Source organism: Pseudoduganella sp. jia 9, from assembly GCF_055502615.1.
On the sequence record NZ_JBUPWE010000022.1, the window covers coordinates 1 to 57,671 of the forward strand.

At 64.2% G+C, this 57,671-nt stretch carries 38 protein-coding genes, 1 tRNA gene and 1 riboswitch (1 of these 40 running past the window's edge); of the genes, 18 read left to right on the plus strand and 21 right to left on the minus strand.

Annotation, left to right across the window (positions count from 1 at the left end; genetic code table 11):
- From tuf to rpoC, 10 genes are all read left to right on the plus strand, one after another.
- Positions 1-993, plus strand: a 993-nt coding sequence (tuf, locus tag ACY34H_RS25510; RefSeq protein WP_464980270.1) for an elongation factor Tu, incomplete at its 5' end; no start/stop codon positions are given.
- Positions 994-1,077: 84 nt separating this feature from the next.
- A tRNA-Trp gene (locus ACY34H_RS25515) sits at positions 1,078-1,153 on the plus strand.
- Positions 1,154-1,189: 36 nt separating this feature from the next.
- Positions 1,190-1,573, plus strand: coding sequence for a preprotein translocase subunit SecE (gene secE / locus ACY34H_RS25520; RefSeq protein WP_464980271.1), 384 nt, complete (start codon positions 1,190-1,192; stop codon positions 1,571-1,573).
- Positions 1,574-2,200, plus strand: a complete 627-nt coding sequence (gene nusG, locus ACY34H_RS25525) for a transcription termination/antitermination protein NusG (protein WP_464980272.1) — start codon at positions 1,574-1,576, stop codon at positions 2,198-2,200.
- A 100-nt stretch (positions 2,201-2,300) separates the two neighbouring features.
- Positions 2,301-2,732: a 50S ribosomal protein L11 gene (gene rplK, locus ACY34H_RS25530; RefSeq protein WP_130186598.1), complete on the plus strand. Its 432-nt coding sequence runs from the start codon at positions 2,301-2,303 to the stop codon at positions 2,730-2,732.
- Between the two features lie 2 nt (positions 2,733-2,734).
- Positions 2,735-3,430, plus strand: coding sequence for a 50S ribosomal protein L1 (gene rplA, locus ACY34H_RS25535; RefSeq protein ID WP_464980273.1), 696 nt, complete (start codon positions 2,735-2,737; stop codon positions 3,428-3,430).
- 266 nt (positions 3,431-3,696) lie between these two features.
- Positions 3,697-4,227 (plus strand): 50S ribosomal protein L10, encoded by a 531-nt coding sequence (gene rplJ / locus ACY34H_RS25540; protein ID WP_131149375.1) that lies wholly within the window; start codon positions 3,697-3,699, stop codon positions 4,225-4,227.
- A gap of 60 nt (positions 4,228-4,287) precedes the next feature.
- On the plus strand, positions 4,288-4,662 hold the full coding sequence (gene rplL / locus ACY34H_RS25545) for a 50S ribosomal protein L7/L12 (protein ID WP_130186596.1): 375 nt from the start codon (positions 4,288-4,290) through the stop codon (positions 4,660-4,662).
- A 310-nt stretch (positions 4,663-4,972) separates the two neighbouring features.
- On the plus strand, positions 4,973-9,082 hold the full coding sequence (gene rpoB / locus ACY34H_RS25550; RefSeq protein WP_464980274.1) for a DNA-directed RNA polymerase subunit beta: 4,110 nt from the start codon (positions 4,973-4,975) through the stop codon (positions 9,080-9,082).
- A 69-nt stretch (positions 9,083-9,151) separates the two neighbouring features.
- Positions 9,152-13,393, plus strand: a complete 4,242-nt coding sequence (gene rpoC / locus ACY34H_RS25555; protein WP_464980275.1) for a DNA-directed RNA polymerase subunit beta' — start codon at positions 9,152-9,154, stop codon at positions 13,391-13,393.
- Between the two features lie 92 nt (positions 13,394-13,485).
- Here the strand turns inward: rpoC and ACY34H_RS25560 are convergent, their stop codons facing one another.
- Positions 13,486-13,665, minus strand: coding sequence for a hypothetical protein (locus ACY34H_RS25560; RefSeq protein ID WP_464980276.1), 180 nt, complete (start codon positions 13,663-13,665; stop codon positions 13,486-13,488).
- Positions 13,666-13,794: 129 nt separating this feature from the next.
- The gene (locus ACY34H_RS25565) at positions 13,795-16,560 is read right to left on the minus strand and encodes a M16 family metallopeptidase (RefSeq protein ID WP_464980277.1); all 2,766 of its coding nucleotides are present in this window, start codon (positions 16,558-16,560) and stop codon (positions 13,795-13,797) included.
- Here ACY34H_RS25565 and ACY34H_RS25570 point away from each other — a divergent pair.
- Positions 16,520-17,263: an ArsR family transcriptional regulator gene (locus ACY34H_RS25570; RefSeq protein WP_464980278.1), complete on the plus strand. Its 744-nt coding sequence runs from the start codon at positions 16,520-16,522 to the stop codon at positions 17,261-17,263. The two genes, ACY34H_RS25565 and ACY34H_RS25570, sit on opposite strands and share 41 nt — an antisense overlap.
- A 33-nt stretch (positions 17,264-17,296) precedes the next feature.
- On the opposite strand, the gene ACY34H_RS25575 is transcribed toward ACY34H_RS25570, so the two are convergent.
- Entirely contained in the window at positions 17,297-18,727 is a 1,431-nt protein-coding gene (locus tag ACY34H_RS25575) for a sensor histidine kinase (RefSeq protein WP_464980279.1), read from the minus strand.
- Between the two features lie 202 nt (positions 18,728-18,929).
- Here ACY34H_RS25575 and ACY34H_RS25580 point away from each other — a divergent pair, with 202 nt between their 5' ends.
- On the plus strand, positions 18,930-19,376 hold the full coding sequence (locus ACY34H_RS25580; RefSeq protein ID WP_464980280.1) for an acyl-CoA thioesterase: 447 nt from the start codon (positions 18,930-18,932) through the stop codon (positions 19,374-19,376).
- A 123-nt stretch (positions 19,377-19,499) separates the two neighbouring features.
- Here the strand turns inward: ACY34H_RS25580 and ACY34H_RS25585 are convergent, their stop codons facing one another.
- Entirely contained in the window at positions 19,500-21,332 is a 1,833-nt protein-coding gene (locus ACY34H_RS25585) for a DUF885 domain-containing protein (RefSeq protein ID WP_464980281.1), read from the minus strand.
- A gap of 242 nt (positions 21,333-21,574) precedes the next feature.
- Between ACY34H_RS25585 and ACY34H_RS25590 the strand changes: the two genes are divergently transcribed.
- Positions 21,575-22,255: a PEP-CTERM sorting domain-containing protein gene (locus tag ACY34H_RS25590; protein ID WP_464980282.1), complete on the plus strand. Its 681-nt coding sequence runs from the start codon at positions 21,575-21,577 to the stop codon at positions 22,253-22,255.
- A gap of 84 nt (positions 22,256-22,339) precedes the next feature.
- On the opposite strand, the gene ACY34H_RS25595 is transcribed toward ACY34H_RS25590, so the two are convergent.
- On the minus strand, positions 22,340-23,518 hold the full coding sequence (locus tag ACY34H_RS25595) for an HPP family protein (protein ID WP_464980283.1): 1,179 nt from the start codon (positions 23,516-23,518) through the stop codon (positions 22,340-22,342).
- Between the two features lie 7 nt (positions 23,519-23,525).
- Positions 23,526-24,014: an Lrp/AsnC family transcriptional regulator gene (locus ACY34H_RS25600; RefSeq protein ID WP_464980284.1), complete on the minus strand. Its 489-nt coding sequence runs from the start codon at positions 24,012-24,014 to the stop codon at positions 23,526-23,528.
- A gap of 100 nt (positions 24,015-24,114) precedes the next feature.
- Here ACY34H_RS25600 and ACY34H_RS25605 point away from each other — a divergent pair, with 100 nt between their 5' ends.
- Together ACY34H_RS25605 and ACY34H_RS25610 are read left to right on the plus strand one after the other, a co-directional pair.
- Positions 24,115-26,046: an aminotransferase class V-fold PLP-dependent enzyme gene (locus ACY34H_RS25605; protein ID WP_464980285.1), complete on the plus strand. Its 1,932-nt coding sequence runs from the start codon at positions 24,115-24,117 to the stop codon at positions 26,044-26,046.
- A gap of 196 nt (positions 26,047-26,242) precedes the next feature.
- A complete protein-coding gene (locus tag ACY34H_RS25610; RefSeq protein WP_464980286.1) occupies positions 26,243-34,903 on the plus strand; it encodes a glycoside hydrolase family 94 protein in 8,661 nt (2,886 codons plus the stop codon).
- Positions 34,904-35,032: 129 nt separating this feature from the next.
- Here the strand turns inward: ACY34H_RS25610 and ACY34H_RS25615 are convergent, their stop codons facing one another.
- Entirely contained in the window at positions 35,033-35,608 is a 576-nt protein-coding gene (locus tag ACY34H_RS25615) for a TMEM165/GDT1 family protein (protein ID WP_464980287.1), read from the minus strand.
- 12 nt (positions 35,609-35,620) lie between these two features.
- A riboswitch (yybP-ykoY riboswitch) is annotated at positions 35,621-35,820 on the minus strand.
- A gap of 114 nt (positions 35,821-35,934) precedes the next feature.
- On the opposite strand from ACY34H_RS25615, the gene ACY34H_RS25620 reads away from it, so the two are divergent.
- Entirely contained in the window at positions 35,935-37,782 is a 1,848-nt protein-coding gene (locus tag ACY34H_RS25620) for a M1 family metallopeptidase (protein WP_464980288.1), read from the plus strand.
- Positions 37,783-37,804: 22 nt separating this feature from the next.
- Complete coding sequence (locus ACY34H_RS25625; protein WP_464980289.1) at positions 37,805-39,424, plus strand: serine hydrolase; 1,620 nt, start codon at positions 37,805-37,807, stop codon at positions 39,422-39,424.
- 67 nt (positions 39,425-39,491) lie between these two features.
- Here ACY34H_RS25625 and ACY34H_RS25630 read toward each other — a convergent pair whose 3' ends face one another.
- From ACY34H_RS25630 to ACY34H_RS25640, 3 genes are all read right to left on the minus strand, one after another.
- Positions 39,492-40,160 carry a PEP-CTERM sorting domain-containing protein gene (locus ACY34H_RS25630; protein WP_464980290.1) on the minus strand — a complete coding sequence of 223 codons (669 nt, stop codon included), beginning with the start codon at positions 40,158-40,160 and terminating at the stop codon, positions 39,492-39,494.
- 517 nt (positions 40,161-40,677) lie between these two features.
- Complete coding sequence (locus tag ACY34H_RS25635; RefSeq protein ID WP_464980291.1) at positions 40,678-41,484, minus strand: class I SAM-dependent methyltransferase; 807 nt, start codon at positions 41,482-41,484, stop codon at positions 40,678-40,680.
- A gap of 151 nt (positions 41,485-41,635) precedes the next feature.
- A complete protein-coding gene (locus ACY34H_RS25640) occupies positions 41,636-42,319 on the minus strand; it encodes a pyridoxamine 5'-phosphate oxidase family protein (RefSeq protein WP_464980292.1) in 684 nt (227 codons plus the stop codon).
- Between the two features lie 89 nt (positions 42,320-42,408).
- Here ACY34H_RS25640 and pdxR point away from each other — a divergent pair, with 89 nt between their 5' ends.
- A complete protein-coding gene (pdxR, locus tag ACY34H_RS25645; protein WP_464980293.1) occupies positions 42,409-43,965 on the plus strand; it encodes a MocR-like pyridoxine biosynthesis transcription factor PdxR in 1,557 nt (518 codons plus the stop codon).
- 24 nt (positions 43,966-43,989) lie between these two features.
- On the opposite strand, the gene ACY34H_RS25650 is transcribed toward pdxR, so the two are convergent.
- The 11 genes from ACY34H_RS25650 to ACY34H_RS25700 form a co-directional block, all read right to left on the minus strand.
- The gene (locus ACY34H_RS25650) at positions 43,990-46,461 is read right to left on the minus strand and encodes a TonB-dependent receptor plug domain-containing protein (RefSeq protein WP_464980294.1); all 2,472 of its coding nucleotides are present in this window, start codon (positions 46,459-46,461) and stop codon (positions 43,990-43,992) included.
- 453 nt (positions 46,462-46,914) lie between these two features.
- A complete protein-coding gene (locus ACY34H_RS25655; RefSeq protein WP_464980295.1) occupies positions 46,915-47,673 on the minus strand; it encodes a spermine/spermidine synthase domain-containing protein in 759 nt (252 codons plus the stop codon).
- A gap of 69 nt (positions 47,674-47,742) precedes the next feature.
- Complete coding sequence (locus ACY34H_RS25660; protein WP_464980296.1) at positions 47,743-48,231, minus strand: FxDxF family PEP-CTERM protein; 489 nt, start codon at positions 48,229-48,231, stop codon at positions 47,743-47,745.
- Positions 48,232-48,532: 301 nt separating this feature from the next.
- Positions 48,533-49,072: an FxDxF family PEP-CTERM protein gene (locus ACY34H_RS25665; protein WP_464980297.1), complete on the minus strand. Its 540-nt coding sequence runs from the start codon at positions 49,070-49,072 to the stop codon at positions 48,533-48,535.
- Between the two features lie 134 nt (positions 49,073-49,206).
- Positions 49,207-50,610 (minus strand): sensor histidine kinase, encoded by a 1,404-nt coding sequence (locus ACY34H_RS25670; RefSeq protein ID WP_464980298.1) that lies wholly within the window; start codon positions 50,608-50,610, stop codon positions 49,207-49,209.
- Entirely contained in the window at positions 50,610-51,953 is a 1,344-nt protein-coding gene (locus ACY34H_RS25675) for a sigma-54-dependent transcriptional regulator (RefSeq protein ID WP_464980299.1), read from the minus strand. Before ACY34H_RS25675 ends, ACY34H_RS25670 begins: the two co-directional genes overlap by 1 nt.
- Before the next feature lie 21 nt (positions 51,954-51,974).
- Positions 51,975-53,216: an ABC transporter permease gene (locus ACY34H_RS25680; RefSeq protein ID WP_464980300.1), complete on the minus strand. Its 1,242-nt coding sequence runs from the start codon at positions 53,214-53,216 to the stop codon at positions 51,975-51,977.
- Positions 53,217-53,227: 11 nt separating this feature from the next.
- Entirely contained in the window at positions 53,228-54,538 is a 1,311-nt protein-coding gene (locus ACY34H_RS25685; RefSeq protein WP_464980301.1) for an ABC transporter permease, read from the minus strand.
- A gap of 8 nt (positions 54,539-54,546) precedes the next feature.
- Positions 54,547-55,239 (minus strand): ABC transporter ATP-binding protein, encoded by a 693-nt coding sequence (locus tag ACY34H_RS25690; protein ID WP_464980302.1) that lies wholly within the window; start codon positions 55,237-55,239, stop codon positions 54,547-54,549.
- 23 nt (positions 55,240-55,262) lie between these two features.
- Entirely contained in the window at positions 55,263-56,534 is a 1,272-nt protein-coding gene (locus ACY34H_RS25695; protein WP_464980303.1) for an efflux RND transporter periplasmic adaptor subunit, read from the minus strand.
- 138 nt (positions 56,535-56,672) lie between these two features.
- Positions 56,673-57,671: the 3' portion of a phosphoethanolamine transferase gene (locus ACY34H_RS25700; RefSeq protein ID WP_464980304.1), read on the minus strand. 834 nt of this gene lie beyond the right edge of the window; 999 of the gene's 1,833 nt are visible here — the last part of the coding sequence; its start codon lies beyond the right edge, outside the window; it ends in the stop codon at positions 56,673-56,675.

A 57,671-nucleotide genomic window follows, 5' to 3' on the forward strand; every position in this document is an offset into this window, starting at 1 on the left:
CACGTCGAGTACGAAACCGCTGCCCGTCACTACGCGCACGTTGACTGCCCAGGCCACGCCGACTACATCAAGAACATGATCACCGGCGCTGCCCAGATGGACGGCGCGATCCTGGTGTGCTCCGCAGCTGACGGCCCGATGCCGCAGACCCGCGAACACATCCTGCTGGCCCGTCAGGTTGGCGTGCCTTACATCATCGTGTTCCTGAACAAGTGCGACCTGGTCGACGACGCAGAACTGCTGGAACTGGTGGAAATGGAAGTGCGCGAGCTGCTGTCCAAGTACGAGTTCCCTGGCGACGACCTGCCAATCATCAAAGGTTCGGCACGTATGGCACTGGAAGGTGCGGCTGGCGAAATGGGCGAAGAGTGCATCATCCGCCTGGCCGACGCACTGGACACCTACATCCCGACGCCTGAGCGCGCTGTGGACGGCGCCTTCCTGATGCCTGTGGAAGACGTGTTCTCGATCTCCGGCCGCGGTACCGTGGTGACCGGCCGTGTCGAACGCGGTATCATCAAGGTCGGCGAAGAAATCGAAATCGTCGGCATCATCGACACCGTGAAGACGACCTGCACCGGCGTGGAAATGTTCCGCAAGCTGCTGGACCAGGGTCAAGCTGGCGACAACGTCGGCCTGCTGCTGCGCGGCACCAAGCGTGAAGACGTGCAGCGTGGCCAGGTTCTGGCCAAGCCGGGTTCGATCAAGCCGCACAACCACTTCACCGGCGAGATCTATGTTCTGTCGAAGGATGAAGGCGGCCGTCACACCCCGTTCTTCAACAACTACCGTCCTCAGTTCTATTTCCGTACGACGGACGTGACCGGCTCGATCGAGCTGCCAGCGGACAAAGAGATGGTCATGCCGGGCGACAACGTGTCGATCACCGTCAAGCTGATCTCCCCGATCGCCATGGAAGAAGGCCTGCGCTTTGCAATCCGTGAAGGCGGCCGTACCGTCGGCGCGGGTGTCGTAGCCAAGATCCTGGGCTAATTAGTAGTAAAGAGTCCGCCAAGTAATGCTGGCGCCCAACAAAGTTGGGTGCTAGAATTACGGATTCCACTGTAAGTTTTACGTAGGGGCGTAGCTCAATTGGCAGAGCGTCGGTCTCCAAAACCGAAGGTTGGGGGTTCGATGCCCTCCGCCCCTGCCACCGAATTCTGGTGCAGGGCACCGAAAGTAAAAACGAATGTCTAATCAATCCGTGCAAACCGTTAGCACGAGCGGCGACAAGCTGAAAGTCGTGCTCGCGGTGGTTGCAGCGATTGCAGGCGTAGTCGGGTTCTTCTACCTGGCAGGTCAACCAACCCTGGTGCGGGCAGCCGCGCTTGTGGTTGGTTTGCTTATTTCCGTCGGCATTGCCTACACCTCCACTTCTGGCCGCGATTTCATCAATTTCTCGAAAGAAGCTGTTCGCGAAACCAAGAAAGTCGTCTGGCCTACGCGTAAAGAAGCAACGCAGATCACCCTGATCGTGTTTGCCTTTGTGGTGGTCATGGCAATGTTCCTGTGGGGAACGGATAAGCTGCTTGAATTCCTGTTGTACGATTTGATTCTGGGCTGGAAAAATTAAATGAGCGATAACGTGCAAGACGACGCAACCGACGCTCCTGTGCCAGGCGATGCGCCGGCGCAGGAGGCGGCTGCACCTGTCAGCGTGCCGGTTAGCAATAAGCGCTGGTACGTCGTGCATGCTTATTCCGGCATGGAAAAAAGCGTGCAGCGTGCCCTGACCGAGCGCGTCGAACGCGCCGGTATGCAGGACCAGTTTGGCCAGATCCTGGTGCCGACCGAGGAGGTCGTTGAAGTCCGGAATGGCCAGAAGTCCGTGACCGAACGCCGTTTCTTCCCGGGCTACGTGCTGGTGGAAATGGAAATGACGGACGAGACCTGGCACTTGGTGAAAAACACCGCCAAGGTCACCGGTTTCATCGGCGGCAAGTCGAACAAGCCGACGCCGATTCCGGCCCGCGAGATCGAAAAGATCATGACGCAGATGCAGGAAGGCGTCGAAAAGCCGCGGCCGAAAGTGCTGTACGAAGTGGGCGAGCAAGTCCGCATCAAGGATGGCCCGTTCACCGACTTCAACGGCAACGTCGAAGAAGTCAACTACGAGAAATCCAAAGTGCGCGTTTCCGTCACCATCTTCGGTCGCGCTACCCCCGTCGAGCTCGAATTCGGGCAGGTCGAGAAGGTCTGACCTGCCTCCCGCCTAACGGAGCGTTCAATCCGTACGAGGAGCCCTGCCAGTCAGTATCGGCGGGGCGCTACCACTCAAATCCAACGATAGGATAGCCATCATGGCAAAGAAAATCATTGGCTTTATCAAGCTGCAAGTACCAGCTGGTAAGGCAAACCCGTCTCCTCCGATCGGCCCGGCACTGGGTCAGCGCGGCCTGAACATCATGGAATTCTGCAAGGCGTTCAACGCCCAGACGCAAGGCCTCGAGCCAGGCATGCCGATTCCGGTGGTGATCACCGCCTTCGCCGACAAGTCCTTCACCTTCGTGATGAAGACCCCGCCGGCAACCTTCCTGATCAAGAAGCACTCGGGCGTGCAAAAAGGCTCTCCGAAGCCGCACACCGACAAGGTCGGCACGCTGACCCGCGCTCAAGCGGAAGAAATCGCAAAACTGAAGACCCCGGATCTGACCGCCGCCGACATGGAAGCCGCTGTGCGCACCATCGCTGGCTCGGCACGTTCGATGGGCATCACCGTTGAGGGCTTCTAATCATGGCAAAACTGTCCAAACGCGCTCAAGCCATCAAGGCTAAAGTAGACCGTACCAAGGTGTACGCTTTCGACAACGCTGTCACCCTGATCAAGGAACTGGCTACCGCCAAGTTCAACGAATCGATCGACGTGTCCGTCCAGCTGGGCGTGGACCCGAAGAAGTCGGATCAAGTGGTGCGTGGCTCCGTCGTGCTGCCAGCAGGCACCGGCAAGACCGTCCGCGTTGCCGTGTTCGCTTCCGGCGACAAGGCTGAAGCTGCCAAAGCAGCTGGCGCAGACGTGGTCGGCATGGAAGACCTGGCAGAACGCGTGAAGGCCGGCGACATGCCGTTCGACATCGTGATCGCTTCGCCTGACACCATGCGTATCGTCGGTACCCTGGGCCAGATCCTGGGCCCGCGCGGCCTGATGCCGAACCCGAAAGTCGGCACCGTGACGCCTGACGTGGCTACCGCCGTCAAGAACGCCAAAGCTGGTCAAGTGCAATACCGTACCGACAAGGCCGGTATCATCCACGCGACCATCGGCCGTAAATCGTTCAGCGACGCCGATCTGAAGACCAACCTGGTCGCTCTGATCGAAGCCCTGAACAAGGCCAAGCCGGCCTCGTCGAAAGGCGTGTACCTGCGCAAGGTCTCGCTGTCGTCGACGATGGGCGCAGGCGTCCGTGTCGATCACGGCACGCTGGCTGCTTAAGTACAGTATTAAGTCCCCGTGTCTGCCAGGTAACTGAAGCAGGCGTGGGGCAGATCTTTGGGCTGGTGGATCCGCAAGGGTTCGCCAGGCAATCAAAGACCGTTGGGCTGGAAGCAGCAGGCAGGTTTCCGGTTAATGACCAGTGATGGTCCCCAACGCAGATGGTGTACCCGAACAAGTTTTGCAGTCCATTGGACTCCTAACCTCGGACGCCGTTGTTCGAAACCGATGCGGAAATTTTTCTGCATCTCACAAGGAGATTGACCGTGGGTCTCAATCTGAATGACAAAAAGGCCGTTGTCGCCGAAGTTTCCGCAAAAGTAGCATCTGCGCAAACGATCGTCGTGGCTGAGTACCGTGGCATCCAGGTTGCTCACTTGACGAAACTCCGTGCAACCGCGCGTGCCCAGGGCGTGTACCTGCGTGTTCTGAAGAACACGCTGGCTCGTCGCTCTGTCGAAGGCACGCAGTTCGCCAACCTGGCCGATGCAATGACCGGTCCGCTGATCTACTCGATCTCGGATGATGCCGTGGCAGCAGCGAAAGTCATCAACGACTTCGCCAAAACCAACGACAAGCTGGTCGTCAAGGCAGGTAACTATGCAGGCAAGCAGCTCGACGTAGCTGGCGTGACTGCTCTGGCGAGCATCCCGAGCCGTGAAGTCCTCATCTCGCAGCTGTTGGGCGTCATGCTGGCACCGGTTTCCGGCTTTGCACGTGGTCTGGCTGCACTGGCAGCCAAGAAGAGCGAAGGTTCCGAAGCTGCTCCGGCGGCCGAAGAAACCGCAGCGGCTTAATTGCCAAACGTTCTCGTCAAGTAATCAATCTGTAGCATACAAATCAATTAGGAGTTTCAAATGGCAATTAGCAAAGACGATATCCTGAACGCAGTGTCCGAAATGTCCGTGATGGACCTGAACGACCTGGTCAAGGCATTCGAAGAGAAGTTCGGCGTGTCGGCAGCTGCAATGGCAGCTCCGGCAGCTGGCGGCGGCGCTGCTGCTGCTGCTGTTGAAGAGCAGACCGAGTTCAACCTGGTGCTGACCGAAGTCGGCGCGAACAAAGTCGGCGTCATCAAGGCAGTTCGTGAAATCACCGGTCTGGGCCTGAAAGAAGCCAAAGACGTGGTTGACGGCGCACCGAAGACCGTGAAAGAAGCCCTGTCGAAAGCTGACGCAGAAGCCGGCAAGAAGAAGCTGGAAGATGCTGGCGCCAAGGCCGACCTGAAGTAATTTAGTATCATAGGCGCCGGTATCATTTAGCGCCCGAGCCAAAGCCAGGCCCTCCCTCTTGAAGGGGGAGGGCCGGCTTTGGCTCCTTTGTCGTCCCTGCCGTATTTAGCAACAGCAGTTTAGCAACAGCAGTTTAGCAACATCAGTTTAGCAACATTGTTTAGCAGTATCCCTCGTCCCAGTACCTAGTCCCGACACGAGATGGTAGTGCCTTGAGGTTTCGCCTGAATGCCGTTCGGTTTCCACCGATTGCAAGCATACAAGCCGAAACCTGAATTTTCTACCCTTTCCTGTCACTCACGGAGTGTCCATGCACTACTCATTTACTGAGAAGAAGCGCATCCGCAAATCATTCGCGAAGCGCGCCAACGTCCACAACGTTCCGTTCCTGCTGGCGACCCAGCTCGAGTCGTACGAAAACTTCTTGCAAGAGCACACTCCGGTGGCAACCCGCAAGAACGAAGGTCTGCAATCGGCCTTTACTTCCATCTTCCCGATCGTTTCGCACAACGGCTTTGCACGCCTGGAGTTCCTGTCCTACGTGCTGGGCGACCCCGCCTTCGACGTGAAAGAGTGCCAGCTCCGTGGCCTGACCTTCGCTTCCCCGCTGCGTGCGAAAGTGCGCCTGGTGATCCTGGACAAGGAATCGCCGACCAAGCCGGTCGTCAAGGAAATGAAGGAACAGGAAGTCTACATGGGCGAACTGCCCCTGATGACGACCACCGGTTCGTTCGTGATCAATGGCACCGAGCGTGTCATCGTGTCGCAGCTGCACCGTTCCCCGGGCGTGTTCTTCGAACACGACCGCGGCAAGACGCACTCGTCCGGCAAGCTGCTGTTCTCGGCCCGTATCATTCCTTACCGCGGCTCGTGGCTGGACTTCGAGTTCGACCCGAAAGACATCCTGTACTTCCGCGTCGACCGTCGCCGCAAGATGCCGGTGTCGATCCTGCTGAAGGCCATCGGCATGACGCCGGAGCAGATCCTGGCGAACTTCTTCGTGTTCGACAACTTCAACCTGCGCTCGGAAGGCGGCGAACTCGAGTTCGTGGCCGAACGCCTGCGCGGCGAAGTCGCGCGCTTCGACATCGTCAATCCGAAAGATGGCAAGACGATCGTCACGAAGGACAAGCGGATCAATGCCAAGCACGTGCGTGAAATCGAAGCTGCCGGTATCGCTCACATTTCCGTGCCGGAAGACTACCTGCTGGGCCGCGTGCTGGCCAAGAACATCGTCGATCCGGAAACGGGCGAAGTGGTGGCCTCGGCCAACGACGAGCTGACCGAAGAGCTGCTGAACCGCCTGCGCGATGCCAACATCAGCGCGATCCAGACGCTGTACACCAACGACCTGGACCAGGGCGCCTACATCTCGCAGACGCTGCGTATCGATGACACGGCCGACCAGAACGCCGCCCGCGTGGCGATCTACCGCATGATGCGTCCTGGCGAACCGCCAACCGAAGAATCGGTGGAAGCGCTGTTCAACGGTCTGTTCTACAGCGCCGACCGCTACGACCTGTCCGCCGTCGGCCGCATGAAGTTCAACCGCCGCATCGGCCGTGACGAACTGACCGGCGCGATGACGCTGGCCAATGAAGACGTGCTGGCCGTGATCAAGATCCTCGTCGAGCTGCGCAATGGCCGCGGCGAAGTCGACGATATCGATCACCTGGGCAACCGCCGCGTGCGCTGCGTGGGCGAACTGGCCGAAAACCAGTTCCGCGCCGGCCTGGTGCGCGTGGAGCGCGCCGTCAAGGAACGCCTCGGCCAAGCCGAAGCGGACAACCTGATGCCGCATGACCTGATCAACAGCAAGCCGATTTCGGCCGCGATCCGCGAATTCTTCGGTTCGTCGCAGCTGTCGCAGTTCATGGACCAGACCAACCCGCTGTCCGAGATCACCCACAAGCGCCGTGTTTCCGCACTGGGCCCGGGCGGTCTGACGCGCGAACGTGCCGGCTTCGAGGTGCGCGACGTGCACCCGACCCACTACGGCCGCGTGTGCCCGATCGAAACGCCGGAAGGCCCGAACATCGGCCTGATCAACTCGCTGGCACTGTATGCCCGCCTGAACGAATACGGCTTCCTGGAAACCCCGTACCGCAAGGTCGAGAACTCCAAGGTCACCGACAAGATCGATTACCTGTCGGCAATCGAAGAAGGCCGCTACATCATTGCGCAGGCGAATGCCCGCATCAATGAAGAAGGCCAGCTGGACGACGAACTGGTGTCGGCCCGCGAAGCCGGCGAAACCATCCTGGTATCCCCTGAGCGCATCCAGTACATGGACGTGGCACCGGGCCAGATCGTTTCCGTGGCAGCCTCGCTGATTCCGTTCCTGGAACACGATGACGCGAACCGTGCACTGATGGGCGCCAACATGCAGCGCCAGGCCGTGCCTTGCCTGCGCCCTGAAAAAGCGCTGGTCGGTACCGGTATCGAACGCACCGTGGCGGTCGACTCCGGCACCACCGTGCAGGCGCTGCGTGGCGGCGTGGTGGACTACATCGATGCAGGCCGCGTGGTGATCCGCGTCAACGACGAAGAGGCGCAAGCCGGCGAAGTCGGTGTGGACATCTACAACCTGATCAAGTACACCCGTTCGAACCAGAACACCAACATCAACCAGCGTCCGATCGTGCAAGTGGGCGACCGCGTGGCCAAGGGCGACGTGATCGCCGACGGCGCATCGACCGACCTGGGCGAGCTGGCACTGGGCCAGAACATGACCGTGGCCTTCATGCCATGGAACGGCCTGAACTTCGAGGATTCGATCCTGATCTCGGAAAACGTCGTCAAGGACGACCGTTACACCTCGATCCACATCGAAGAACTGTCCGTGGTTGCTCGCGACACCAAGCTCGGTGCCGAAGAGATCACCCGCGACATCTCGAACCTGGCGGAAAACCAGCTGGCCCGCCTGGACGAATCGGGCATCGTGTACATCGGCGCCGAAGTGCAGGCCGGCGACACGCTGGTCGGTAAAGTGACGCCGAAGGGCGAAACGCAACTGACGCCGGAAGAAAAGCTGCTGCGTGCGATCTTCGGCGAAAAAGCGTCCGACGTGAAAGACACGTCGCTTCGCGTGCCGTCGGGCATGGTCGGTACCGTGATCGACGTGCAGGTGTTCACCCGCGAAGGCATCCCGCGCGACAAGCGTGCCCAGCAGATCATCGACGACGAGCTGAAGCGCTACCGCCTGGACCTGAACGACCAGATGCGTATCGTTGAAGGCGATGCCTTCCAGCGTCTGGAAAAGATGCTGATCGGTAAAGTCGTCAACGGCGGTCCGAAGAAGCTGGCGAAGGGTGCTGCGATCACCAAGGAATACCTGGCCGACCTGGACAAGTACCACTGGTTCGACATCCGCCCGGCGGACGACGACGCGGCAACCGCGCTGGAAGCGATCAAGGAATCGATCAACGAGAAGCGCCACCAGTTCGACCTGGCCTTCGAAGAGAAGCGCAAGAAGCTGACGCAGGGCGATGAACTGCAGCCTGGCGTGCAGAAGATGGTCAAGGTCTACCTGGCCGTCAAGCGCCGCCTGCAGTCGGGCGACAAGATGGCAGGCCGCCACGGTAACAAGGGTGTGGTCTCGCGTATCGTGCCGGTGGAAGACATGCCGTACATGGCCGACGGTACGCCGGCGGACGTGGTGCTGAACCCGCTGGGTGTTCCGTCCCGTATGAACGTGGGTCAGATCCTCGAGACCCACCTTGGCTGGGCAGCGAAGGGCCTGGGCATCCGTATCGGCGAAATGCTGGCACAGCAGATCAAGGTCGAAGAGATGCGCAAGTACCTGACGACCGTGTACAACGAGTCCGGTGCGAAGGAAGACATCGCCTCGCTGTCCGACGACGAGATCATGAAGCTGGCGGCCAACCTGAAGAAGGGTGTGCCGTTCGCGACGCCGGTGTTCGACGGTGCGCACGAATCGGAAATCCGCCGCATGCTGGACCTGGCGTATCCGGACGACATCGCCTCGAAGCTGGGCATGACCCCGTCCAAGAACCAGGTCACGATGTACGACGGCCGCACCGGCGAAGCATTCGAGCGCAAGGTTACCGTCGGCGTGATGCACATGCTGAAACTGCACCACCTGGTCGACGACAAGATGCACGCCCGTTCGACCGGTCCGTACTCGCTGGTGACGCAGCAGCCGCTGGGTGGTAAAGCCCAGTTCGGCGGCCAGCGCTTCGGTGAGATGGAGGTGTGGGCACTGGAAGCGTACGGCGCATCGTACGTGCTGCAGGAAATGCTGACCGTGAAGTCCGATGACGTGAATGGCCGTACCAAAGTGTACGAAAACCTCGTCAAGGGCGATCACGTGATCGATGCCGGCATGCCGGAATCGTTCAACGTGCTGGTGAAGGAAATCCGTTCCCTGGGTATCGATATCGACCTGGAACGCACCTAAGCCGCACGCCGCCCGATCAGCCTGGCTGGTCGGGCAACTTCAAGAATTCATCACTACCTGGAGTGATACATGAAAGCCCTGCTCGATTTATTCAAGCAAGTACAGACGAACGAGACCTTCGACGCGATCAAGATCGGTCTCGCCTCGCCTGAAAAAATCCGTTCGTGGTCCTACGGCGAAGTCAAGAAGCCGGAAACCATCAACTACCGTACCTTCAAGCCCGAGCGTGACGGCCTGTTCTGCGCCAAGATCTTTGGCCCGATCAAGGACTACGAGTGCCTGTGCGGCAAGTACAAGCGCCTGAAGCACCGCGGCGTGATCTGCGAGAAGTGCGGCGTGGAAGTCACGCTGGCCAAGGTGCGCCGCGAGCGCATGGGCCACATCGAACTGGCTTCGCCGGTCGCCCACATCTGGTTCCTGAAGTCGCTGCCGTCGCGCCTGGGCATGGTGCTGGACATGACGCTGCGCGATATCGAACGCGTGCTGTACTTCGAAGCATATGTCGTGACCGATCCGGGCATGACGCCGCTGAAGAAGTGCCAGATCATGTCGGAAGACGACTACGCCGCCAAGTACGAAGAGTACGGCGACGACTTCACCGCCTTCATGGGTGCCGAGGGTATCCGTGAACTGCTGCGCTCGATCGACATCCACCGCGATGCCGAAACGCTGCGCGTGGAACTGAAGGAATCGAAGTCCGAAGCGAAGATCAAGAAATACGCCAAGCGCCTGAAAGTGCTGGAAGCGTTCCAGCGTTCCGGTATCAAGCCGGACTGGATGATCATGGAAGTGCTGCCGGTGCTGCCGCCGGAACTGCGTCCGCTGGTCCCGCTGGATGGCGGCCGTTTCGCCACGTCCGACCTGAACGACCTGTACCGCCGCGTCATCAACCGTAATAACCGCCTGAAGCGCCTGATGGAACTGCGCGCGCCGGAAATCATTACGCGTAACGAAAAGCGCATGCTGCAGGAAGCAGTGGACTCGCTGCTGGACAACGGCCGTCGCGGCAAAGCGATGACCGGCGCCAACAAGCGTCCGCTGAAGTCGCTGGCTGAAATGATCAAGGGCAAGGGCGGCCGTTTCCGTCAGAACTTGCTGGGCAAGCGCGTCGACTACTCGGGCCGTTCGGTCATCGTGGTGGGTCCGCAGCTGAAACTGCACCAGTGCGGCCTGCCGAAGCTGATGGCCCTCGAACTGTTCAAGCCGTTCATCTTCAACAAGCTGGAACTGATGGGTCTCGCGACCACCATCAAGGCAGCGAAGAAGCTGGTCGAGCAGCAAGAACCGGTCGTCTGGGACATCCTGGAAGACGTGATCCGCGAACACCCGATCATGCTGAACCGTGCGCCGACGCTGCACCGCCTGGGTATCCAGGCATTCGAGCCGGTGCTGATCGAAGGCAAGGCGATCCAGCTGCACCCGCTGGTCTGCGCCGCGTTCAACGCCGACTTCGACGGTGACCAGATGGCAGTCCACGTGCCGCTGTCGATCGAGGCACAGATGGAAGCGCGCACGCTGATGCTGGCGTCGAACAACATCCTGTTCCCGTCGAACGGCGAACCGTCGATCGTGCCGTCCCAGGATATCGTGCTGGGCCTGTACTACGCGACCCGCGAGGCGATCAACGCCAAGGGCGAAGGCATGCTGTTCCCGGACGTGTCGGAAGTGATCCGCGCGTACGACAACAAGGAAGTGGAACTGGCGACCCGCATCACCGTGCGTATCGTCGAGAACCCACGCGATCCGGCGACGGGCGAGTTCGTCCGCACGCTCACCCGTTATGAAACGACGGTCGGCCGCGCGATCCTGTCCGAGATCCTGCCGAAAGGCCTGCCATTCAGCGTGCTGAACCGCCCGCTGAAGAAGAAAGAGATCTCGAAGCTGATCAACACGTCGTTCCGCAAGTGCGGTCTGCGCGCCACCGTGGTGTTCGCCGACCAGCTGATGCAGTCGGGCTTCCGCCTGGCAACCCGCGCCGGTATCTCGATCTGCGTGGACGACATGCTGGTGCCGGACGTGAAGAAGTCGCTGATCGCCACCGCCGAATCCGAAGTCAAGCAGATCGAGCAGCAGTACGCTTCCGGTCTGGTCACCGCGGGCGAGCGCTACAACAAGGTCGTCGACATCTGGGGCAAGACCTCCGATGAAGTCGGCAAGGCGATGATGGACCAGCTGAAGGTGGAAGACGTCGTCAAGCGCGACGGCACCCAGTCGACCCAGGAATCGTTCAACGCGATTTACATGATGGCCGACTCGGGCGCCCGCGGTTCCGCGGCGCAGATTCGCCAGCTGGCCGGTATGCGCGGCCTGATGGCGAAGCCGGACGGTTCCATTATCGAAACGCCGATTACCGCGAACTTCCGCGAAGGCCTGAACGTTCTGCAGTACTTCATCTCGACCCACGGCGCTCGTAAAGGTCTGGCCGATACGGCACTGAAGACGGCAAACTCGGGTTACCTGACGCGCCGCCTGGTCGACGTGACGCAGGATCTGGTCGTGATCGAAGACGACTGCAACACGTCCAACGGCACGCTGATGAAGGCGATGGTCGAAGGCGGTGAAGTCATCGAGGCACTGCGCGACCGTATCCTGGGCCGCGTGGCACTCAACGACGTGGTCAATCCTGAAACCCAGGAAACCGTGTACGAAGCCGGCACGCTGCTGGACGAAGACATGGTCGAGGACATCGAGCGCCTGGGCATCGACGAAGTCAAGGTCCGCACGCCGCTGACCTGCGACACCCGTTTCGGCCTGTGCGCGAAGTGCTACGGCCGTGACCTGGGCCGCGGCCAGCTGGTCAATACCGGCGAAGCCGTCGGTGTCGTGGCGGCACAGTCGATCGGTGAGCCGGGTACCCAGCTGACGATGCGTACGTTCCACATCGGTGGTGCGGCATCGCGCGCTGCGGTGGCCTCGTCCGTCGAAGCCAAGTCGAACGGCACCGTGCGCTTCACCGCCACGATGCGTTACGTTACCAACGGCAAGGGCTCCCAGATCGTCATTTCGCGTTCCGGCGAAGTGCTGATCACGGATGACCATGGCCGTGAGCGCGAGCGCCACAAGGTGCCGTACGGCGCCACGCTGATCGTCAAGGATGGCATGACCATCAAGGCCGGCGTGCCGCTGGCAACGTGGGATCCGCTGACCCGTCCGATCATTACCGAGTACGCCGGTACGGTGCGTTTCGAGAACGTCGAAGAAGGCGTGACCGTGGCTCGCCAGGTGGACGAAGTGACCGGCCTGGCAACCCTCGTCGTGATCGACGCGAAGCGCCGTGGTTCGCTGACCAAGACCGTTCGTCCGCAGGTGAAACTGCTGAACGAAGAAGGCGCGGAAGTGAAGATCGCCGGCACCGAACACGCCGTGGCGATCGGCTTCCAGGTCGGCGCGCTGATCATGGTGAAGGATGGCCAGCAGGTATCGGTGGGTGAAGTGCTGGCACGTATCCCGACCGAATCGCAGAAGACCCGCGACATTACCGGTGGTCTGCCGCGCGTTGCCGAACTGTTCGAAGCTCGTTCGCCGAAAGATGCCGGCATGCTGGCGGAAGTCACCGGTACGGTGGCGTTCGGTAAAGAGACGAAGGGCAAGCAGCGCCTGGAAATCACCGACATGGACGGCAACAAGCACGAGTTCCTGATCACGAAGGACAAGCAGGTGCTGGTGCACGACGGCCAGGTGGTGAACAAGGGCGAGATGATCGTGGACGGCCCGGCCGATCCGCAAGACATCCTGCGCCTGCTGGGTATCGAAGCACTGGCCCGCTACATCGTCGACGAAGTGCAGGACGTGTACCGTCTGCAGGGCGTGAAGATCAACGACAAGCACATCGAGGTGATCGTTCGCCAGATGCTGCGCCGTGTCCAGATCACCAACGCCGGCGACACCGACTACATCGTCGGCGAGCAGGTGGAACGTTCGGAACTGCTGGACGAGAACGACAAGATGAACGCCGTGGCGAAGCTGCCGGCAACGTACGAAAACGTGCTGCTGGGTATTACCAAGGCATCGCTGTCGACCGACTCGTTCATCTCGGCCGCATCGTTCCAGGAAACCACGCGCGTGCTGACCGAAGCTGCGATCATGGGCAAGCGCGATGGCCTGCGCGGCCTGAAGGAAAACGTGATCGTCGGCCGCCTGATCCCTGGCGGTACCGGCCTGGCCTTCCACCGCGCCCGCCGCGAGAAGGAAGTCTGGGAAGCGGAAGAACGCAACGCCCTGCTGCAAGCCGAGCGCGCAGCGCAAGCAAGCACGGAGCTGGAAGCGCTGGAAACCCCGGCCGAACAGCACCACGAGGGCGGCGAAGGCTGATCCTTACCGTAGCCTTCGGGCTGCACATGAAAACGGCACCGAAAGGTGCCGTTTTTTTTTCGCCCGGTTCCTGCCGCGGGAGCCGCAAGCGGCTAGCGCCGCTGCTTCAGCGCACCAGCAGCATTCTCGTCCGCCGTGGTCAGGGCATTCGTCTCCACGATGACGAGATAATTCCCGGAGCTCGCCGGCTCCCAGCGCCACTCGGCGGCGATGACCGTCGTTGCGATCGTTCCCATCAGGATGATAACGGCCTGCCAGTAAGCTCGGTTCATGGATGACTCCCTTATTCGGTACGGGCATCCGTCTTGTTAATGCCCACAGGAAATGCCATCCTACTCAGCCAACAAGTCTCCATTTTGATCTGGCGCAAACATTGCCAAACATCATCAACATCCGTCGCACTACCGCACCGGCTTGCCGTCGTTATCCAGCACCACGATGTCGCCCCAGCCCAGCGCGCGGATGCCCGGCTCGATCCTCTTCAGGTCGCCCACCACCAGCCAGACCACGTCGTCCGGCCGGATGAATTTGCCGGCAGCGCCGGCCAGTTGCGGGGCCTGCAAGGTGCGCATATTGGCGGCGTAGTTGGCCCAGTAGTCCTCCGGCAACCCCAGGTTGATCGTCTCCAGCGCCGCCGATTCCAGCGCGCTGATCGTCTCGAAGCGCCCGGCCAGCCGCGACGTCATGTTGCGCATGATGCTCGTGAACTCGTCTCCCGCGATCGGCCGTTTGCCGGCGATGTCGCGGATTTCCTTGCTCACTTCGATCATCGATTCTTTCGTCTTGTCCGACTGCACGGCGATCAGGGTAAAGAAATTGCGCGGGCCGCGCACGCTGGTCAGCCGGCCCACGCCGCCGTAGCTCCAGTGCTTGTCCAGCCGCAGGTTGCGGTTCAGGCGGGACGTCGCCATGCCGCCGAAGTTCTGCATCACCGGTTCCATTGCCAGGTCTTCCGGCTGGCGCGGCGGCAGCGACAGGTGGCCGGCCAGGATCGTCGATTGCAGCGCGTCGGGTTTGTCGATCAGGTAGATCCGCTTCGCCGGAACCGCAGCGGGGGCCGTGGCGGCGGCTTTAGCGGGAGCGCTGCCGGCCTGCCATTTGCCGAACGACGCTTCCAGCAGCGGCACCACCTGCGCCAGCGTGGTGTCGCCGGTCACGACGATCGTGGTACTGCCGGGCTTGAACCATTCGCGATGCCAGCGAACCAGGTCTTCGCGTGCAAGGCCCGCCACCGAGTGCTCGAAACCGGAAGCGGGGAGTCCATAGCTGTTGCCTGCACCGTACAGGATCGCCGGCAGCGTCCGCAGCGCCAGTGCGTTCGGCTGCGCCTTTTCCTGCGCAATGCCGGCCAGCCGGCGCTGTTTCGCCAGCGCGAACTGGTCGGCCGGGAACGCCGGCGCCAGCGCCGCTTCGGCCAGCAGCGCCAGCGACGGCGCCAGGTTGGCCGCCGTGGCATGCAGCCGCACCGCCGACATGTCCGGGCCCGTGCCGGTGTAGAGCCGCGCACCCAGCGATTCAAGCGCGTCGGACATCTGGTAGGCGTCACGTGACTTGGTTCCCTTGTCCAGCAGCTCCAGCGTCAGCGATGCCAGCCCGGCTTTTTCCGGCGTGTCGGCTGCCGTGCCGGCATCGATCGCCAGCGCCACGTTGACGATCGGTGCCGAGTGGCGCTCCAGCAGCACCACCTTCAGGCCATTGGACAGCGTGGCCTTCTGCATTGCCGGGAATGTCACATCGGGCGCGTTGCCGAGGGCCGGCAGCACCTTCCGGTCGAGCGCCGAGGCCGCCGCGGAGACCCTGGCGAACGGCTTCACCGTCATCGTGTAGTGGGGCGCGCGCAGCCATTGCGCGGCCGTCGCCTCCAGGGCGGCCGGCTGGGCGGCGGACAGCGTATCGAGCTGCTTCAGGTAGGCGTCCGGCGTGCCGCCGTAGGTCATGCTTTCGGCCAGCACATCCGAGCGGCCGCCGAAGCCGCCCAGGCGTTCGATGCCGCGCGCGAACGCCGCCAGCGTGCTGGCCTTGACGCGCGCCACCTCCCGCGCGGTCGGCCCCTTGTCCAGCAGTTCGGCCAGCACGGCATCGAGTTCTTTTTCCACCAGGGCCGGATCGACACCGGGCGTCACCGTGACGGCGATGTCGAACGTGCTCGACAGTTCACTGACGTCGACACCCGCCGACACGCCGGTCGCCAGTTTCTTCTCGTCGATCAGCCGGCGGTTCAGCCGCGCATTCCTTGAGTTCGCCAGCACGTCGGAAACCATGCCGAGCTTTACCACATCGGTGTCGCGCCAGCCCGGCACATGCCAGCTGCGATAGATGCGCGCCTGCGGCACGCGGTCTTCCATTTCGTCGCGCATGCTGCGTTCCAGCTTCGGAACCCACGCCTCCAGGCGCGGTAGCGGCGGTCCGGGCGGGATCGATTCAAAATATTTCTTCACGAGCTCCAGCGCACGCTCCGGGGAGATGTCGCCGGCCAGTGAGATCACCGCGTTATTCGGGCCGTAATAGGTTCGGTACCACTCGCGGATATCCTCCAGCGATGCGGCCGCCAGGTCGTCCATGCTGCCGATCACCGGCCAGGAATACGGGTGCGAATACGGGTACATCTTCGCCGATTTTTCCAGGTGCACCCGGCCATACGGCTGGTTTTCTCCCTGGCGCTTTTCGTTCTGCACCACGCCGCGTTCCCGCTCCAGCATTTCCTTCGATATGTAATTGCCGAGAAAACCCATCCGGTCCGCTTCCAGGTACAGCGTGCGCTCGAGCGCGGACACGGGCACATCCTCGAAGAAGTTGGTACGGTCGGTATTGGTGGTGCCGTTGCGGTTATTGGCTCCCAGGTCGTCCATCGCTTCACGGAAGCCGTGCGGATGGTTTTCCGAGCCGTTGAAGAAGAAGTGCTCGAACAGGTGCGCAAAGCCGGTCTTGCCGCGCTTTTCGTTGCGCGAGCCCACGTGGTACCAGATATTCACGCCCACGACCGGCACGCTGCGGTCTTCATGCACGATCAGCGTCAGCCCGTTCTGCAGCACGAATTTCTTGTGGGGGATGACATAAGCCTGCCGTTGATATGGCGCGGCAGCCGGGGTATTGATTGCCGGCGGTGCGGCCAGGGTTCCAGCGCTGATGCAAGCCGCCAGCAAGGCGAAGATAATCGTGCGTTTCATGGGGTTCCCCGAGGTGAAGGACCAGGGCATTGTAGCGTGTCGAAACGGCAATAACGCGCCGATCGTCCCCGGCCATCATGCTAAGATTTGGTCCATGATCCCATCTGCCCTGTTTACTCCCGCCCAGCAAAAACTGCTGGGTTTGTTGTTTGTACGGGTGAATGAAGGATTTCACCTCAACGAAATCATGCGCCAGACAGGGCTCGGCAGCGCATCGGCGCAGCGCGAACTGAAGCGGCTGCACGAGTCGGGCCTGATCGTGTCGGAGCGGATCGGCAATGTGCGCCAATTCCGGCCGAACAAGGAAAGTCCCGTCTACGAAGAATTGACGAGCATCGTCAAGAAAACCTTCGGCCTGCTCAGCGTATTGCATTCCACCTTGGGGCCGCTGCGCAAGTCGCTGAATGTCGCCTTCGTGTACGGGAAAACGGCCAGGGAACAGGAAGCGACGCCGGATGCCGTCGAGCTGTTGCTGATCGGCGAAAACACCACGTATGGGGAACTGCTGAGCCGGATGCCGGTGGCGGAGCGGCTGTTGCGCCGCAAGATCAATCCCAACCTCTATTCGCTGCCCGATTTCAAGCGGCGCGTGCGCGAACAGCAGGGTTTCATCCTGAACGTGCTGGAAGAACGCAAGATGTTCGTACTGGGCGATGAAGCGGACCTGGATCGCATCGTGCAGGATGCGCAGGCGGATCGATAACGCCTGGATCGATAACGCCTGGATCAATAACGCTTACTTGGCCCGGTCGGGTAACGGGAAGTCATCGGCCAGGCGCTGGCCGGTGGCCTGCGCCGGTAACGCGCGCTCCAGCGGGAACCCCAGCGCGAAACGGGTATATCTGCCCACCTCGGATTCGCAGGAGATCGTGCCGCCGAACGCGGTGACCACCTTGTGGCAGAACGCCAGCCCCATGCCGGTGCCGCCGCCTGTCTTGCGCGTCGTGTAGAACGGTTCGAACACGTGCGGCAGCACATCGGCGGCAATGCCGTGGCCCGTATCGGTAACGATCAGCATATTCTGGTCGAAGTCACGGTAGCATTCGATCACCACCGCGCCTTCGCCCTTCGATTTCAGCGCGTGCAGCGCATTCTTCAGCAGGTTGTACAGCACGTACACGAGCAGCGTATCCGACCCATAGAAGCGGAAATCGTCGCTCAGCCGCACGCTGACCCTGGCCCGCTCGCGCTCGGCGAACGGGTAGCAGGCCAGCGCTTCGTCGACCACTTTCTTGATCGAGTGCATGGTGAAATTGTCGCGTTCCAGTGAACCCACGCGCGCCGATGCCAGCAGCATGTCGACGATGAAGTTCGAGCGCGATACCTCGGCCTCGATATGCCGCGCGATCTCGCTCAGGTATTCCAGCTGTTCCTCGTTCAGGCCGGGCGCCTGCGAGCGCCGGTAGCCGGCGATCAATTCGGGCAGGTTGCGCGCCAGCACCCGCGACTGGCTGCGGATGGTTGCCAGCGGCGTGCGCACCTCGTGCGCGATGCTGGCCGCCGTGGCCAGCGGATCGGCCAGCAGGTTGTGCCGCACCATGGCCTGCGCGATCAGGCCCAGGCTGGCGGCGATGAACAGCACGCCCGGGGGATAGAACTCCACCCCGTAATTGCACAGGTAGTCGATGGACGCCACGGCATAGATCAGGATGCTGACGAGGCAGTAGCGCAGCCGCGCCTTTTCCGTCGACAGCGCCACCTGCTGGCGGCGGTACAACAGGTAAAGGCCGCGCAGGATCACCGCAGCCGTCTGCAGCAGGTGCACCGGATGCAGCCAGCCGGCCCGCGGATAGAAGCCGTAAAAATACGTATACAGGCCGGACAGCAGCCAGTCGGTCGTGGGAATCAGCAGTGCCAGCAGGGCTGCCAGCGCATAACTGGCATGCACGAACGGGCGCTCGCTGCGGCGGCCCGTCAGTTCGGCGATGAAGTGGTACAGCGTGGTGGGCAGGAACAGGATCGGCAGGTAACCGAGGCGCACGAGCATCAGCGCCGTGTCGGCATTCTTGACCTGGAACATCAGCGCCCACGCAGCCTGCCAGCAGAACGTGGTAATGCAAATAAGGAAGAAGGTCAGGCTGGCGCGATTGACGCCGCGCGAATTCAGCACATACACGCCGTAGCTGATGAATACCAGCGATACCAATCCCGGCAAGATCGAATACATGCGTGCGCTCCCTCGGAATTTACAGTGAACAGGCAAGCGATCTTAGCAACAGAAAATGGCGAAGTGCGTACCGAGTTCCCCGAAATTGGCTAAACGTTGCGCTTAGTCAAAAGCGAATAATGCTTTAAGGCAAAAAGTAGAGGTGTTCGGCATCGTGTCGAGCACCTGCCGGCGGCCGGCGTCTACTTCTCAGGAGAAAGTCATGTTTATGCATGCCAACGTAGCGAGCGAAGCCAACATCAATGCAGCGCTGACGTTCCATCATCAGCTGTCGATCTATCTCAAGGATTCGAATGCCTATGGAAATACGTATTTTGCGCGTTATTTCGAATGGCAAGGCATCTGCCGCGAGAAATGGTTTTATGAGTGCATTTCACGCGACATGTTGCAGCAGGAGGGCGTCTTCATCACCAAACATGCCGAGCAGGACTTCTTACAGGAAACCTTCCCTTTCCAGGACATCACCTGTGAAGTCAACAGCTACGACATCAAACGCTGTTCGTTCTGGCTCGAATTCCGCTTCCATGCGAACGGCGAACTGGTGGCCAGGGGGCGCCAGCAACTCGTGTTCGCCAGCCACACCAAGCAGATCAAGGCATTGCCCGAACTGGTCCTGAAACGTATCGGGCGCTATGCCTTGAAGAAGTAATGGCGGAATTGGACACCGTTCCGGCGCGAACATCGCCGCACCGGCCGTACAGCAGACATCAGTCTTCACCTGGCAACAACACGCATGCCCAAACAATGCAGCGTACCGCCCAGGCAGTAACGATCACGGCACGCGCTGCTGCGCGATCCAGCCATCGATCTTCGCTTCCAGCAAACTCAGCGGCAATGTGCCGTCACCCAGCACCTGTTCGTGGAACGCCGGCAGGCTGAACCTGTCGCCCAGCGCCGCTTGCGCCCGCTGCCGCAATTCCATGATCTTCAACGCACCGATCTTGTACGCCAGCGCCTGGCCCGGCCATGCCATGTAGCGTTCCGTCTCGCTGCGCGCCACCGCGTCGTAACCCAGCGTGTCTTTCATGTACTGGATCGTCTGTTCGCGGGTCCAGCCTTTCGCATGCATGCCGGTATCGACCACCAGGCGCGTCGCACGCAGCAGTTCGTCGTTCAGGTGGCCGAAGTACTGGGCCGGATCGTCGAACAGCCGCATCTCCCGCCCCAGCGTTTCCGCGTACAGCGCCCAGCCTTCGGTAAATGCCGTGTTGCCGCCGAACTTGCGGAAGTTCGGCAAGCCCAGTTCCTGCATCAGTGCGATGTGGAAATGGTGGCCCGGCTTGCCTTCATGCAGGAACAGCGTCGTCATGCCTGTATTGCCGTATTTGGCGGGATCGGTGACGACGGACCAGAATACGCCGGGCCGCGAACCGTCCGCGGCCGGTGCCGTGTAATGGTCGGATGCCGTATCGCGCGACAATTCCGGTTCCAGCCGCAGATCCAGTTTTGCCTTCGGCAGCAGCGTGAACATCGCCGGCAGCTTTTCATCGAGCACGCCATCGAGCTTGCGGTATACGGCCTGCACCTCGTCCTCCGTCTTGAACGGGAAGAAGCGCGGCTGTTGCGAAACCCAGACCGGCAGGCCGGCAGCGGGGCCGTCATAGCCCAGCTGCGGCCCCAGCTTGGCGAACTCGGCCTGGATGCGCGCCACTTCCTTCAGGCCGATCTCGTGGATCGCTTCCGGCGCCAGGGCGGTCGTGGTGGACTCCGCCACGCGTACCGCATACCAGGCGCGGCCGTTCGGTACCGCCGAAAAGCCGGTGGAGGTGCGGCAGGCCGGAATGTAGTCGTTCTCGATGAAAGCGGCCAGCCGCGCCAGCGCCGGCTGCAGCGCGGCGGCCGCCGCGCGGTAGTCGGCCGTCAGCCGGGTCTGGTCGGCGGCGGAAAAGCCGGCCGGCATGCGCTTGACGGGAGAGTAGTAAATGCTTTCCTCCGGCACCGTGCTGACCAGCTTCCTGAACTGCGGCAGTGCCGAGACCATGATGGCTTTTGGCTGCGTGACGCGGGTCCGCATGCCCTCGCGCATATTGGCGATGGCCTGGTCGATCCAGGCCGGCAGTTGCGTGAGCCGGTTCAGGTAAGCGCGGTATTGCTTCACCGTGGTCAGCGGCTGCGATGCCTCGCCGCTGGCAAAATTCGCCAGTGTCACCGGCAGGCTGTCCATCTGGCTGACCGGCAGCAGGTGGCCCGGATACGGCTGGTACGACAGCAGCGTCCTGAGTTCGAACGCCAGCACGTCGTAGTTGATCCGGTCGCGGTGCGTCAGCTTGTTGCGGTCGATCGTCCGGAGGCGGCGCGTGTAGTCGCGGTAGCGGGCGAACTGCCTGGCCCGCTCGGTCGGGGCGATGGCCATGCCGATCTGGTCGTCGAAGCGGTTGTCGCCGTTGTCGGTGGCATAGACCGGCTCGAAACGGGCGATGGCGTCGTAATACTCGTCCGCCAGCGCCAGGAATTTCTTGCTTTCGGCGGCGGAAACGGCAGCCGAGACCTTGCCGGCCGGTGCCGCCGGCGCCACGGCCGGCATGGTGGCCCGGGCCGGGCCGAAGGCCAGCAGCAGGGCAGCGGCCAGCACGCCCAGCGTGCGCGATTCGATACAGTACTTCATAGGTGAATTCCGAATATGGGTAATGAGAAATGCAGCGGCGCAAGCATAAGCGATCTGCCGCGCTGGCGAAACGGTTATCGCTGGCCTTACGCGGCCGGACAGCGCAAATGTCTGTTCATTTACATAAATTGTATTGCTTTGTCATATCAGTATTGTTGGGATAGCAATGCCATTAGACTAACGTAAAGCTTGTCGCCGACAGGCAATCAAACGTTGTTCACCGCAATCAATCAGGAGCAAGCATGAAGCAATTGTTCGGTCTCGGCCTGCTGGCCGCCGCCCTGTCCGCCCCGCTGCACGCCGCCGCCGACCCGGTCAACTGGATCAACTGGAACGGCAACGTCGCAAAGCATGGCACCATGGACCAGGATGGCAAGACGATCGATGTCACGTACACGGGTGCCGCGGGTACGCCGCATACCGATTATTTCACGCACTTCCCTGGTACCTACCTCAGCGGCGCGGTCAGCAACGGGCCCGGCACCAACGGTTTCCTGCACCTTTCCGGCGGAGAATATGCAATGCAGCACCACGTGCACTTCTCGTCGGCCGTCGTCGATCCCTATATCGCGTTCATCAGCCTGGGCGCCTCCAGCCATGCCGCCAGCTTCACATTCCAGGGCGTGGCCAGTATCGACCTGCTCAGTGAAGGAGGCGGCTCCTGGGGTGACGGCGAGCTGACAGTGGTGGGCAATACCGTTTTCGGCAAGGAAGGCAACGGCGTGGTGCGCCTGAACGGCACCTTTACCGACCTCTACTTTACGACACCCGTGTTCGAGAACTGGTATGGCGCCGCGATCGGCGCTGCCGCCGTCAGTCCGGTCCCGGAGCCGGGCACCTGGGGCATGGTGCTGGCCGGCAGCCTGGTCGTGGCGCTGGCGGGCCGCCGCCGCGGCAGCGACAGGTTCAGGCAGCCGGCATGACGGGAAACCAGCGCCGGAAAACCGCAGCCCGGCGGGAGCCTGGCGTGGAAGGCCATCTCCGCTACCGGAAGAGCGCTCAGGCAGTCAGGCCGGTTGCGAGGTTTCGGCCAGCCGGTGTTCATAGAGCGCCGCCACCACGTCCGACTGCGTGACGATGCCGGCGAAGCGTTCTTCGGCGTCGACGATGGGGATGTGATGCAGGCCAGCGTCGGCCATCAGCGGCACCAGGTCCACGATCGGCGTGTCGGTCTGTGCCACGCGCGGGCGCGCCGTCATGATCTGGCCCACCACTTCCGCCTTTTCCGTATGGGAAAGGCCGGACGGCTTCAGGAAGTCCTTCAGTTTCTCGCGCATGCCGCGGTAGTCGTCCAGCCCGCTGTGCTTGAGGAAATCGCTTTGCGTCACGATGCCGATCACCCGCCGGGCCGGATTGAGCACGGGCAGGGCGGCGATATGGCGGCCGCGCATCGCCTGCCAGGCCTCCGTCAACGGCGTCGCGAATTCCGCCGTCACCACGTCGCGCGACATGATGTCGCCACAGCTGATCACGCCGAAGCGGCGCTGGTAAGCGCGCATTTCCGTTTGCAGGAACAGCGCCTCCAGGTCGTCGCGGCTGATGTCGAGCACCTGGCCATAGCGCCGCAGCACCGCATCCAGGTCTTCCGGCTTGAAGCCCAGCCGCACCGTCGGCACTTCATCCCTGGTGGCATGCGGATTCGGGTGCGACAGCGTTTGCGCGTGCGGATAGCGCCGTCCCGTCAGGTTGTTGTAGACGATCGCCGCCGTGACCAGCAGCAGGGAATCGACCAGCACCGGGCCCAGTGCGAACGAGAAGCCGGCCGCATGCACGGCGGGGCCGCCGATCACGGCGGTCAGCGCCGCTGCGCCGCCGGGCGGGTGCAGGCAGCGCGTGAAAAACATCGTGGCAATGGCCAGCGCCGTGCCCAGCGCCGCCAGGGCGGGCAGCGGCAGCAGGTGGCCCAGCCAGCGCACGCAGGCGGCAGCGACAAGGGCGGAAATGACATTGCCGCCAATCACCGACCAGGGTTGCGCGAGCGGACTGGCGGGCAGGCAGAACAGCAACACGGACGAGGCACCCATCGGCGCCACCAGCCAGATCGCATCTTCGCCCAGCATCAAGTGCGCCACGGTGCCCGTGACGAGGAGTCCCAGCAAGGCGCCGGCGCTGGCACGCAGGCGTTCGGTTGTACTGGCCGTGCTGGGGGCCGGCAGCAAAACACTAAACAAAGATCTTACACGCATCTTTCGATTATCCCATGGCGGCCCCATGCGCGACCAGATCCAGCGGCAGGGCAGTCGTGTATTTGATCTGTTCCATCGAGAAGGCCGACGACACGCCGGTGAGGTTGGCCACGCGGATCAGCTTCTTGTAGAAGCGGTCGTAGCCATCGATGTCGGTGGTGGCGACTTTCAGCAGATAGTCGACGTCGCCGCTCATCCGGTGGAATTCCATCACTTCGGGCAGCGCGACCACGGCGGCGGCAAACTTCGCCAGCCACTGTTCGTCGTGCTGGCTGGTACGCACGCTGACGAACACTGTGACCGGCAGCCCGGCCTTGCGTCGGTTGACCAGCGCTACCCGCCGATCCAGGTAGCCGTCGTCCTGCAGGCGTTTCAGGCGCTTCCAGCACGGCGTGCTGCTCAGGCCCACCTTCTCCGCCAGGTCGGCCACCGACAGCGTGCCATCCACCTGCAACGCGCCGAGAATCGCGTAATCGAATTTATCCAGATCGTTCATGCCAGGTTTTATCGCAATATAAGAATGAATGTTCTCATTATGTGTCCAAAACAAGTATTTTTGGCATGGCTGCTCCGCCGTTGTCCGATAAGCTGACTGGATGAACGATGAAATATATCTCGACGGAAATGCCACGAGCGCCGTCCTGCCCGCCGCGCTGCGGGCCGCCGTGCTGGCAATGGAAGACCGCTACGGCAATCCCAGCAGCACGCACGCCGCCGGGCTGAGGGCGAAAGCCGTGCTGGATGCCGCGCGTGCGCGCGCCGGCAGGCTGCTCGGCGCTGGCCCGGGCCACGTGATGTTCAACAGCGGCGCCACCGAAGGCATCCAGACAGCCGTGCTGTCCGCCTTGTGCGCTGTGCGTGCGCGCCGCGCCGCCGGGGAGCCGGCCGGCACGCTGCTGGTCTACGGCGCTACCGAGCACAAGGCCGTACCGGAAAGCCTCGCGCACTGGAACGCGCTGCTGGGCCTGGACCTGGAACTCGTGCCGCTGCCGGTCGGGGCAGATGGGCGCCACGACCTGGCGGCGCTGCGCCGGCTGGCGCCTGCCGCGGCGTTCGTCTGCACGATGGCGGCCAACAACGAGACCGGCGTGATCTCGGACCTGGCCGGCATCGCCGCCGCGCTGGAAGGCAGCCCGGCCCTGTGGATGGTCGACTGCGTGCAGGCGCTCGGCAAACTGCCGCTCGATCTCGCCACCACCCGCATCGACTACGCGCCATTCTCCGGCCACAAGCTGTATGCGCCGAAGGGCATCGGCATGCTGTATGTGCGCGCCGGGGCACCGTTCACGCCGCTGATGAAGGGGGGCGGGCAGGAAACCGGCTGGCGCTCCGGCACCGAAAACATGGCGGGTATCGCCGCGCTGGAGGCGGTGCTGGCGGCGCTGGAGTCCGGCAGCATGGCGGACGGGACCACGTTCCGCTCCCACGCCGAACAGTGCGCGTTCCGCGAACGGCTGGCAAGCGCGCTGCGCCTGGCGCTGCCCGGCATCGTCTTCAATGCGCCATTCGACAAGGCGCTGCCGACCACGCTCAATTTTTGCGTACCCGGATTGTCCAGCAAGGAATTGCTGGACCTGTTCGATGCCGCCGCCGTGCGCGTGTCCGCCGGCAGCGCCTGTTCCGCCGCGAAGGCGCAGCCGTCGTATGTGCTCGATGCGATGGGCTTGCCGGAATGGCGCAGCAGCAGTGCCGTGCGGCTGTCGTTCGGCCCGCTGATGGATGAGGCCACCGTGACCGAGGCCTGCGCGCGGATTGCCCGCTGCGGCGATGCCCTGCGCACGGCGGGAATGCTAGGCGAGCCGACGGGGCCACGGCCGGACGGCCTGCTGCAATGGACGGCCGGCGACCGCCATACGTGGCTGGTACTCGACGCCGCCAGCGGCACCTGCGCCGTGATCGATGCCCAGCCGGCGCTGGCCGGGCGCATCGACGGGTTGCTGCGTGCGTACGGTTATCGCGTGGCGGCCCGGCTGTCCACGCGCGACGGCGCCGCGTGGCCGGCACCCGGTGACTGCCTTGCCCTGGGCAGGCAGAGCCTGCGCCGCATCGCGCTCGGCGCCGGTACCCTGTGCTACCTGCTGGGGCCGCAGGGCGAACCGCCGCGCCACGCGTTCATCGGCGATGCCGACCCGTCCAGCCTTGCCGGCCACGTGCCGCCGGAGGTATTGCTCTGTCCGGCCACCGAGGTCCTGTCCACGCTGGGCAACCGCCCGGCACCGGACGGCGGCATCGACCTCGATGCCGCCGGACTGGCGAACCTGCTGCGCCGCCGCCCGGATGCCATGCTGGTGGATGTGCGCGAGCCGCACGAGCACGCGGTCGCCGTGCCTTTCCCCGGCATGCCGGCAACCAGCATTCCGCTCAGCCGGCTGGCCGGCGAAGTGCCGCGCTGGCTGGCACAGCCCGGACAGGTGCCGCTGGTGTTTCTCTGCCGCAGCGGCAACCGCAGCGCACGCGCCGCAGGCTGCCTGCGCCGCCTTGGTTATGAGCAGGCTTACCACCTGCAAGGAGGGATCGCGCTGAGCTGAGCGGTTTTCGTCATCCCTGCAAGTAAAAAGGCGGCCTCGGCCGCTTTTTTTATTTGCGGGGCAGGATTATTTTGCACTGCATCATTGCTATGTACGCTAGCGAACAGTGATGTGGCGTGCGCCCGAATAATATTTCCTGCAACATACTCTCAGCCGTGGCGGGCCGCCTTGCCTGCCGCCCCGAAGCGAGGCTCCCTTGAAAGAACACCTCAAATTGTGGCCCGGCTTCTTTGCCGGATTCCAGGAAGCCTCGCCCGGTTCCGCCGCACCCGATACTGAAGAAGACCTGCCGTTCCGAGCCGAGCTCTACAGTGCTCAGCAGATGGCACAGCACGGCCGAACGCTGGCGGAAACCCATGTGCTGAGCAAGCGCCGCGGCGCCGACCGCCTGCTGGCCCGCCTGAGCGACAACGCCCGGTTATTGCGCGCCACCGCCGAGGAATTGACGGCCGTCGTCAAGGAAGGCCGGCAGATCACGCCCGCATCCGAATGGCTGCTGGACAACTACTACCTGATCGAAGAACAGATCCGTATCGCCCGGCGCCACCTGCCGAAGGGCTACAGCAAGGAACTGCCGCGCCTTGAAAAAGGTGCGGCCGACGGCACGCCGCGCGTATACAAGCTGGCGCTGGAAGTGATTTCCCATGGCGATGGCCGCGTCGACCCGGAAAGCCTGTGCCGCTTCGTCGAGGCTTACCAGGAACTGGCACCGCTGACGCTCGGCGAGCTGTGGGCGATTCCGATCATGCTGCGCCTGGCACTGCTGGAAAACCTGCGCCGGGTGGCCGCGCGCGTTGCCGAGAACCGCTACCAGCGCGACCTGGCGAACAGCTGGGCCGACCAGATGGTGGAGATCGCCGACAAGAATCCATCCGGCCTGATCCTGCTGGTGGCCGACATGGCCCGTTCGAACCCGCCCATCACGAGCGGTTTTGTCGCCGAGCTGGCACGGCGGCTGCAGGGACAGAGCCCGGCGCTGACGCTGGCGCTGACGTGGGTCACGTACCGGCTGGCCGAAACGGGGCAGACGATCGAGCAGCAGATCCAGGCCGAGATCGGCCAGCAGGCAGCCGACCAGGTGTCGATCGCGAACACCATCGGCAGCCTGCGTTTCCTCGGCACGATGGACTGGCAGGAATTCGTCGAAACGATGAGTGCCGTCGAGCGTGCGCTGCGCGAGGATCCGTCCGGCATCTATGGCGCGATGGATTTCGCTACCCGCGACCAGTACCGCCACGTGGTGGAAAAAATCGCGCGCGGCTGTGCGCTGTCCGAAGCACAGGTGGCGCAGGAGGCGGTCGAGCTGGCGCGCGCACACATGGGCAGCGACGATCCGCGCCACGGCCACGTGGGCTTCTACCTGGTCGACAAGGGCGTGCTGCTGCTGGAAAAAAAGGTGGCACGGCGCCGCAAGCCGCGAGAGTCGCTGCGCGCCACCGTGCGCGCCGCACCGCTGACGTCGTACCTCGGCGCGATCTCCGCGCTGTCGGTGATCGCCACCGCGCTGATGGTCGAGCGCGCGATCCGCGATGGCGTGGCTGGCTGGGAAGTCGCCGTGCTGGCCGTGCTGGGGCTGATGGGCAGCAGCCAGCTGGCGCTGGCGCTGGTGAACTGGTTCGCCACCCTGGTCGCGCATCCGAGCCCGCTGCCGCGGATGGATTTCAAGGAGGGCATCCCCTCCGATGCGCGCGCGATCGTCGTCGTGCCTTCGCTGTTCTACAGCCTGGAAAACGTCGACGAACTGTGCGAGCAGCTGGAAGTGCGCTTCCTCGCCAACCGCGATCCGAACCTGCATTTCTGCCTGCTGTCCGACTTTGCCGATGCGCAGGCCGAAACGCTGCCCACCGATGCCGGCCTGCTCGAGCGCGCCCGCGCCCGCATCGAGGAACTGAACCGCAAATACGGCCTGGAAGACAATCCCTGCCCGTTCCTGCTGCTGCACCGGCCGCGCCTGTGGAATCTTGCCGAACGCGCGTGGATGGGCCACGAGCGCAAGCGCGGCAAGCTGGCCGACCTGAACCGCTTCCTGCGCGGCGGCGCGCGTGACCGCTTCACGCTGGTCGTCGGCGAGAGCGGCCAGCTGCACACGGTGAAATACGTCATCACGCTGGATGCCGACACCCAGCTGGCGCGCGATTCGGCACGCCAGTTCATCGCCACCATGAAACACCCGCTGAACCAGCCAAGGATCGACGCGCGCACCAACCGCGTGCTGTCCGGCTACGGCATCCTGCAGCCCCGCGTGGCCGTCAGCCTGCCCAGCCCGAACGCTTCGCTGTACGAGCGCCTGTGTGGCGGCGAGCCGGGCATCGACCCGTACACGCGCACCGTGTCCGACGTGTACCAGGACGTGTTCGCCGAAGGCTCGTTCATCGGCAAGGGCATCTACGACCTGGACGTGTTCGAGAAAGTGCTGGGCGAGCGCTTCCCGGAAAACCGCATCCTGTCGCACGATCTGCTGGAAGGCTGCTACCTGCGCGCCGGACTGCTGTCCGACGCCCAGCTGTACGAGCAGTATCCGCAGCGCTACCAGGAAGACGTGAGCCGCCGCCATCGCTGGATCCGCGGCGACTGGCAGCTGGCCGGCTGGCTGTTCGGCCGGGTGCGTACCGCGATCGGCGCGCGCGAGAACAACCCGCTGTCGGCACTGTCGCGATGGAAGCTGTTCGACAATCTGCGCCGCAGCCTGGTGGCACCGGCGCTGACGCTGTCGCTGCTGTTCGCCTTCGCGGTACTGCCGCATCCGTGGTTCTATACCAGCATGGTGCTGGCCATCATCTTCGTGCCCGCCATCGCCGCCGCGCTGTACGACCTGGCGCACAAGTCGCCGGACACGCTGTGGCGGCAGCACCTGCCGAACGCGCTGCGCCGCAGCGGACTGCAGTTCGCCCACGGCGTGCTGTCGCTGGTCTTCCTGCCCTACGAGGCGTATGTCAGCCTCGACGCGATCGTGCGCACCGCCTGGCGCCTGCTGGTGTCGAAGAAGCACCTGCTGCAATGGCGCCCGTCGGCACTGTCGCGCGCCAACGGCGGCCTGGGCGCCAGCTGGCGGGCAATGTGGGTCTCGCCGGCGCTGGCGCTGGCGGCCGGCGCCGCGCTGCTGCTGTGGCGCGGGGCGGCGTTCGGGCCTGCCGTGATCTTCCTCGTCGCCTGGCTGGTGGCGCCGGTGGTGGCATGGTGGATCAGCCGTCCGGTCGAGCGCCTGGAAGCGCAGCTGGACAACGACCAGCGCCGGTTCCTGCACGTGTTGGCGCGCAAGACATGGGCATGGTTCGACACCTTCGTGGGGCCGGACGACCACTGGCTGCCGCCCGATAACGTGCAGGAACACCCCGGCACCGTGATCGCGCACCGCACGTCGCCCACCAATATCGGCATGGCGCTGCTGGCCAATGTCAGCGCCTACGATTTCGGCTACGTCACGCTGGCGCAGCTATTGCAACGCACCCGCAACACACTGGACACGATGGGCCAGCTGGAACGCTACCAGGGCCACTTCTACAACTGGTACGACACCCAGTCGCTGAAACCGCTGCATCCGGTCTACGTGTCGACCGTGGACAGCGGCAACCTGGCCGGCCACCTGCTGGTACTGCAGGCAGCGCTGCTGAACGCCGCGGACGATCCGATCGTCGGGCCGCAGGTGGCAACCGGGCTGGAAACCACGCTGGCGGTGCTGGAGGAAGCGCTGGCTGGCGTCGAAGGCGTCGATGCCGCGGCGATGGCGGCGCTGCGCGAAGCGGTGGCACCGCCGCAGCCACTGTATCCGTCGAACCTGCCGGAGCTGCGCACCTGGCTGGAGCGCGCCACCACCGGCGCCGAGGCATTTGCCGCCAATGCCGGACTGGCGAACGACAGCACGGCGCGCATGTGGGCCGGTGCACTGGCCGCGCAGTGCCGTGCCGCCTTCGACGAGCTGAACCTGCTGGCGCCGTGGATCGGCGACGGCACCGGGACGGTGCTCGATACCGTGCTGCTGAAGGTACCGACCTTGCGCGAGCTGGCGTCGTATCCGCCAGCCGGCGCGCCGCTGTCGGACCTGGCGCCGGGCGAGCGCGAGCGCCGCGAGCAGCTCGGCACGCTGCTGGAGCAGGGCGCCGTGGTGGCGCGCGAACGCATCGCGCACCTGGACGAACTGGCCATGCAGGCCTGCAGTTTCGCCCAGGTCGACTATGGCTTCCTGTTCAACCGCACCACCAAGCTGCTGGCGATCGGCTACAACGTCAGCGAACGGCGGCTCGACGCCAGCTATTACGACCTGCTGGCATCCGAGGTGCGGCTGGCCAGCTACGTGGCGGTGGCGCAGGGCCAGCTGCCGCAGGAGCACTGGTTTGCGCTGGGCCGGCAGCTGTGCATCGTGCACGGCCAGCCGGTGCTGATGTCGTGGAGCGGCTCGATGTTCGAGTACCTGATGCCGCTGCTGGTGATGCCGACCTACCCGAGCACGCTGCTGGACCAGACCTACCGCTCGGTGGTGACGGCGCAGATCGAATACGCGCGCCAGCGCAATGTGCCGTGGGGCGTATCCGAATCCGGCTATACCACCGTGGATGCATCCATGAATTACCAGTACCGCGCGTTCGGCGTGCCCGGCCTGGGCATGAAGCGCGGCCTGGCGGACGACCTGGTGATCGCGCCGTATGCATCGATGATGGCGCTGATGGTGGATCCGGAAGCGGCATGCCAGAACCTGCAGAAGATGGCCGGCCTCGGCTTCATGGGGCGCTACGGCTTCTACGAGGCGATCGACTACACCCCGGCGCGGCTGCCGCGCGGCCAGTCGTTCGCGGTCGTGAAATCGTTCATGGTGCACCACCAGGGCATGGGCTTCCTGGCGCTGTCGTACCTGCTGCACGACCGGCCGATGCAGCGCCGCTTCGAATCGGACCCGATGCTGCAGTCGGCGCTGCTGATGCTGCAGGAACGCAGCCCGCGGATCGGCGGGTTCTTCTCGACCAGTTCCGAGCAGGCCGCGGCCGTCCGCCAGGGCGCGCAGGACACCGCGCCGGTGCGCGTGCTGTCCAACCCGAACACGGCCGTGCCGGAAGTGCAGTTGCTGTCGAACGGCCGCTACCACGTGATGGTGACCGCGGCGGGCGGCAGCTACAGCCGCTGGCGCGACCTGGCCGTGACGCGCTGGCGCGAGGATGCCACGCGCGACAACTGGGGGCAGTTCTGCTATGTGCGCGACGAGGATGGCCACTTCTGGTCGAACACCTACCAGCCAACGCTGGCCGAACCGGAACACCACGAGGTGATTTTTTCGGAAGGCCGCGCCGAGTTCCGGCGTACCGACCGGGGCATCGACCTGTACACCGAAATCGTGGTTTCCCCGGAAGACGATATCGAGATGCGCCGGCTGCGCGTGACGAACAATTCGAACCGGCCGCGCACGCTCGAGCTGACCAGCTTTGCCGAAGTGGTGATGGCGCCGGCCGCGGCGGATGCCGCGCACCCGGCGTTCTCGAAACTGTTCGTGCAGACCGAGATCCTCGGCGACGACAGTGCCATCCTGTGCACGCGGCGCCCGCGCGGCAAGGGCGAGCAATCGCCGTGCATGCTGCACGTCATGACGGTGCACGATGCCGAGGTGGTCGAGGTATCGTACGAAACCGACCGGGCCCACTTCATCGGCCGCGGCAACACGGTTCGCGCACCGCGCGCACTGATCGAGCCCGGGCCGCTCTCCGGCGCGCAAGGCTCCGTGCTGGATCCGGCGGTGGCGATCCGCTACCGGATCACGCTGCAGCCCGACCAGATGGCCACCGTCGACATCGCCACCGGCATGACCGAAACGCGCGAGGCGGCGCGCCACCTGATCGACAAGTACCAGGACCGCCACATGGCCGACCGGGTGTTCGAGCTGGCGTGGACCCACAGCCAGGTGGTATTGCGCCAGCTGAACGCCAGCGAGGCCGATGGCCAGCTGTACAGCCGCCTGGCGAACCACGTGATCTATCCGAATGCCGCGCTGCGCGCCGATCCCTCGGTGCTGATCAGGAACCAGCGCGGCCAGTCGAACCTGTGGCCGTATGCAATCTCCGGCGACCTGCCGATCGTGCTGCTGCAGGTGAAGGATTCGGCCAACATCGAAGTGGCGCGGCAGATGGTGCAGGCGCACTCGTACTGGCGCCTGAAGGGCCTGACCGTCGACCTGGTGATCTGGTTCGAGGACACCTCCGGCTACCGCCAGGCGCTGTACGACCAGATCATCGGCATGATCGCTTCGGGCATCGATGCGCAGGCGATCGATCGCCCGGGCGGCATTTTCGTGCGGCCGCTGGAACAGATCTCGAGCGAAGACCGCATCCTGCTGCAGACGGTGGCGCGGGTGATCGTCAACGACGCGCGCGGCCAGCTGGCCGAGCAGATCAAGCGTTCCGGGCCGCCGGCGCTGCGCATGCCGCCACTGCTGGCCGACGCGCGCGGCGAATACGACGATGCCGGCCCGGCCACCCACGTGCCGCACGACCTGATCCTGTGGAACGGCTTCGGCGGCTTCACGCCGGACGGACGCGAGTACGTGATCGTCACCGGCCACGGCCGCGTCACGCCTGCGCCATGGTCGAACGTGCTGGCCAACCCGCTGTTCGGCAGCGTGATCTCGGAAAGCGGGCAGGCCTATACGTGGCACGAGAACGCCCATGAGTTCCGGCTCACGCCCTGGCACAACGATCCGGTCACCGATGCCGGCGGCGAGGCGTTCTACCTGCGCGACGAAGCCAGCGGCCATTTCTGGTCGCCCACGCCATTGCCGGCGCGCGGCAGCGGCGATTACGTGACGCGCCACGGCTTCGGCTACAGCAGGTTCGAACACACCGAGGCCGGCATCATGTCGGTGCTGACGACCTATGTATCGAACGATGCGCCGTTGCGCTACACCGTGCTGAAGGTGCGCAACGAATCGCCGGTGGCGCGCAAGCTGTCGGCCACCGGGTATGTCGAATGGGTGCTGGGCGAGATGCGCGCGAAGTCCGGCATGCACATCGTGACCGAGCTCGACACGGTCAGCGGCGCGCTGTTCGCCCGCAACCCGTACAACACGGAATTCTCGGGCCGGGTGGCATTCTTCAATGTCGACGCGGCGACGCGCACGGTGACGGCGGACCGTACCGAGTTCCTGGGCCGGAACGGCACGCTGGCCAGCCCGGCGGCGCTGCGGCGGCAACGGCTGTCCGGCAAGGTCGGAACGGCACTCGATGCATGCGCGGCGCTGCAGGTGCCGTTCGAGCTGCTGCCGGGCGAGGAGCGCGAGCTGGTCTTCGTGCTGGGCATGGGGGGGCGCCGCAATGCCGACGCCAGCACGATGGTGCAGAAGCACGGCGGTGCCGGCGCCGCGCGCGACGCGCTGGCCGCCGTGCACGCGCACTGGCAGGCCACGCTGGGCGCGGTGCGCATCGCCACGCCGGAGCCGGCGCTGGACGTGATCGCCAACGGCTGGCTGATGTACCAGACCATCGCCTGCCGCTTGTGGGCGCGCAGCGGCTATTACCAGTCCGGTGGCGCATTCGGCTACCGCGACCAGCTGCAGGACGCGATGGCGATGGTGCATACCGAACCGCAGCTGCTGCGCGAGCACCTGGTGCTGTGCGCGGCGCACCAGTTCGCCGAGGGCGACGTGCAGCACTGGTGGCATCCGCCGACCGACCGCGGCGTGCGTACGCACTGTTCGGACGACTACCTGTGGCTGCCGCTGGCCACTGCCCGCTACGTGACGGTGACCGGCGACCTGTCGGTGCTCGACGAAACGGCGCACTACCTGGAAGGCCGGCCGGTAAAACCGGACGAGGATTCGTATTACGACATGCCGGGGCGCTCGCCGCTGGCCGAAAGCCTGTACCAGCATTGCGTGCGGGCGATCCGCCATGGCCTGCGCTTCGGCGTGCATGGCCTGCCGCTGATCGGCTCCTGCGACTGGAACGACGGCATGGACAAGGTCGGCGCGGAAGGAAAGGGAGAAAGCGTGTGGCTGGCGTGGTTCCTGATCGACGTGCTGCGCCAGTTCGCCGTGGTGGCGGAACGGCGCAGCGATGCCGGCTTTGCCGACGAATGCCGGGCCGAGGCGGTGAAGCTGTCGGAAAACGTGGAACGCAATGCGTGGGACGGCCAGTGGTATCGCCGCGCCTATTTCGACGACGGCACGCCGCTCGGCTCGCATGAAAACGACGAATGCCAGATTGACTCGATCTCGCAGAGCTGGGGCGTGCTGTCCGGCGCCGCCGATCCCGAACGCGTAAAAGGCGCGATGGCGCAGGTGGACGCGCGGCTGGTGCGGCGCGACGGCGGCTTCATCCAGCTGCTCGACCCGCCATTCGACAAGGCCGACCCGAACCCCGGCTACATCCAGGGCTATGTGCCGGGCGTGCGGGAAAATGGCGGCCAGTACACCCACGCCGCGGTGTGGACCGTGATGGCGTTCGCGGCGCTGGGCGATACCGCGAAGGCGTGGGAGCTGATGCGGCTGATCAACCCGGTGCAGCATGCGTCCAGCGCGGAAAACGTGGCTGTCTACAAGGTCGAGCCGTATGTGGTCACGGCCGACATCTACGGCGTCGAGCCGCACGTGGGGCGCGGCGGCTGGAGCTGGTACACGGGATCGTCCGGCTGGATGTACCGGCTGATCCTTGAATCGCTGCTCGGCGTCACGCGCAACGGCGACCGCCTGTCGCTCGCGCCGCGCATGCCGGACGAGTGGGATGGATTCAGCCTGTCATACCGCTACGGCTCGTCGACCTATGCGATCCGCGTGTCGCGCGGCGCGGCCGGGCTAGCGGTCGACGGCGTGACACAAGAGGGCAACGAGATCGCGCTTGCCGACGACGGCCGCGAACACGCCGTCGAACTGCGCGTGCCGTAAACCAGCTTGCAAAAATAGGGGACGGACCCTGTTTTACAGGAAATTTCCTGGAGACAGGCAGTCCGGCGTTCTGGTTCGTCCCAGTGTTGCCTCAAAAACAGGGTCTGTCCCCAGTTTTGCGGGCCTGCCTTACAAACCCACCGCGGTGCCGGCGCCCATCAGCGTGGCCACGCCCAGCACGACGAAGATGACGGCGGCAATCCCGTGCACCACCTTCAGGTTGACGGCGGTGGCGGCGCGCTTGCCGAGGTACACGGCCGGCACGTTCGCCAGCATCATGCCCAGCGTGGTGCCGACGACGACGGGAACCAGCGCGTCGAAGCGGGCGGCCAGCGCCACGGTGGCGATCTGCGTCTTGTCGCCCATCTCGGCCAGGAAAAAGGCGATCAGCGTGGCGGTGAATACGCCGTAGCGGCTGGCGGGCGTGTCGTCCTCGTCGATCTCGTCCGGCACCATGATCCAGGCGGCCATGGCGATGAAGCCCAGGCCGAGGATCCAGCGCAGCGCATCGGGGCCCAGCAGTTCGGTCAGCCAGGTGCCGACGGCGGCGGCGCAGAAGTGATTGACGATGGTGGCGACGAAGATGCCGCCGACGATCGGCAGCGGGCGCCGGAACTGGGTGGCGAGCACGAAGGCGAGCAATTGGGTCTTGTCGCCGATTTCGGCGAGGGCAACGATGCCCGTGGAGACGAGGAAGGCTTCCATATGGGTGGCGGGGGGCCGGATGTTAACCAAGGATCCATGGGCAGTCCCGGCCCCTTGGTCTATGCGGCCGCCCGTGGATCGTTGGTCTCGCCAGGCCGCGCGCCGATGTGAACATCCGCGCCAGCCACCTGCGCCACGGCCTGCCGGCCGATTGTGTTGACGCAGGTACTACCGGAAAAACCGGCAGGAGGCTACTCCCCAAAGAACGGGCGCCATGATAGCAGAGCCGGCGCCGGGGGAGGGTGAAAATGCCGTTCCATATGCTATTCTGCACCGCGCCCGCACCGGCGATCCCGGTGCCAGCCTGACACTTTCAAAGGAAGCACATGCGAAAACCTTCTCTGCGCCTGGCGCTATCCGCCGCGCTGGCACTGCTCGCAACGGCGGCCCACGCCCAGGATCCGCTCAGCTACGCGCGCTACAACGAAGTGCGCACCACCGACCTGTACCTCGATCTCAAGGCCGATTTTTCCCGCAAGACGCTGACCGGGTACGCCGAGCTGACCCTGAACTGGCTGGACAAGAATGTGCGCACGCTGGTGCTCGATACGCGCCAGTTGAAGATCGCGCGCGTGCAGGTGCAGAACGACGACGGCCGCTGGGTGCCTGCTTCCTACATGCTGGACCGCCCCGATCCGAAAAAGGGCCAGGCGCTGCGCATCTCGCTGCGCAGCCAGCCGAAGAAGGTGCGCGTGTATTACCACACCGCGCCCACCGCTGGGGCGCTGCAATGGCTGACGCCGGTGCAGACGCTGTCCGGCAAGCGCCCGTTCATGTTCAGCCAGTCGCAGGCAATCGAAGCCCGTTCCTGGGCACCGGTGCAGGATACGCCGGCGGTGCGCTTCACTTATGGCGCCCGCATCGAGGCGCCGGCCGGCATGCGCGTGGTGATGAGCGCCGAGAACGACCCGCAGGCCACCGGCGCCGGCGGCTGGAAATTCCGCATGCCGCAGCCGGTGCCGTCGTACCTGCTGGCGATCGCGATCGGCGAGATCGATGTACGCAACGTCGGTCCGCGCTCGGCCGTGTACGCGGAACCGGGCCGCATCGAGGCCGCCGCGTTCGAACTGGCCGACACGGAAAAGATGATCGCCGCCGCTGAATCGCTGTACGGTCCTTACCGGTGGGGGCGCTACGACATGATCGTGCTGCCGCCGTCGTTCCCGATCGGCGGCATGGAAAATCCGCGCATGACGTTCCTGACGCCGACGATGATCGCCGGCGACCGCAGTCTGAATGACCTGATCGCGCACGAACTGGCGCATTCGTGGTCCGGCAACCTCGTCACCAATGCATCGTGGAAGCACTGGTGGCTGAACGAAGGCTTTACCACCTACGTGACGACGCGGATCATCGAGATCCTCTACGGCCTCGAAGTAGCCGACATGAACCTGCAGGTGGAGCAGGAAGAAGCGCTGGCGTCGCTGAAGGACATCCCGGCGGCGAAGCAGGCCTTGCTGACGCGCGACCCGGACGTCAATCCGGATACGTACACCGATGAAGGCCTCGCGTATCCAAAGGGCGCCTGGTTCCTGCGCACGCTCGAGCAGCGTGCCGGCCGCGAGGTGTTCGACCCGTTCCTGCGCGGCTGGTTCGACCAGCATGCGTTCCAGTCGGCCACCACCGAGCAGTTCCTCGCCTACCTGCGCACCAACCTGCTGGACAAGCATCCCAACGTGATGTCGCCGGCGGAGCTCGACGAATGGCTGTACGGCCCGGGCATTCCGGCCACCGCGCAGCGCGTGGTATCGCAGCGCTTCCAGGCCGTCGATGCCCAGCGTGCCGCATGGCTGAAGGGCGAACAGGCAACCGCCGACCTGACCGCGCGCGGCTGGAGCGCCCCCGAGTGGATGCACTTCCTGAACGACATCGACAACAAGGCCAGTGCCGACCAGTTGCGCGAGCTGGATCAGACTTTCGGGCTGAAGACCAGCAAGAACAACGAGATCGCCTACCGCTTCTACCTGGCGTCCGTGCATGCCGGCTACGACGTGCGCGAGCAGCTCGACACCTTCCTGATGAGCGTGGGCCGCCAGAAATTCGTGGTGCCGCTGTATACCGCGCTGCTGAACAATTCCAGGGATGCGGCCTGGGCGAAGAGTGTGTTTGCCAAGGCGCGGCCCCGTTATCACCCCGAAACGCAGAAGTCGGTCGACAAGCTGCTGAAGAAATAATCGAGCAAAGCAAGGAGCAAGGATGCTGTTGAAGAAAACCACCGCCGCGCTGGTGCTGTGCGCCTGCGCGTCGTTTGCCACCGTCAGTGCCCCGGCGCTGGCGTTCGATACCGCCGCCGCCGCGGAGACCATTACCGCGGCGCCGACCTTCGACCTGGCGCGCGACGTCGGGCGCGCATTGAAGACGTTCGACGTGCCCGGCATCGCGATCGCGATCGTCAGGGACGGCAAGGTGGTTGCCGCGCAGGGCTTTGGCGTGCGCCGGCTGGGCGACCCGGCGCCGGTCACGGCGAAAACGCAGTTCGAGATCGCGTCGAACTCGAAGGCATTTACCGCCGTGGCGCTGGCGAAACTGGTCGATGAGGGCAAGCTCGATTGGGACGATCCGGTCATCAAGCATCTGCCGGATTTCCGCATGCACGATGCCTACGTGACGCAGGAAATGACGGTGCGCGACCTGCTGACGCACCGCAGCGGCCTGGGGCTCGGTGCCGGCGACCTGCTGTGGTGGCCGACGACGACGTTCTCCACCGACGAGATCATCCACAACCTGCGCCACGTGAAGCCGGCCACCAGCTTCCGCGCCAGCTACGCCTACGACAACCTGCTGTATATCGTGGCGGGCCGCATCATTGCTCAGAAATCCGGCAAGAGCTGGGGCGAGACGGTACAGGCGCAAATACTGGAGCCGCTGGGCATGGCGAACACCACCACCAGCGTGGCCGCGATGCTGAAAACCGCCGACTACTCGGCGCCGCACAGCAGGATCGATGGCCGGCAATCGGTCGTCAAGCCAATGCCGGTCGATAACGCGGTGGGCGCCGTCGGCATCAATACCAGTGCCGAGGACATTGCGAAATGGATGAACGCGCTGCTGGCCGGCGGCGAACTGCCAGGCGGGCAACGGCTGTTCTCCGCCGCGCAATCGAAGGAGATCTGGACGCCGGTAACGCCGATGAAGACCGCCGAACCGAAAGGTGCGCTGGCCGCCACGCGCGCGAACTTCAATGCCTACGGCCTGGGCTTCAACATCCGCGATTACCGCGGCAAGAAGCTGGTGCTGCACGGCGGCGCGCTGCAGGGCTTTTATTCGCGCGTGCTGATGGTGCCTGAAGAGAAGCTGGGCATCGCGATCTTCACGAACGCCGAGAACAGCGGTTCGATGACGTCGCTGCAATGGCGCATCCTCGACCACTACCTTGGCGCGGCACCGACCGACTGGATCGGCATCATCGCCGCCGAGGAACAGGAACGGCTCCGCAAGGACAGGGAAAAGACCGGCAAGGCCGCTGCCGCCCGCGCCGCCGGCTCGAAGCCCTCGCTGCCGCGCGCGTCGTACGATGGCGAGTACAGCGACCCATGGTACGGCAAGGTCGTCATCCGGCACGAAGGGAAGAAGCAGCTGATGCAGTTTTCGCGCACGCCGGACCTCGTCGGCGAGATGGATCACTTCCAGCACGACACATTCATCGTGCGCTGGAAGGAACGCAATTTCAACGCCGATGCCTATGTGACGTTCGCGCTGAACCCGGATGGCTCGATCGAGCGCGCGAAGATGTCCGCCATCTCCGACGAAACCGACTTCAGCTACGACTTCCACGACCTCGCGCTGACGCCGGTAAAGGCCAGGAAAGCCGATTGACCCTGCCAGCCTGCAATGTTGCCAAAAATCGGGGTCAGACCCCGAATTTTGGCAACACTTTTGGTGGCTAGTTGCCTGTCTTGCTGCGCCGCCGCGCAATCGCTCCCACGATGACCAGCCCGCCGAACAGCATCGCGTACGTGGAGGGTTCCGGCACCGGCGCGGTCACGTAGCGCAGGTTGGTGAAGAACATCCCGTTGTTTTCCCATTCGCCCGATACCGTGATCGAGGTGACGGGCCGGTCGAACAGGATGCCGGCGAAGACCGGCACGCTGATGTTGTAGTTGTGAACGTGATTTTCGAAAAACACGTGCGAGCCGTCGTCGAAGGTCACGATCATCGGCGTCGGCTGCAGCGAACCGCCGGGTGAGTACATGCCGCCGCCGATACCGTACACATCGACGCCAAACGCGATGATCGGTTGCGCAAAGGTGAAGGTAGCGCTATCTGGTGGCGCGTAGTAAACGAAGTTGCCTTCTACAAAATTGAAGTGATCGTTATAGCCGCCGAATTCAAAGCTCTCGTTATTGCACCATTGCACTGCATTGCAGGTGAAGGTCACATCGCCCCAGCTCCATGAATCGCCATCGCGGGTAAACGGCCCGGAAAAATCCTGATGCTGGGCGTTGCTGCCGATCAGCGTGTCGAATGGTACGGCGTCTTCGGTAAAGTAACCGCTGGCGTGCGACGTCAATGCCGTCGCAGCAAGCAACAGCCCTGCAAGTGCTTTGCGCATGGTAGCTCCTGGTAAGAGAGGAATGTGAGACCGCGGTAGCGGTCAATTGATGATAGCGCTAGCACTTCCTGTGCGGATGAGCTGGAAAAATTATTTTAAACAGTATAAAAATAAACAACACTTTCGCATTGTCCTGTCCGCCAGGGGGAGGGTAAGCTACCAGACTGCCGGTTCTGCATCCGGGCGCGGCGACGAAACATTGTTGTTGTAACAGTGAGTTTCAGTGAGACTGTTTCATGTGCAAATGCAGCATAATCACGCGGTTGTCATAAAGTGAAAGTTTCCTCGCATGAATGAGCTGATGTTGTCGGTTGCCGCCGTATGCGGATCCATGGTGGTAGGCTTCGTGGTTTTTTGCAGCTTCATGAGCCGCCTCCAGCGCAGGTAGAATCCTGCAGCCGCCGGATTGCATCGACCGGCGGCTGTGCATTCAGCGAATTTCGTCAGCTTCTTCGTCAGCCCGTTTCGTCAGCTCGTCTCGGCAGGTCGGCGCCGGCTTCCGCTGCGAAGCGCGCCATCACTGTTTCACGAATTTCAGCGTCATCCGGTCGCTTTCGCCGATCGCCGCGTATTTAGCGCGCTCCACATCCTTGTTCCCGTAGGTTGGCGGCAACGCCCACACGCCGCCCTGGTGGTCGGCCGTGTCCTTCGGGTTTGCGTTCACTTCCGATTTCGCCATCAGCTTGAAGCCTGACGCCTCGGCGAGCCTGATCACATGGGCTTCGTGCACATAGCCGCTCGATGCCGTCGCATCCTGCGTCTTCGATGCCGGCAGCCGGTGATCGACGACGCCGAACACGCCGCCCGGCTTCAGCGCGTCGTACGCGCTCTTGAACACACCTTTCAGCCGTGCGTCGCCTTCATCGGCCCAGTTGTGCACGTTGCGGAAGGTGAGCACCATGTCCGCGCTGCCCTTCGGCGCGTAGCTGAACACGCCGTTGGCCGGTTCGAACGCACCCAGCTGCACCTTGCCGAAGGCGGCCGGATTGGCGTCGAGCCTTTCCTTGAAGCGTGTGCCGGCGCGTGCCACGTTGGCCGCCTTCGATTCCGGCGTCGCGCCGGCGGCAATCAGCTTGCCCCGCTCGCGCAGGTACGGGGCCAGGATCTCCGTGTACCAGCCGGCACCGGGCGACAGCTCCACCACCGTCATGTCGGGCCGGATGCCGAAGAAGGTCAGCGTTTCGTATGGGTGGCGGTATGTATCCCGTTTCACGTTCTCCGGGCTGCGCTGGCTGCCGCCGATGGCTGCCTTCAGCGCATCGTCGGCCAGCGCCGGCGCGCTGAAGGTCGCTGCCAGGATGGCAACGGCGAGGATTCGTTTCATGCGATCTCCTTATGAACATATGCGCGGCGCGAGATTGGCCGCGACCCGGCGATGATGTGCAATAAAGACAAGCCGGTCAAGGCAAATGAGGCCAAGCGAGACCCGATGCGTCCAAGTCGGGCCCGGCGGCGGCCGCACGAACGCGTGTAACTTACTCCTGCCAGCGCCGCACGTAGTCCGGTGCGGCGACATTGCAGCCGGCATCCGGCACCGGGGCGCCGCGCGCTTCGCGCAGCGGCAGCACGCCGGCCCAGGCGCGCACACCCATGTCTTCCTGGTCGTCTTCGGGCGGTCCGCTGCGCGTCTTGCAGGCCGCTTCGGCCAGCGCGATGCGCAGCACCGTGGTGGCGGCATATTCATTGTCGTTGCCCGCCCGGATTTCACCCTGCCGGCCGGGCGCCAGGTGCTCCATGAATGCTTCCAGCGCGGCGCGCTTGGTCACGTCGTTGCCGTTTTCATCGACCGCCTCGAAGCGGCCGTAGATCACGGCGCTGCGGTAGTTCATCGAATGGTTGAACGCGGAACGGGCCATCACGAGGCCGTCGACGTGCGTGATCGTCACGCAGCATTCGCCGTCCGCCAGGCGCTTCACCATGCGGCTGCCGTTCGAGCCGTGGATGTACAGGTGCGCACCGATGCGCCAGCATGCCGTCGGAATGCAGTGCACGCCATGCTCGTCGCGAAAGGCCACGTGGCAGATCCAGGCGGCGTCGATGATCGCATGCAGCACGGCTGGATCGTGGCTGGCGCGGTTGGCGGAGCGCTTGACCTGGGTACGGGGCGAAGGGGCGGCAGAGGTGGCTGCCGAAGGGGCTGCGGAAGCGGAAGTAATCATGGTCTCCATTCGGTGAGTTGAGGGCGCACTATAATGGCGCTGCTGGCTCCTGGAACAGGTCCAGGCCGAAGCATTTTCATGGAACCAGGATGGACTACGCGCTGCTGCTGACGAACTTCGATCGCAACCATGGACATCACAGCTGGCCGCGCCAGCGCCTGCTGCACGAATGCCTGCGCCACGCGATCCGCGAAGGCACGCTGGCGGCAGGCACACGGCTGGTGGCCACGCGCACGCTGGCGGCCGAGCTGGGCGTGGCCCGCAACACGGTGCTGTACGCCTATGAACAACTGGCCAGCGAAGGTTTCGTGGTGCCGGACCGCCGCGGCACCGTCGTCGCCCGGGTCAAGCCGGCACCCGTGCCGGCACCCGTGCCGGAAGCCGGGCCAGGGCGTGCGCGGAAACGCCCCGGCCGACCGGCGGCGACGGAGGCCGGCCTGTCGCGCCGCGCGATGAACCTGCGCCCGCTGTCGAACGGTGCCAGCGACGCCCAGGCTTTCGTGCCGGGCGTGCCCGACTTGCACGCGTTCCCGCTGGCGCTGTGGCGCCGTCTGCTGGACCGGGCCTGGCGCGGTCTCGATCCGGCACAGCTGAACTACGGCGATCCGGCCGGCGCATGGCCATTGCGGACGGCGATCGCGGACTACCTGCGCGCCTCGCGCGGCGTCGTGTGCGAAGCGGAGCAGGTGTTCATCACCGATGGCAGCCAGAGCACGCTGGACCTGTGCGCGCGCGCCTGCGCGGACGAAGGCGACACCGTGTGGCACGAAAATCCCGGCTATGGCGGCGCCCTGGCGGCGTTCCGCCACGCCGGGCTGGCGGTCACCGGCATCCCGGTGGACGAGGAGGGCATGGCGCCATCGGCGCGCGACTGGCAGGCGCGCCGGCCGGCACTGATCTATACGACGCCGTCGCACCAGTACCCGGTCGGCACCGTGCTGTCGCTGGCGCGGCGGCTGGCGCTGATCGACGGTGCCCGCCGTGCCGGGGCGCTGATCATCGAGGATGACTACGACAGCGAGTTCCGTCACGATGGCCCGCCGCTGGCGGCGATGCAGGGCCTGGTGCCGGATGCGCCGGTGCTGTATTGCGGCACGTTCAGCAAGACCATGTTTCCGGGCCTGCGCATCGGCTACCTGGTGGTGCCGCCGGACCTGGCGCCGCCGCTGGCGCTGCTGCGCGCCCAGTCGGCGGCGGCGGGACGGGTGGCCGAGCAGCTGGCACTGGCGGAATTCGTCACCAGCGGGCAATTCCTGCTGCACCTGCGCCGCATGCGCCGGCTGTACCGCGAGCGGCGCGATGCGCTGGTCGCGGCACTGGAAAAACACCTGGGCCGCATCGCCACCGTGCACGGCGCCTCGGCCGGCATGCACCTGTCGCTGCGCCTGCCGGACTGGCTGCCGGACGAAGCGATCCGCGCCCGGGCGCGGCAGGAGGGGATCATCGTCAATGCGCTGTCGACCCACGCGGTGCAGGAAGGCGCTTGGAACGGCCTGATGCTCGGCTATGCGCAGGTGCCCGCCGGGGAGATGGAAGGCCTGGTGAAGCGGCTGGCGGCCGTGATCCACCTGGCCGCCTATGAAGCCGGGCGCATTTCCGCTGCGGCGAAAAAAAACCGGAGCCGGCTACCCTTCGAGGGCGCCTGACTCCGGCTGGGCCGGCTGACTGCGTCAGAATGCGTAGTCAGCCCGCACGTACATGCTGCGCCCGTTGATGCCGAACGGGCAGGTTTCCCAGCAGTGCGTGAAGCCCAGTTGCGGGAACGGCGCCGCGCCGGTCTTGTCCCATTCCGTCGGGTAGGTGTCGAACACGTTGTTCACGCCCAGTTGCAGGCCGAGCTTTTTCGTGAAGTTGTAGCGCAGCGTCATGTCGGCGATCCACTTGCCTTCCCAGGTCTGGATGAAGCCCGGCGTGAAGCCCTGGCCCTGCACCTCGCCGTAGTAATTGGCGCGCACGTTGCCGTTCCACTTGCCGGCGGTGTAGTCGGCCGACAGCACGTGGTGCTTGCGCGGCTGGCCGTGTTCGATCAGCGTGACCTGCGACGCGTCGAACAGCTGTTCGCCGGTCAGGATCGACGAGGTGGAGTGGCGGCCGGTGACTTCGGTCTTGTTGAAGCCCAGCTGGCCGGACAGCACCAGGGTCGATCCCGGCCAGCGCGACGTGTGTTCGGCCACGATGTCGATGCCTTTCGTCTTCGTGTCGACGGCGTTGGTGAAGAACTGCGCCTGGCCCACCTTCAGCGGGATCAGCACATTGGCGATCGGGCCGCCACCCGCTTCCGGCGCGATCGTGCTGGAGAACACGATGCGGTCCTTGATCTTGATCTGGTACACGTCGGCTGTCAGCGAGAAGTTCGGCAGCGGGCGCAGCACGATGCCCATGCTGGCGTTGCGCGAGGTTTCCTCCTTCAGCGGCGCGATGCCCAGCGCCCGCGTGACGGGGCTGTCCTGCCGCGCGGTCAGCGTTTCGGTCAGCACGCCCTCGGCGTTCAGGTTGGTCGACACGGAGCTGTAGAACGCCTGCTGCACGCCGGGTGCGCGGAAGCCGGACGAATAGCTGCCGCGCACGCCCACCTGCTTGCTCGGATCCCAGCGTGCCGTCACCTTGCCGGTGGTGGTGTTGCCGAAGTCCGAGTATTTTTCATAGCGCACCGCGCCCGTCAGCAGCAGGGTGTCGAGCGCGCGCCATTCCACGTCTCCATACAGGGCGATGTTGTGGCGGCCTTCGTCCACCTCGGTCGATGGCGTGTAGCCCGGGAATCCCTGGGTGCCGGCTGCGGCCACCGTGCCGGCCGGCGTGAGGATCTGGATCGCCGGATTGTTGGTGCGGCCATACTGGTACGACACCGGGTCGCCGGCTTCGATTTCATAGCCGTCGCGGCGCCACTCGAAACCGGTGGCGAAGAACACGCCCTTGGCGACCGGGCCCTTCAGGTCGGCGTTGAACGTGGTCTGGTTGAATTTCAGCTTGCCGGTATCGGCCGCCAACGGAGACTCGCCGTAGATGCCGCCGCCGGTCGGGCGCGGTTCGTACCAGTAGCTGACGTTGATGGTGTTCTTTTCATGGAACGCCAGCTCGCTGCGGCCATGGTTGACCGACACATCGGCTTTCCATTCGTTCGGCAGGTCGAGCCGGTAGCCGACGGCCAGCGATGCATCCTTGACCGTGGTGCGGATGTTCGGCAGGTAGCCTTCCGGGTACACCTCGGGCACGGTGCGGTCGTCGCCTTTGGTACGGAAGAAACCGGCCGAATCGCCCTTGCGCTTCGACGCGCCGCCGAAGGCATAGAACTCGCCGCCCTGGCCGGCAGGCAGCGCAGCGTTGGCCCACAGGTAGGCATCCTTCGCATCGCTGTCCCCGACGCGCAGCGTGACGCGCGGCGCCTCGCCCACCAGCGTGCTGTTCACCCCGGCGCGGTTGGTTTCGTTGCGGCGGCGGCCTTCGACGGAAACGTTGATGAAGCCGCCATCGGCGCCCAGCGCCCAGCCGCGGTTCACGCTGCCGGAAATCATGTCGCCGTCGCCCTCGGAGGTGGTGCCCACCTGGCCGGACACCTGGGTTTCGTTCACGTTCGACTTCAGCACGATGTTGATCACGCCGGCAATCGCGTCGGAACCGTATTGCGCGGCGGCGCCGTCGCGCAGCACCTCGATGTGATGGATGGCGGACAGCGGGATCGCGTTGATATCGGTACCCGCCGAGCCGCGGCCGACCGTCTGCTGGACGTTGACCAGCGCCTGCTGGTGGCGGCGCTTGCCGTTCACCAGCACCAGCAACTGGTCCGGGCCCAGCGAGCGCAGCGTGGCGGGGCGGATGATGTCGGTGCCGTCGCTGATGAAGGTGGACGAGAAGTTGAACGACGGATCGAGCGACTGCAGCAGCTTGCCCAGTTCCAGCGGGCCGGCGGTCTGCATGTCCTTCACGTTGATCAGGCCTACCGGTGCGGCGGTGTCGAGCGCGGTGCGGGCGGCGGAACGCGAGCCCAGCACGACCACGGTGGCCTGTTCCGACTGTTGTTCTGCTGCCTGGACGGCGGCTTGTCCCGATGCCTGGCCTTCGGCGGCGGTTTGCGCGGAAACATGTGCGGCCAGCAGCAACGCGGCGCTGGCAAGCGCGGTACGGCGGAAAGTGTTCTGCTTCATGTGTCTTTTATCGTCTCTTGGTTGGATGGGTGCGAAGCATGCATTGGGGGTGTCCCGCGCTGAGTCTAACTGGGTGGGTAATAAAGTTGTAACGCCCTGTTGCGCAGCGTGAACGCACTGAAAATATTGCGTGTTCAACATCGAAAACCCATTGCAAACCCGAGCTGAACTCGCTTACGCTGTTGCCCCCTCATCGGCCGAAGCCGACAATTTCCCGACCGGGTGCGACATTTTTACGACAGTTCTCCCATGCAACAACCATGGCGGTTGGCGCGTCGCATGACGGGAGGATTTTTCAGAAGAAGCGGGCGCGCACCAGGGCGGATGACGATGCGCGGCGCGGCGAAGGCAGTCACGGCGAAGTGGCTTCTGCGCCGGGCGGGCGTCCGGCACGATTCGGATTCAGCGGCGACTACGCCGCCCGGTCAACGCGGCCGGGAGGAGGATGAGGGACTAGTGCTGGTCCTGCATCCATTCCTTCAATCCATCGACCCATTTTTTCGCCGGCAGGTTGAAGGTTTTCCTGATCGCCGCGGCGCGCTCGTACAGCACCGAGAAGTCCAGCACCGGGGCATTCTTGAATGCAATCGCAACGATGTTCGCGTCGTGTACTTCGGGCAGCCACACGACGGCGTCGAAGGCCAGTTCCATGTGTTGCAGGTTGCGCTCGTAGTTGTCGAATTCGCCGAACACGTTGGCCGTCATGATGCCGTGCTCCGTCAGGCAGTCGCTGCACGCCTGGTAGAACTCCGGGGTGTCCAGCACGGGACCACGCGCGTCTTCGTCGTAGAGGTCGACCTGCAGCACGTCGATGGCGCCGCGGTTGGCCGGGTCGTTGACGAAATCGAGGGCATCCATCTGCCGCACGTCCAGCCTCGTGTCGTTCGGAGGCAGGCCGAACATTGCTTCGCAGACCGCGATGACGTTGGGATTGAGTTCTGCCACCGATACGCGCGCGCCGGGAAAGCGGCCATGGCAGAACTTCGTCAGCGCGGCGCTGCCCAGGCCGAGCTGGGCGATATGGCGGGGATTCTGCAGGAACAGCATCCACATCATCATCATCTGCACGTATTCGAGCTCGATGGCGTCGGGCCTGGACAGGCGCATCGCCCCCTGTACCCACGACGTGCCGAGATGGAGCGAGCGTACGCCTTCGAATTCGGTGATGGTGGCGGGAGGGTGGCCAGGCTGGTCGAAACGGTTCTTTTGCATCCCGGAAGTTTACCAGCCATGAAAAAAAGGCGCCGAAGCGCCTTTTGGAATGCGTTACTGCTGAATGGATTACTGCTGCTTGCGACGACGTGCTGCGAAGGCCAGCACGCCCAGGCCGCCGGCCAGCATGCCGTAGGTTGCTGGTTCCGGGACCGGGCTGGTCACGTTGAAATCGCCGCCGTAGCTGGCGACCGTACCGGTGACGGTGCCGCTGACAACCAGCGTCAGGGGGCCGGTGACGTCCTGGCCCAGGATGGCAGCGATCGACAGTGGGCCGATGTTGCCTGCTGCAACGTCAACGCCGTTCAGCGTTACGTTGGTGAACGACAGGTCGGACCAGGCGGTTGCCGTGTTGACCAGGCCGGCGAACACGGTGCCTTCGCCGCTGAAGCCGGTGAAGGTGAACGTATCGCTGAAGGCGCCGGTGGTGTGGGTGTTGCCCACGAAGGCCGAGAACACGTTCGGGCCGCCTTGCAGATCGATCGTGATGTCTTCAGCGTATGCGGAGCCGAAGGCGGGCAGCAGCGCGGCTGCCAGTGCGAGAGATTTCAATTTCATGCTTACCTCGTCGAAGAGTTATTAACTATAAGGAGTCGACAAGTTAAGCCAGCTTTAAGGTGTTGTCAATATTTTATTGTGTCCGTTACAATTACATACAAAAAAAGGCGACAAAGCGCCCGTTTTTGCAACGATAACGTATTTTGCGGTAAGTTTAAATGATTTTAGGAACTTTTAGTTTCCTAAAAATATTTTATAAACCCACGGAAATATAAAGATTTTTCAGGGAACTTTTAGTTCCATCTGGAATAATTTTTTGGGATCAATTAATTCCAAATGGAAATTGTTTGTTAGGAAATATTTAATTCCGGAAGGTATTTTTAAAGCCGCCAGCTGTGTTTCTGCGGCTTAGCCAGGCCAGGATACCCAGGCCGCCGAGCAGCATGCCATACGTTTCGGGTTCGGGTATCGGGCTGATGTTGATGGTGCCCGCATAGCTCGCCGCGGCGCTGCCCATCGGGCCTTCCACGTCGCCGTGGACGGTCAGCACCAGCGGCCCCAGGATCGGTTCGTCGACCAGCAAGCCATATTCAAAGACGCCTTGCAGCGTCAGCGTCATCGCGTGCCCGTTGATCTCGGCCCCGGTGAAGTTGACGTTCGACAGCGGCTGGAAGCCGATCGTCACCAGGCTTGAATCGACGGTCCAGCTGCCATCGGATGGCGAGAAGTTGAAGGTATCGACGAAGCTGCCCGTCTGCAGATGTGTCACGCCGAAATGCGCCGACAGCGTGCCAGTGCCCTCGAGTTCGACATTGGTAACCATGTCGTCGGCATGCGCCGTGCCGGCGATGGCCAGCACGGCGGCCAGGGCGGCGCCTGGCAAGAACGATAGAATTTTCATGATGGATTCCCCGGTGAGAGTGCGGCCCGACGCGGGCCGCCTAGGGACACATTAGAACTGCCGGGTTCAGTTGCGAGCGCTTTTCTGTTGATTTTTGAGCAAGCTCAATCGTTAAAAAAGGCCGACGCGACGCGTCATGCGGCGTCCATCTGCAAGCCGGCCGGCAGCTGCAGCGTCACGACGAGGCCGCCGCCTTCGCGGTTCGCCAGCGTGATCCGGCCGCCGTGCGCTTCGGCGATCTCGCGCGCCAGCGCCAGGCCCAGGCCGGTGCCGCTGCGCTTGGTGGAATAGAAGGGCACCAGGGCGTTCGCCAGCACCGTGTCGCTCATGCCGGGCCCGCGGTCCTGCACCTCGATGCGCAGGGTATCCTGCATATGGCGGATCTCCAGCGCGACGGCGTCCGCCGGCGAGCCCGATTCGTGTGCATTCTTCAGCAGGTTCAGCAGTGCCTGCTCCAGCTGGGCGGCATCGAAAGACGCCGGTTCGGGTGGCAGCGCGCCCGCCAGCCGGAACGGCACCTGTTCGGCCAGGCCGGCCACGAAGCCGGACCACGGATGCGGCCGCTTGCGCGGCGCTGGCAGCTTGGCAAAGCGCGCATAGCCGAGGATGAAGCCTTCCAGGTGGCGGGTGCGTTCCTCGATCGTGGCCAGGATCTGCGGCAGGCGTTCGGTCTGGCCGCGCCGCACCAGTTCGGCGCCGGAATGGGCGAGCGAAGCCAGTGGCGCCAGCGAGTTGTTCAGCTCATGGCTGATGACGCGGATCACCTTTTTCCAGGTTTGCACCTCCTGCCGCCGCAATTCCAGCGTGAGCTGGCGCAGCAGCAGCAATTCGTGGCGCCGGCCGTTCAGGTTGAAGCGGCGGCGCGCCAGGTGGAACACTTCCTCGTCGTCTCCCTCGCCGGTCGTGAACAGGCTGTCGCCGCCGCGGGCGACGGCATCGCGCAGCGGCGGCTTCGAGCGTTGCAGCAGCTCGTCCAGCCGGTGCCCTTCGAGCTTGCGGCCGTCGTGCAGCATGTGCCGTGCCGCCACGTTCGCATACACGATCGCGCCGGCATCGGCGACCAGCAGCATCGCCACTGGCGTGTTCTGCACCATCGTGTCGAGCAGCAGCTCGCGCTGCACGAGATTGAGCCGCTGCTCGCGCAGCACTTCGCCCAATGCGTTGTGGGCTGCCACGAGTTCGCGCAGCTCGTCGTTCTGGGGCCAGTGCAGGCTGAATGAGAAATCGCCGTCGCGGTAGCTGGTGACAGTGCCGGCCAGCGCGCGGTACAGCGACATGATCGGCTTGAGCTGCGAACGGATCGTGATCACCGACAGCGGCACCACGCACAGCAGGCAGACGGCCAGCACCAGCCACGGCCGGTCGGGGAAATAATGGTCGAGCGCCAGGGCGATCAGGATGCCGACGGTCAGCAGCGTGCCGACCAGCGCCGACCAGCGCGTGAGCAGCGAAAGGCGGATGGCTTTCGGGCGATTGCCAGCTTCCGTGGAGTCGCGGCTCTCCTTGCCGGCCGGGTTGCCGCCTGGCGGGCGCGCCATCAGGGCCGCGCGATGCCGAGCCGCTCCATGCGGCGGTACAGGGCCTGGCGCGACAGGCCAAGTTCGGCGGCCGCTTGCGCCACGATGCCGTTGGCGCGCGCCAGCGCGGTGCTGATCGCATCGCGGTCCGGTTCCACGTCCGGTACACCGCCGAAGGCGACCGCCGCGGCGGGCAGTCCCAGGTCGGCGGCGCACACGTCCGGCCCGGCCGACAGCAGCCGGGCACGCGCCATCACGTTCTTCAGCTCGCGCACATTGCCCGGCCAGGAGTGCGCCAGCAGCGCCGCTTCCGCATCCGGCCGCAGCGTCTTGCCGGCACCGAGGAAATGACGCGCCAGCGGCAGGATGTCGCCCGGGCGGGCAGCCAGTGCCGGCAGCTTCAGTTCGATCACGTTGAGGCGGTAATACAGGTCTTCGCGGAAGGTGCCGGCGCGGATCATGGCCGGCAGGTCGGCGTTGGTGGCGCTGACGATGCGCACCGCCACCTTGCGTTCGCGGTTCGATCCCAGGCGCTCGAAACGGCCGGTTTCCAGCACGCGCAGCAGCTTCATCTGGCCGGCCAGAGGCAGGTTGCCGATCTCGTCGAGGAACAGCGTGCCGCCGTCGGCCGCCTCGAACTTGCCTTCGCGTGCCTTCGACGCCCCGGTGTAGGCGCCGGCATCGGCGCCGAACAGTTCCGCCTCGATCAGTTCCGCGGGCAGGGCGCCGCAATTGAGCACGACGAACGGACCGTCCGCCATCGGCGAATTGGCCTGGATGATCTCGGCGATGCGCTCCTTGCCGGTGCCGTTCGGACCGCTGACCAGCACCGGCACGTCGGCCCGCGCCACCTGGCAGGCCAGGTGGAGCACGCGCTCGGTGGCCGGGTCCTGCCAGACGATGCCGCGCAGCTCGTATTGTTCCAGCTCGCGCCGCTGCCGCAGTTCGCCCTGCAGCCGCTGGCGCAGCGCACGGTTGGCCTGTCCCAGCTCCAGCAGGTTCTTGACGGTGGCGACCAGGCGCCCGTCATTCCATGGCTTGGCAAGGTAGTCGGCGGCGCCGGCCTTGATCAGGTCCACCGCCGCATCCAGGTGCGTCCATGCCGTGAGCAAGATCACCGGCAGGTCGGGGTGGCGCTTGCGGATCGCGCGGAACAGTGCCACGCCTTCCTCGCCGGAGGTGGTATCGGCTGTGAAGTTCATGTCCTGGATGACCAGGTCGATCACGGCGCCGCTCCGCTCCAGCAGGGCCAGCCCCTCTTCGGGCGAAGCCGCGCTCAGGGCGGCGATGTCGTGCAGCGAAAACAGCACTTCCAGGGCCATCGTGATGGCGGCATTGTCGTCGATGATCAGTACGGTCGGCATGGTGGCGTCAGCATAACATTCCTACACCACCCCGCGGGTGGCGGTGGCCGGGGAAATGCTGGCGGCGCGCCACGCCGGGCCATACACGGCGGCGATGCCCAGCGCGAGGAATGCCGCGGCACCGGCCAGCAGGTAAGTACCCGGCAGCCGCGCCAGTTCCAGGTGCGTCACCAGCAGGTGGTTCAGGCCCAGCGCGCCGAACAGGCCGGCGGCCACGCCGGCGCTGGTGATCATCACGTTCTCCGTGATGAAGTAGCGCAGGATGTCCACCCGGCGCGCCCCCAGTGCGCGGCGCACGCCGATCTGCTTGCGCCGCTGCGTGACCCACAGGCTGGCCATGCCGACGATGCCGCTGGCGGTGACCATCATCAGCAGTACGCTGACGGTGATCAGCATCCAGGCCAGGCCGCGGTCGGCGCGGTAGCGATCCATGCGGTCGTCCTGCAGCGTCTTGGAGCGCACGATGATCTGGTTGCTGGCGGCCTTGCGCAGTGCCGCTTCGACTTCCTTCATCACGCGCTCGCGCTGGCCCGGTTCGGCCCGCACCGTGAACATGGCGCGCGGCGAGCTGATACGCCGGATCGGCTGGATGATCGACATTTCGCCTCGTTCGCCGACTTCGGCGCTGGTCGATTGCAGCCGCTCGAGGACGCCGATCACGCGCGACGCCGTCGCATCCTTGCCGGTGCCGAAGTACAGTGTCTTGCCGACGAAACTGGTGGCATCCGGCCAAACCTTCCTTGCCAGCGCCCTGGTGATGATGATGGTGTTCGTCTCGTAGACATCCTTCGTGGTGTCGAGGTTCACCACTTCGGTGGGCAGGAAGTCGCGGCCTTCGGCCAGCTGCAGGCCCCACGTCTTCACCAGCGAGTCGGGCGACACGTAGAACGCCGCGCCGGTCGAGACCTTCACCTGCTCGCGGTCGGCGGCAATGCCCGTGTTGTTGCCGGAGCGTGACAGCGGTACCTGGTTGGTCTGCGCCACCGACACCACGCCCGGAACCGCGCGCAGCAGGTCGCGCTGCCGGATCTGCGCCGCCAGCATCTCGTTGAAGTTGCTTTCGGTCTGCAGGTCGCTGACCCGCACGTGGAAGATGTCTTCTTCGCGTTCCACGCCGGACACGCGGTCGGCGACGGCCTGCCGTTCGCTGACGATGTGCAGCGCATTCGCCAGGATCGCCAGGCTCAGCGCCACCTGCACGGCCACCAGGATCGGGCCGGTCTTGTTGCGCATCAGCGAAGACAGGATGGGACGGATTTCCATGATGGCTCCTTTCATTGGGACTTCAGTTGCAGGGCCGGCGTTACCTGGCAGGCGCGCCACGTCGGCAGCAGGCCCGCGAGCATCGCCGCCGCCACCGCCATCGCGAAGGTTGTGATGAGCATTACCCAGTCCATCCGGGCTACCAGCGCCAGCTGCGCCGACTGCATCGAGATCAGTCCCAGTGCGCCGAGCGCCAGCAGCAGGCCGAGGACGCCGCCGGCCAGGCCGATCACGGCCGTCTCGGTCAGGAATTGATGGAAGATTTCCTTGCGCGAGGCGCCCAGCGCACGCCGCACGCCCACTTCCGGTGCGCGCACCGAGAACTTGGCGAGCAGCAGGCCGATCGTGTTCACCAGGCACAGCACCAGGAAGCCGAACGCCAGCCAGGCCGACAGCTTGTTGTCGTTGCCCACCACCTTCAGGTGCTCCAGCCACTCGGCCAGGTTGTACAGCCGGTTGGGGGCATTGCGCTGCAGGCGGCCCAGCTTGCGCTGCTCGGCCGCGTAGCCGTCCAGCCAGTCCTGCAGCGCCGGCCGGTCGGTGGCGGAATGCACCTCGAACCAGAACTGCAGCCAGGTGCACTCGGAGTCGAGGAAACCCTGGTAGCCCGGCTCGGAATTGCTGGTGCAATTGGTGCTGCCGCTGTTGTTCGACTCGTGGCGTACGGCGGAAGCGATCGGGATGAAGTACTCGTCCACCTCGTCGAACGGGCCGGTGCCGATGATGCGATGGAAGCTGGGGACCGGCTTCCACGTGTCGATCACGCCACTGACCAGGTAGTCGAAGCCGTTGTAGCGCAGCCGCCGGCCCACTGGATTGGCATTCCCGTACAGCTTCTCCGACAGCGCGCGGGTCAGCACGATGACGTCGGCGCCGGCCTTGTCGTCGGCGCTGGTCCATGCCTGGCCGTACAGGAATGGAATCTCGAACATCGCAAAGAAGTCGCGGGTCGGTGCGCCGCCGTTGACCACGAATGGCGCGATGTCCTTGCGGTCCGGCTGTATCGCGCCGCCCAGGCCCATCATCGCGGTGCGGCGCTCGCCCTGGCCGCTGGCCAGCAGGTTCATCGCGTCGCGGTAGCTGAGCTGGCTGTCGTTCGGTTCGTCGCCGGGCGAGTAGCCTGTCAGCGGACCGTTGTCGAACACGGGTACCAGCAGCCGCTCGCTCTTGTGCGGCATCGGATTGCCGGACATGACGTGCAGGATCGTCAGTGTCGACACGCTGGCCGCCACGCCGATGGCCAGCGTGAGTATCATCAGCGCCGTCAGCGCCGGGTTGCGGCGCAGGTTGCGCAGGCCCAGTTTGAAGTAATAGGCGAACATGCCGTCTCCTATGCCGCCAGCGTGGGCGACTTGCGCACCAGGTCCGACACCTGGCCGTCGATGATGTGCACGTTGCGCTGCGAGCGCGTGGCCAGTTCCGGGTCGTGCGTGACCATCAGGATCGTGGTGCCCTGGGCGTTGATCTCTTCCAGCAGCTCCATCACGCCGCGCGCCATCTGCGTGTCGAGGTTGCCGGTGGGTTCGTCCGCCAGCAGCAGCTTCGGCGTGCCGGCCAGTGCGCGGGCGATGGCCACGCGCTGCTGCTGGCCGCCGGAAAGTTCGGCAGGGTAATGCTTCATGCGCGACGCCAGGCCCACCTTGGCCAGCGCATCCTCGATGCGCTCCCTGCGTTCGGCGGCATTGAAGCCGCGGTAGCGCAGCGGCACGTCGACGTTATCGAACAGCGACAGGTCAGGGATCAGGTTGAAACCCTGGAAGATGAAGCCCAGCTTCTCGTTGCGCAGCTTCGAGCGGGCATTGTCGTCCATGCCTTTCACGTTGACGCCGTCGAGGATGTATTCGCCGGCCGTGAATTCCTCCAGCAGGCCGGCGATGTTCAGGAAGCTCGTCTTGCCCGAGCCGGACGGCCCGGTGACGGTGACGAATTCGCCCTGCTTCACGTGGATCTCGAAGCCGCGCAGCGCGTGGGTTTCGATCATGTGGGTGCGGTAGACTTTGCTCAGGTTTTGCATGCGCAGCATGGTGGCCTCTGGTGAAGTGGAGGTTATTGATTGATGGCGACGCTCTTTGCGTTCTCGAATGTTTCGGTGCCGGCGACCACGACCTTGTCGCCCTGTTTCAGGCCGGACAGGATTTCCACGGCGTTGATGCTGGTGGCGCCCATGCGGATCGGCGTGCGCACGGCCACGCCATCCTGCACCAGGTAGGCATAGCGGCCGCCTTCGGATTCCACGAAGGGCCCGCGCGGCAGCAGCAGCACGTTGGCTTTCTCGTCGATCAGCAGGCGCGCCTGCACGCGCTGGCTCTGGCGCAGGCCGTCGGGCTGCCGGCCTTCGAAGCGCACGCGCGCCAGCACCTGGTTCTTCACCACTTCCGGAGACAGGGCGGACAGCTTGCCGCTGGTCGTCACGCCGTTCACGGTGATCTCGGCGCGCATGCCGAGGCCGAGATCGTTGACATAGGTTTCCGGCACCTCGAGTTCGACTTCCAGCGCGGACAGGTCCACCAGCGTCATCAGCGGCGTGTTCGCCTGCACCACACTGCGGTTGGCCACGCTCAGCGTGCCGATGAAGCCGGCGACGGGCGCGCGCACGGTCAGCTCGTCGACACGGCGCTGGGCATTGGCCAGCACCAGCTTCTGGCGTTCCAGTTGCGCGGACTTGGTGCGCAGCGCCAGGTCGACGTCGTCCTTTTCCAGCGTCGAGGCCTGGATCGCATGCTGCGCGCGGATCTCGGCGGCGCGCAGCGCATCCTTGGCTTTCTGGTAATCGATCTTGGCAACCACGCCTTCGTTGGCCACGCCGTCGTAGCGTTCCAGCGTGCGCTGGGCCGACAGGCGGTCGATCTCGGCCGTGTCGGCATCGCGCTGCGCCAGCAGCTTCTGCTTGCGCGCCAGGATCTGCTGGCGCGCCACCTCGGCCGCCAGTTCCTGGTAGCTCGACTGTTCTTTCTTCAGCTCGTCTGTCAGGTCGGGCGATTCCAGCACGGCCAGCACGTCGCCCTGTTTCACGGTATCGCCGGCGCGCACCTTCAGGGTGACGGTGGACGAGGGCGCCGTCGAATACAGCGTCGGGCTGACGGCGGCGACGATGCGGCCATTGACGGCGGCGTCGCGGATCAGCGTGCCGCGCGTGACATCGGCGATGCGCAGGCGCGCCGCGCTGACCGAATGCTCGCTGCCGGCCCAGTGGCTGACCGTGAACCATGCAGCCGCGACGATCACGGCGGCGCCCGCGGCCAGCAGCGCATGCCGCCGCCACGGCCGGTGCTGCGGCGTGGCGATGGCGGTATCTTGATGGGAGGTGTCGCGGATCATGGTCGGGCCTGCAATAAAAATGTTGTCATTTCTATGCAGGAACCGTGCCACAAGCTAAGTCATTGTTACGACAAGGTTTTCAGGTGGCGTGTCCGCTGTCCGGCGCTGTCCGGCCGCGTCCGCGGCGTCCGGCAATTGCTATCGGCGCCTGGCGGGCTTCTTCGCGATGACTTCGCGGCAGTCGCCCTTCAGCGTGGCATTGTCGTAGTCGGTCCAGCCGTAGCTGTCGACCCAGCGGGTATGGCGCTTGAAGGTGGGCGACAGGAAGCTCCATTCGAGGCGCTCGCCGGGGTAGCGGATGTCGGCCATGTCCAGCAGCGTGTGGAACATGTTTTCCGTGGCCAGTTTCGCCTTGCGGTGCCGGCGCAGTTCGCGCACCTTGGCCGGATAGCGCTCGCCGTACTGGTCCGAATACCACATGAACGCCGGCACGCGGAATTCGTATTGCGTGTTGTGGCCGTGGAAAGCGATGCGGCAGGCGCCGTCGTACAGCGTCTGGCCGTGGTCGGCCACGTACAGCAGGGCGGCCGGGTGCAGGGGGGACTGCAGGCGATCGAGCACCTGCGCCAGGAACCAGTCCGTATACAAGATAGTGTTGTCGTAGCTGTTGTTCAGCCGTGGCTTGATGGCGATGTCGGTATAGACGGGCTTGTCGATGCCGAACAGCGAGGGTTGCCAGCGATCGAACGACTGCGGATGGCGCTGGCTGTAGTTCCAGTGGCTGCCCAGCGTGTGCAGCACGATCAGCTTTTTCCGCGCCGGATCGGCCATCGCCGCGCGCAGCGGCTCGAACAGGACTTCGTCGAGAGTGGATTTGTTGGAGAAGCCGCCCAGGTTGGTGAACTGCACCACGTCCGCCTCGCGGGCGAACACGGACACCGGCGTGTCGAACTTGCCGAACGAGATCTGGTTCGACAGCCACCAGGTGCGGAAACCTGCTTCCTTGTAGGCGGTGATGAACGACTTTTCGCTGAAGCCATCCTTCAGGCTCTGCCGTGCCGGCTTGCGGGAAATGATGACGGGGACCGACAGCCGCGTCGCCGATACCGCCGTGATCACGTCCGGCAGCGGCACCAGGTTGGCCTGTCGGGCCAGCAGCGGGTTGGTGTCGCGCCCGTAGCCGAACAGGCTCCAGCG

Bases quoted from the DNA above. Each gene is read 5' to 3' on its own strand.
- secE (WP_464980271.1), top strand. From the start codon at position 1,190: ATGTCTAATCAATCCGTGCAAACCGTTAGCACGAGCGGCGACAAGCTG.
- nusG (WP_464980272.1), top strand. From the start codon at position 1,574: ATGAGCGATAACGTGCAAGACGACGCAACCGACGCTCCTGTGCCAGGC.
- rplK (WP_130186598.1), top strand. From the start codon at position 2,301: ATGGCAAAGAAAATCATTGGCTTTATCAAGCTGCAAGTACCAGCTGGT.
- rplA (WP_464980273.1), top strand. From the start codon at position 2,735: ATGGCAAAACTGTCCAAACGCGCTCAAGCCATCAAGGCTAAAGTAGAC.
- rplL (WP_130186596.1), top strand. From the start codon at position 4,288: ATGGCAATTAGCAAAGACGATATCCTGAACGCAGTGTCCGAAATGTCC.
- rpoB (WP_464980274.1), top strand. From the start codon at position 4,973: ATGCACTACTCATTTACTGAGAAGAAGCGCATCCGCAAATCATTCGCG.
- rpoC (WP_464980275.1), top strand. From the start codon at position 9,152: ATGAAAGCCCTGCTCGATTTATTCAAGCAAGTACAGACGAACGAGACC.
- ACY34H_RS25560 (WP_464980276.1), bottom strand. From the start codon at position 13,665: ATGAACCGAGCTTACTGGCAGGCCGTTATCATCCTGATGGGAACGATC.
- ACY34H_RS25570 (WP_464980278.1), top strand. From the start codon at position 16,520: ATGCAAGCCGCCAGCAAGGCGAAGATAATCGTGCGTTTCATGGGGTTC.
- ACY34H_RS25565 (WP_464980277.1), bottom strand. From the start codon at position 16,560: ATGAAACGCACGATTATCTTCGCCTTGCTGGCGGCTTGCATCAGCGCT.
- ACY34H_RS25575 (WP_464980279.1), bottom strand. From the start codon at position 18,727: ATGTATTCGATCTTGCCGGGATTGGTATCGCTGGTATTCATCAGCTAC.
- ACY34H_RS25580 (WP_464980280.1), top strand. From the start codon at position 18,930: ATGTTTATGCATGCCAACGTAGCGAGCGAAGCCAACATCAATGCAGCG.
- ACY34H_RS25585 (WP_464980281.1), bottom strand. From the start codon at position 21,332: ATGAAGTACTGTATCGAATCGCGCACGCTGGGCGTGCTGGCCGCTGCC.
- ACY34H_RS25590 (WP_464980282.1), top strand. From the start codon at position 21,575: ATGAAGCAATTGTTCGGTCTCGGCCTGCTGGCCGCCGCCCTGTCCGCC.
- ACY34H_RS25595 (WP_464980283.1), bottom strand. From the start codon at position 23,518: ATGCGTGTAAGATCTTTGTTTAGTGTTTTGCTGCCGGCCCCCAGCACG.
- ACY34H_RS25600 (WP_464980284.1), bottom strand. From the start codon at position 24,014: ATGAACGATCTGGATAAATTCGATTACGCGATTCTCGGCGCGTTGCAG.
- ACY34H_RS25605 (WP_464980285.1), top strand. From the start codon at position 24,115: ATGAACGATGAAATATATCTCGACGGAAATGCCACGAGCGCCGTCCTG.
- ACY34H_RS25615 (WP_464980287.1), bottom strand. From the start codon at position 35,608: ATGGAAGCCTTCCTCGTCTCCACGGGCATCGTTGCCCTCGCCGAAATC.
- ACY34H_RS25620 (WP_464980288.1), top strand. From the start codon at position 35,935: ATGCGAAAACCTTCTCTGCGCCTGGCGCTATCCGCCGCGCTGGCACTG.
- ACY34H_RS25625 (WP_464980289.1), top strand. From the start codon at position 37,805: ATGCTGTTGAAGAAAACCACCGCCGCGCTGGTGCTGTGCGCCTGCGCG.
- ACY34H_RS25630 (WP_464980290.1), bottom strand. From the start codon at position 40,160: ATGCGCAAAGCACTTGCAGGGCTGTTGCTTGCTGCGACGGCATTGACG.
- ACY34H_RS25635 (WP_464980291.1), bottom strand. From the start codon at position 41,484: ATGAAACGAATCCTCGCCGTTGCCATCCTGGCAGCGACCTTCAGCGCG.
- ACY34H_RS25640 (WP_464980292.1), bottom strand. From the start codon at position 42,319: ATGATTACTTCCGCTTCCGCAGCCCCTTCGGCAGCCACCTCTGCCGCC.
- pdxR (WP_464980293.1), top strand. From the start codon at position 42,409: ATGGACTACGCGCTGCTGCTGACGAACTTCGATCGCAACCATGGACAT.
- ACY34H_RS25650 (WP_464980294.1), bottom strand. From the start codon at position 46,461: ATGAAGCAGAACACTTTCCGCCGTACCGCGCTTGCCAGCGCCGCGTTG.
- ACY34H_RS25655 (WP_464980295.1), bottom strand. From the start codon at position 47,673: ATGCAAAAGAACCGTTTCGACCAGCCTGGCCACCCTCCCGCCACCATC.
- ACY34H_RS25660 (WP_464980296.1), bottom strand. From the start codon at position 48,231: ATGAAATTGAAATCTCTCGCACTGGCAGCCGCGCTGCTGCCCGCCTTC.
- ACY34H_RS25665 (WP_464980297.1), bottom strand. From the start codon at position 49,072: ATGAAAATTCTATCGTTCTTGCCAGGCGCCGCCCTGGCCGCCGTGCTG.
- ACY34H_RS25670 (WP_464980298.1), bottom strand. From the start codon at position 50,610: ATGGCGCGCCCGCCAGGCGGCAACCCGGCCGGCAAGGAGAGCCGCGAC.
- ACY34H_RS25675 (WP_464980299.1), bottom strand. From the start codon at position 51,953: ATGCCGACCGTACTGATCATCGACGACAATGCCGCCATCACGATGGCC.
- ACY34H_RS25680 (WP_464980300.1), bottom strand. From the start codon at position 53,216: ATGGAAATCCGTCCCATCCTGTCTTCGCTGATGCGCAACAAGACCGGC.
- ACY34H_RS25685 (WP_464980301.1), bottom strand. From the start codon at position 54,538: ATGTTCGCCTATTACTTCAAACTGGGCCTGCGCAACCTGCGCCGCAAC.
- ACY34H_RS25690 (WP_464980302.1), bottom strand. From the start codon at position 55,239: ATGCTGCGCATGCAAAACCTGAGCAAAGTCTACCGCACCCACATGATC.
- ACY34H_RS25695 (WP_464980303.1), bottom strand. From the start codon at position 56,534: ATGATCCGCGACACCTCCCATCAAGATACCGCCATCGCCACGCCGCAG.